48 protein-coding genes and 6 pseudogenes (1 of these 54 only partly in view) are annotated in these 57,264 nt (G+C 67.6%); 27 read left to right on the top strand and 27 right to left on the bottom strand.

All coding sequences use genetic code 11. The features are described from left to right. The 6 genes from ACGFX9_RS37810 to ACGFX9_RS37785 all read left to right on the top strand — a co-directional run. A protein-coding gene (locus tag ACGFX9_RS37810) for a hypothetical protein (RefSeq protein WP_393484315.1) crosses the window boundary here: on the top strand, window positions 1-638 show its end. 670 nt of this gene lie to the left of the window's left edge; 638 of the gene's 1,308 nt are visible here — the last part of the coding sequence; its start codon lies off the left edge, out of view; its stop codon occupies window positions 636-638. Beyond that, on the top strand, window positions 638-1,882 hold the full coding sequence (locus ACGFX9_RS37805; protein ID WP_393484312.1) for an acetyl-CoA carboxylase biotin carboxylase subunit family protein: 1,245 nt from the start codon (window positions 638-640) through the stop codon (window positions 1,880-1,882). The genes ACGFX9_RS37810 and ACGFX9_RS37805 overlap by 1 nt, the downstream gene beginning before the upstream one ends. Further along, on the top strand, window positions 1,879-3,141 hold the full coding sequence (locus tag ACGFX9_RS37800) for an acetyl-CoA carboxylase biotin carboxylase subunit family protein (RefSeq protein WP_393484309.1): 1,263 nt from the start codon (window positions 1,879-1,881) through the stop codon (window positions 3,139-3,141). Before ACGFX9_RS37805 ends, ACGFX9_RS37800 begins: the two co-directional genes overlap by 4 nt. A gap of 90 nt (window positions 3,142-3,231) precedes the next feature. Further along, complete coding sequence (locus ACGFX9_RS37795) at window positions 3,232-4,440, top strand: hypothetical protein (protein WP_393484306.1); 1,209 nt, start codon at window positions 3,232-3,234, stop codon at window positions 4,438-4,440. Next, window positions 4,437-5,987: an ABC transporter substrate-binding protein gene (locus ACGFX9_RS37790; protein WP_393484303.1), complete on the top strand. Its 1,551-nt coding sequence runs from the start codon at window positions 4,437-4,439 to the stop codon at window positions 5,985-5,987. The genes ACGFX9_RS37795 and ACGFX9_RS37790 overlap by 4 nt, the downstream gene beginning before the upstream one ends. Then, a complete protein-coding gene (locus ACGFX9_RS37785; RefSeq protein WP_393484299.1) occupies window positions 5,984-6,805 on the top strand; it encodes an aminoglycoside N(3)-acetyltransferase in 822 nt (273 codons plus the stop codon). The genes ACGFX9_RS37790 and ACGFX9_RS37785 overlap by 4 nt, the downstream gene beginning before the upstream one ends. Here ACGFX9_RS37785 and ACGFX9_RS37780 read toward each other — a convergent pair. Further along, a complete protein-coding gene (locus ACGFX9_RS37780; protein ID WP_393484295.1) occupies window positions 6,781-7,755 on the bottom strand; it encodes a LuxR C-terminal-related transcriptional regulator in 975 nt (324 codons plus the stop codon). The two genes, ACGFX9_RS37785 and ACGFX9_RS37780, sit on opposite strands and share 25 nt — an antisense overlap. Before the next feature lie 161 nt (window positions 7,756-7,916). Here ACGFX9_RS37780 and ACGFX9_RS37775 point away from each other — a divergent pair, with 161 nt between their 5' ends. After that, a complete protein-coding gene (locus ACGFX9_RS37775) occupies window positions 7,917-8,213 on the top strand; it encodes a hypothetical protein (RefSeq protein ID WP_393484292.1) in 297 nt (98 codons plus the stop codon). A gap of 348 nt (window positions 8,214-8,561) precedes the next feature. Next, window positions 8,562-9,545 (top strand): transcriptional regulator, encoded by a 984-nt coding sequence (locus tag ACGFX9_RS37770; protein WP_393484289.1) that lies wholly within the window; start codon window positions 8,562-8,564, stop codon window positions 9,543-9,545. Here ACGFX9_RS37770 and ACGFX9_RS37765 read toward each other — a convergent pair. Together ACGFX9_RS37765 and ACGFX9_RS37760 are read right to left on the bottom strand one after the other, a co-directional pair. Further along, entirely contained in the window at window positions 9,494-10,225 is a 732-nt protein-coding gene (locus ACGFX9_RS37765) for an aldehyde dehydrogenase family protein (protein WP_393484286.1), read from the bottom strand. The two genes, ACGFX9_RS37770 and ACGFX9_RS37765, sit on opposite strands and share 52 nt — an antisense overlap. Next, window positions 10,194-11,048, bottom strand: a complete 855-nt coding sequence (locus ACGFX9_RS37760) for a helix-turn-helix domain-containing protein (protein ID WP_393484283.1) — start codon at window positions 11,046-11,048, stop codon at window positions 10,194-10,196. The genes ACGFX9_RS37765 and ACGFX9_RS37760 overlap by 32 nt, the downstream gene beginning before the upstream one ends. A gap of 298 nt (window positions 11,049-11,346) precedes the next feature. Here ACGFX9_RS37760 and ACGFX9_RS37755 point away from each other — a divergent pair, with 298 nt between their 5' ends. Both ACGFX9_RS37755 and ACGFX9_RS37750 read left to right on the top strand, forming a co-directional pair. Then, the gene (locus ACGFX9_RS37755) at window positions 11,347-11,652 is read left to right on the top strand and encodes a peptidase inhibitor family I36 protein (protein WP_393484280.1); all 306 of its coding nucleotides are present in this window, start codon (window positions 11,347-11,349) and stop codon (window positions 11,650-11,652) included. A 165-nt stretch (window positions 11,653-11,817) separates the two neighbouring features. Next, a complete protein-coding gene (locus ACGFX9_RS37750; RefSeq protein WP_393484277.1) occupies window positions 11,818-12,609 on the top strand; it encodes a hypothetical protein in 792 nt (263 codons plus the stop codon). 100 nt (window positions 12,610-12,709) lie between these two features. On the opposite strand, the gene ACGFX9_RS37745 is transcribed toward ACGFX9_RS37750, so the two are convergent. The 3 genes from ACGFX9_RS37745 to ACGFX9_RS37735 form a co-directional block, all read right to left on the bottom strand. After that, on the bottom strand, window positions 12,710-13,966 hold the full coding sequence (locus ACGFX9_RS37745) for a polyprenyl synthetase family protein (protein ID WP_393484274.1): 1,257 nt from the start codon (window positions 13,964-13,966) through the stop codon (window positions 12,710-12,712). An 89-nt stretch (window positions 13,967-14,055) separates the two neighbouring features. Beyond that, entirely contained in the window at window positions 14,056-14,922 is an 867-nt protein-coding gene (locus ACGFX9_RS37740) for a hypothetical protein (RefSeq protein WP_393484271.1), read from the bottom strand. Beyond that, window positions 14,919-15,515 carry an ATP-binding cassette domain-containing protein gene (locus ACGFX9_RS37735; protein ID WP_393484268.1) on the bottom strand — a complete coding sequence of 199 codons (597 nt, stop codon included), beginning with the start codon at window positions 15,513-15,515 and terminating at the stop codon, window positions 14,919-14,921. The genes ACGFX9_RS37740 and ACGFX9_RS37735 overlap by 4 nt, the downstream gene beginning before the upstream one ends. A 420-nt stretch (window positions 15,516-15,935) precedes the next feature. On the opposite strand from ACGFX9_RS37735, the gene ACGFX9_RS37730 reads away from it, so the two are divergent. After that, window positions 15,936-16,367: a nitroreductase/quinone reductase family protein gene (locus ACGFX9_RS37730; protein ID WP_393484265.1), complete on the top strand. Its 432-nt coding sequence runs from the start codon at window positions 15,936-15,938 to the stop codon at window positions 16,365-16,367. A 14-nt stretch (window positions 16,368-16,381) separates the two neighbouring features. Further along, window positions 16,382-17,215, top strand: a complete 834-nt coding sequence (locus ACGFX9_RS37725) for an SDR family NAD(P)-dependent oxidoreductase (protein WP_393484262.1) — start codon at window positions 16,382-16,384, stop codon at window positions 17,213-17,215. A gap of 444 nt (window positions 17,216-17,659) precedes the next feature. On the opposite strand, the gene ACGFX9_RS37720 is transcribed toward ACGFX9_RS37725, so the two are convergent. Continuing rightward, a complete protein-coding gene (locus ACGFX9_RS37720; RefSeq protein WP_393484260.1) occupies window positions 17,660-19,990 on the bottom strand; it encodes a prenyltransferase/squalene oxidase repeat-containing protein in 2,331 nt (776 codons plus the stop codon). Between the two features lie 635 nt (window positions 19,991-20,625). Here ACGFX9_RS37720 and ACGFX9_RS37715 point away from each other — a divergent pair. After that, the gene (locus tag ACGFX9_RS37715) at window positions 20,626-21,195 is read left to right on the top strand and encodes a TetR/AcrR family transcriptional regulator (RefSeq protein WP_393484257.1); all 570 of its coding nucleotides are present in this window, start codon (window positions 20,626-20,628) and stop codon (window positions 21,193-21,195) included. Between the two features lie 68 nt (window positions 21,196-21,263). Further along, the gene (locus ACGFX9_RS37710; protein WP_393484254.1) at window positions 21,264-22,442 is read left to right on the top strand and encodes a GDSL-type esterase/lipase family protein; all 1,179 of its coding nucleotides are present in this window, start codon (window positions 21,264-21,266) and stop codon (window positions 22,440-22,442) included. Between the two features lie 81 nt (window positions 22,443-22,523). Here ACGFX9_RS37710 and ACGFX9_RS37705 read toward each other — a convergent pair whose 3' ends face one another. Then, a complete protein-coding gene (locus tag ACGFX9_RS37705; protein ID WP_393484251.1) occupies window positions 22,524-23,111 on the bottom strand; it encodes a TetR/AcrR family transcriptional regulator in 588 nt (195 codons plus the stop codon). A 130-nt stretch (window positions 23,112-23,241) separates the two neighbouring features. Here ACGFX9_RS37705 and ACGFX9_RS37700 point away from each other — a divergent pair, with 130 nt between their 5' ends. Both ACGFX9_RS37700 and ACGFX9_RS37695 read left to right on the top strand, forming a co-directional pair. Continuing rightward, window positions 23,242-23,889, top strand: a complete 648-nt coding sequence (locus ACGFX9_RS37700; protein WP_393484249.1) for a hypothetical protein — start codon at window positions 23,242-23,244, stop codon at window positions 23,887-23,889. A gap of 113 nt (window positions 23,890-24,002) precedes the next feature. Continuing rightward, window positions 24,003-25,625, top strand: coding sequence for an alpha/beta hydrolase (locus tag ACGFX9_RS37695; protein ID WP_393484245.1), 1,623 nt, complete (start codon window positions 24,003-24,005; stop codon window positions 25,623-25,625). Between the two features lie 281 nt (window positions 25,626-25,906). Here the strand turns inward: ACGFX9_RS37695 and ACGFX9_RS37690 are convergent, their stop codons facing one another. Continuing rightward, window positions 25,907-27,028: a flavin monoamine oxidase family protein gene (locus ACGFX9_RS37690; RefSeq protein WP_393484241.1), complete on the bottom strand. Its 1,122-nt coding sequence runs from the start codon at window positions 27,026-27,028 to the stop codon at window positions 25,907-25,909. An 83-nt stretch (window positions 27,029-27,111) separates the two neighbouring features. Continuing rightward, window positions 27,112-28,146, bottom strand: coding sequence for an alcohol dehydrogenase catalytic domain-containing protein (locus tag ACGFX9_RS37685; protein WP_393484236.1), 1,035 nt, complete (start codon window positions 28,144-28,146; stop codon window positions 27,112-27,114). A gap of 232 nt (window positions 28,147-28,378) precedes the next feature. On the opposite strand from ACGFX9_RS37685, the gene ACGFX9_RS37680 reads away from it, so the two are divergent. From ACGFX9_RS37680 to ACGFX9_RS37665, 4 genes are all read left to right on the top strand, one after another. Next, window positions 28,379-29,338, top strand: coding sequence for a LysR family transcriptional regulator (locus ACGFX9_RS37680; RefSeq protein WP_393484233.1), 960 nt, complete (start codon window positions 28,379-28,381; stop codon window positions 29,336-29,338). A 124-nt stretch (window positions 29,339-29,462) separates the two neighbouring features. Continuing rightward, complete coding sequence (locus ACGFX9_RS37675; RefSeq protein WP_393484230.1) at window positions 29,463-29,744, top strand: hypothetical protein; 282 nt, start codon at window positions 29,463-29,465, stop codon at window positions 29,742-29,744. Window positions 29,745-29,943: 199 nt separating this feature from the next. Then, entirely contained in the window at window positions 29,944-30,723 is a 780-nt protein-coding gene (locus tag ACGFX9_RS37670) for an SDR family NAD(P)-dependent oxidoreductase (protein WP_393484227.1), read from the top strand. A gap of 54 nt (window positions 30,724-30,777) precedes the next feature. Then, window positions 30,778-32,190 carry a mycothione reductase gene (locus ACGFX9_RS37665; RefSeq protein WP_393484224.1) on the top strand — a complete coding sequence of 471 codons (1,413 nt, stop codon included), beginning with the start codon at window positions 30,778-30,780 and terminating at the stop codon, window positions 32,188-32,190. Window positions 32,191-32,268: 78 nt separating this feature from the next. On the opposite strand, the gene ACGFX9_RS37660 is transcribed toward ACGFX9_RS37665, so the two are convergent. Next, on the bottom strand, window positions 32,269-32,544 hold the full coding sequence (locus tag ACGFX9_RS37660) for a hypothetical protein (RefSeq protein WP_393484221.1): 276 nt from the start codon (window positions 32,542-32,544) through the stop codon (window positions 32,269-32,271). 218 nt (window positions 32,545-32,762) lie between these two features. On the opposite strand from ACGFX9_RS37660, the pseudogene ACGFX9_RS37655 reads away from it, so the two are divergent. From ACGFX9_RS37655 to ACGFX9_RS37640, 4 genes and pseudogenes are all read left to right on the top strand, one after another. Continuing rightward, window positions 32,763-33,202 (top strand): annotated as a pseudogene (locus ACGFX9_RS37655) (transposase); the annotation flags it as partial. A gap of 625 nt (window positions 33,203-33,827) precedes the next feature. After that, window positions 33,828-35,069, top strand: a complete 1,242-nt coding sequence (locus tag ACGFX9_RS37650; RefSeq protein ID WP_393484218.1) for an acetyl-CoA carboxylase biotin carboxylase subunit family protein — start codon at window positions 33,828-33,830, stop codon at window positions 35,067-35,069. A gap of 40 nt (window positions 35,070-35,109) precedes the next feature. Further along, window positions 35,110-37,140 (top strand): hypothetical protein, encoded by a 2,031-nt coding sequence (locus ACGFX9_RS37645; protein ID WP_393484215.1) that lies wholly within the window; start codon window positions 35,110-35,112, stop codon window positions 37,138-37,140. Between the two features lie 496 nt (window positions 37,141-37,636). Beyond that, entirely contained in the window at window positions 37,637-37,792 is a 156-nt protein-coding gene (locus tag ACGFX9_RS37640) for a hypothetical protein (protein WP_393484212.1), read from the top strand. 710 nt (window positions 37,793-38,502) lie between these two features. On the opposite strand, the gene ACGFX9_RS37635 is transcribed toward ACGFX9_RS37640, so the two are convergent. Beyond that, window positions 38,503-38,880, bottom strand: coding sequence for a MerR family DNA-binding transcriptional regulator (locus tag ACGFX9_RS37635; protein WP_393484209.1), 378 nt, complete (start codon window positions 38,878-38,880; stop codon window positions 38,503-38,505). Window positions 38,881-38,955: 75 nt separating this feature from the next. Here ACGFX9_RS37635 and ACGFX9_RS37630 point away from each other — a divergent pair, with 75 nt between their 5' ends. Next, window positions 38,956-39,687, top strand: coding sequence for an SDR family oxidoreductase (locus ACGFX9_RS37630; RefSeq protein WP_393484206.1), 732 nt, complete (start codon window positions 38,956-38,958; stop codon window positions 39,685-39,687). A 523-nt stretch (window positions 39,688-40,210) separates the two neighbouring features. Here ACGFX9_RS37630 and ACGFX9_RS37625 read toward each other — a convergent pair. From ACGFX9_RS37625 to ACGFX9_RS37615, 3 genes are all read right to left on the bottom strand, one after another. Then, the gene (locus ACGFX9_RS37625; protein WP_393484203.1) at window positions 40,211-40,609 is read right to left on the bottom strand and encodes a nuclear transport factor 2 family protein; all 399 of its coding nucleotides are present in this window, start codon (window positions 40,607-40,609) and stop codon (window positions 40,211-40,213) included. Between the two features lie 16 nt (window positions 40,610-40,625). Continuing rightward, window positions 40,626-40,763, bottom strand: a complete 138-nt coding sequence (locus ACGFX9_RS37620; RefSeq protein WP_393484200.1) for a hypothetical protein — start codon at window positions 40,761-40,763, stop codon at window positions 40,626-40,628. Window positions 40,764-41,083: 320 nt separating this feature from the next. Beyond that, the gene (locus ACGFX9_RS37615) at window positions 41,084-41,323 is read right to left on the bottom strand and encodes a hypothetical protein (protein WP_393484198.1); all 240 of its coding nucleotides are present in this window, start codon (window positions 41,321-41,323) and stop codon (window positions 41,084-41,086) included. A gap of 269 nt (window positions 41,324-41,592) precedes the next feature. Between ACGFX9_RS37615 and ACGFX9_RS37610 the strand changes: the two genes are divergently transcribed. After that, on the top strand, window positions 41,593-42,090 hold the full coding sequence (locus ACGFX9_RS37610) for an integrase core domain-containing protein (RefSeq protein WP_393484195.1): 498 nt from the start codon (window positions 41,593-41,595) through the stop codon (window positions 42,088-42,090). 464 nt (window positions 42,091-42,554) lie between these two features. On the opposite strand, the gene ACGFX9_RS37605 is transcribed toward ACGFX9_RS37610, so the two are convergent. The 8 genes and pseudogenes from ACGFX9_RS37605 to ACGFX9_RS37570 form a co-directional block, all read right to left on the bottom strand. Continuing rightward, entirely contained in the window at window positions 42,555-43,121 is a 567-nt protein-coding gene (locus tag ACGFX9_RS37605) for a hypothetical protein (protein ID WP_393484193.1), read from the bottom strand. A gap of 9 nt (window positions 43,122-43,130) precedes the next feature. Further along, entirely contained in the window at window positions 43,131-45,185 is a 2,055-nt protein-coding gene (locus ACGFX9_RS37600) for a trypsin-like peptidase domain-containing protein (protein WP_393484190.1), read from the bottom strand. Window positions 45,186-45,731: 546 nt separating this feature from the next. After that, a pseudogene (locus ACGFX9_RS37595) lies at window positions 45,732-46,308 on the bottom strand (integrase); the annotation flags it as partial. A 1,126-nt stretch (window positions 46,309-47,434) separates the two neighbouring features. Continuing rightward, a pseudogene (locus ACGFX9_RS37590) lies at window positions 47,435-50,609 on the bottom strand (RHS repeat-associated core domain-containing protein). Between the two features lie 307 nt (window positions 50,610-50,916). Continuing rightward, entirely contained in the window at window positions 50,917-51,288 is a 372-nt protein-coding gene (locus ACGFX9_RS37585; protein WP_393484187.1) for a hypothetical protein, read from the bottom strand. Window positions 51,289-51,704: 416 nt separating this feature from the next. After that, window positions 51,705-52,007, bottom strand: a complete 303-nt coding sequence (locus ACGFX9_RS37580) for a hypothetical protein (RefSeq protein WP_393484184.1) — start codon at window positions 52,005-52,007, stop codon at window positions 51,705-51,707. Between the two features lie 42 nt (window positions 52,008-52,049). Further along, the gene (locus ACGFX9_RS37575; RefSeq protein WP_393484181.1) at window positions 52,050-52,337 is read right to left on the bottom strand and encodes a hypothetical protein; all 288 of its coding nucleotides are present in this window, start codon (window positions 52,335-52,337) and stop codon (window positions 52,050-52,052) included. A gap of 19 nt (window positions 52,338-52,356) precedes the next feature. Continuing rightward, window positions 52,357-53,175, bottom strand: coding sequence for a hypothetical protein (locus tag ACGFX9_RS37570; protein WP_393484178.1), 819 nt, complete (start codon window positions 53,173-53,175; stop codon window positions 52,357-52,359). Between the two features lie 534 nt (window positions 53,176-53,709). On the opposite strand from ACGFX9_RS37570, the pseudogene ACGFX9_RS37565 reads away from it, so the two are divergent. Beyond that, a pseudogene (locus tag ACGFX9_RS37565) lies at window positions 53,710-54,563 on the top strand (integrase). Window positions 54,564-54,741: 178 nt separating this feature from the next. Here the strand turns inward: ACGFX9_RS37565 and ACGFX9_RS37560 are convergent. From ACGFX9_RS37560 to ACGFX9_RS37545, 4 genes and pseudogenes are all read right to left on the bottom strand, one after another. Next, window positions 54,742-54,939, bottom strand: a pseudogene (locus tag ACGFX9_RS37560) (ATP-binding protein); the annotation flags it as partial. Between the two features lie 571 nt (window positions 54,940-55,510). After that, complete coding sequence (locus ACGFX9_RS37555) at window positions 55,511-56,185, bottom strand: class I SAM-dependent methyltransferase (protein WP_393484175.1); 675 nt, start codon at window positions 56,183-56,185, stop codon at window positions 55,511-55,513. Window positions 56,186-56,204: 19 nt separating this feature from the next. After that, window positions 56,205-56,759, bottom strand: coding sequence for a GNAT family N-acetyltransferase (locus ACGFX9_RS37550; protein ID WP_393484172.1), 555 nt, complete (start codon window positions 56,757-56,759; stop codon window positions 56,205-56,207). Window positions 56,760-56,772: 13 nt separating this feature from the next. Beyond that, a pseudogene (locus ACGFX9_RS37545) lies at window positions 56,773-57,264 on the bottom strand (asparagine synthase); the annotation flags it as partial.

The following is a 57,264-nucleotide window of genomic DNA, read 5'->3' as shown; positions in this document are numbered from 1 at the left end:
GCGCCACCCCCGGTGACGACGAAGAGCGCCTCGTCAAGGACGAGTTCAACCGTTCCACCCGTGCCGTCGGCCAGACCCGGGAAGTGGGCATCGGCGCCACCCGATACGCACTTGGCCTCCACGCCCGCCTCCACGACGGCGTGCCCCGCGCCGCGGTCCTCGGATATGGAAACGTATCCATGGGCGCCTTCGAACAACTGCGTACCGCCGCTGTCCCGTTCAGCATCCTGGGCCGCGCGCAGACCGCAGCGGACGCCCTGCCCGCCTGGCTGGAACGCAGCGACCTCATCATCAATGGCGCGGAGACACCCGGCAGCAGCGACTACATCATCACCAACCAGCAGGTCGACGAGCACGTCAAGGAGGGCTCCCTGATCATTGATCTGATCGGTGGATCACCCTTCCGCCGCTCGCCCGTCGAGCGATTCGAGTGGACCACCTTCATGCCCGACATCCACATGGAGAAGGACGGGCGCTACTACGCCGGTCTGTGGGCCTGGGACATGTACTACTCCATGCACGACACCACGGCGAACTACAGCCGCATGATCAAGGACGTACTGGCCCTTGACCGCTACGTCGACAACCCGGACCTGTTCGTCGCCGACCACGCCTACGCGCAGCAGCTGGGGGACTGATGCAGAGCACCGCCATCGCTCTCGTCCGGCACCCGCTGACGCAGTTCGGCTACGAGAACACACCGGCAGACACCGACGTATGGCTGCTGTGCCATCCGACCAAGAGCCAGATCAGCCACACCTACGCCGGCGCCGATCCCTCCCATGTGCGGATCTACAGCCACTACGAGACCAACGACCTGGTGGACTACGACGCCGCCTCCATCATCGAGAGCAGCGACTGCCGCGGCATCATCGCGCTCTCCGAGGTCGACATGCTCAGAGCGGCACAACTGCGCACGCGCTACGACTTGCCCGGCCTGAAGTACGACACGGCCCGCCTCTTCCGGGACAAGGCCCTCATGAAGGAAACACTGCGCGAGGCAGGTTTCAGGGTCCCCGACTTCCGAACGGTCGACAACGGTCTCGACCTGATGGCCGCGGCACAGACCTACGGCTACCCCTTCGTCCTCAAGCCCCGCATGGGCGGCGGGTCCATCGGCGCCACGGTCATCCGCGATGCCGAGGATCTGCGCCGCCACCTCTCCGAAGGCCTGCGTCCGAACTTCTACACGCCCGCCTGCCTGGAGGCCGAGGAGTTCGTCAGCGGCGACCTGTACCACGTGGACGGCCTGGTCATCGACGGGCGGGTCCAGTTGGACAGCGTCAGCCGCTACCGGTCCGACATCCTGGACTTCTCCACCGCCGTCTCCACCCGGATGATCGACCAGACCTCCACACTGGCCGGCCAGTTGACCACGTTCACTCACGGAGTCATCGCCGAACTGGGCCTGCTCCAGCCCGACATCCACAGCTACTTCCACTGCGAGGTGTTCCACGGAGCCGACGGACTGGTGCTGTGCGAGGTCGCAGCCCGCCCCGGCGGCCTGGGCATCGTCGACCAGGTGGACGCGCACTTCGGCGTCAACACCTTCGAGCTGCTGCTGGCCGCGACGCTCGGACGGCGACTGCCCACCCCCCGCCTCGCGGAGAACCGTACGCTCGTCGGTTGGGTGGGAATCCCCAAGTCCTGTGACCCGCAAGTCGTACGTGCCCACGTGCCCGAGGCCAACCTGGTCGGCGAACGCATGCACCGCACGGCCATGGTTGGCCGGCAGACGTCCTCCGTCGACCTGGACGGGTTCGTTCTCATGCGCGCCGACACCGAGGAGGAACTCGACGGCCTTCTGCGCAGCGGCGTCGAACGTGTCGCGGCCGCCGTCCGCCCCGATGTCGACCCCACACAGCAGTCGGTGCCGGCGTGAGTACCGCTGACACCCGCCAGACCGTCCTGGTCGTCACCGGGTACGACCTCGACGCGGTTCCCGTCGTGGACTGGCTTGCCGACCGCTACCGGATCCTGCTCATCGCTTTCCGCGACGCCGCGGGACAGCGCCACGGAGGACTCGCCCGGGCAGTCGACTCCTGTGCCGCATGGGCATGGATCGATGACGCCTTCAACAACTGGGAGACCTTCGAGCAGGCGCGCGGCTGGCACGCACAACACCACATCGATCACGTGGTCTGTCTCGACGAGTTCGGCCTCATCGCCGCGGCTCAGCTGCGCCGCGTCCTGGGCGTCAGGTCGGGGCAGCAGCTCGATTCAGCTCTCAGCTACCGGCTCAAGCCTCGCATGTACGAGGCGGTCGCGGACCGGGTTCGTGTCCCGCGATGGCGGTCGGCGGCCACGGCGTTCGAGGTCCTGCAGGCCGTCGACGACCTGGAGTTGCCGCTCGTCATCAAGCCCGTGGACGGTGCGGCATCCGTCGACACCCACGTACTGCACACCCGGCAGGATCTCGACGCGTGGCTGCGCGCCCGCCCCTGGTCCTGGCCCGCGCCGCTGATCGTCCAACGCTTCATCGCAGGCCGCATGTACCACGTGGACGGGCTGACCCTGAATGGCATCACCCACGCCGCCACCGTCTCCGCCTACGGCTCGCATCCCGGCGCCCACCGCACCGATCGGTATCTGACGTCGGCCATGCTCGATCCGGACGAGCCGCTGCACGCCGTGCTGCTCGACCAGGTGGGCCGAGCTCTCGCATCGCTGCCGGACACCGGTGGCAGCAGCTTCCACGCGGAGTTCTTCGTCACTCCCGGAGGGGAGGTGTACTTCTGCGAGATCGCCGGCCGCACCGGCGGATCCGGCATCCGCAAGGCCCACGAACGGGCGACCGGCATCCACCTGGTCAGAGCCCACGCACTCCTGCAATGCGGCCTCCCTCTCCAGGAGGCAGCCCCGGAAGCCGAACAGGGCACGCTGCGACGCCGCACGGGCTGGTACATCCGATACGCCGCGCCCGGCAGGCTCCTGGCCCTGCCCACCGACTGCGGCATGGACGGCGTTCACGACTACAGCGTCCTTGCCCGGCCCGGAAGCATCAGCGGCGGAGCGACCTCCAGCGTCGACGCGGTCCAGCAGTTCATCGTCGAGGCCGACAGCGACGACGCCTTCGCCAAGACCTACCAGGCCATCAGCGACTGGTGCGACGACCACCGCATCAGCACCACCCCCGCCTGACGACATGCCGCTGCCCGGGGTGGTGCCACAGGCAGTCCACTGCCGGCATCACCCCGGGCCCTCCCCCACGGCACGACACCAAGGAGCATCGTGACCACCTCGCTCACCCCACCCCAGCTCCACCGGTCCGCGGGCACCCGGCGCGGTGGGCTCGCCGCGTACTACGCGGCGGCGTTGGCGATCCGTACCTCGGATGCGGGAAGTGCGGCAGCGATCGTCCTGCTGGCCCTTCACACGGCCCGCGACGGTCATCCCAGCCTTGGCACCTACGCCGGCCTGCTGGCCTCCTGCCTCACCATCCCGCACATGCTCGGGCCGCTCTCGGCCCGCGCCCTCTCTCTCATCCCCAACGCTCGTCTGGGGCTCACCACTGCCTTCGCCCTCTTCGCCATGACCTTCGGCGCCGCTGGCCTGCTGATGGCTCACGCGCACATCGCCATGGCGGCGCTCTGCCTGGTCATCGCCGGTTTCCTCGGACCGATCCTCACCGGTGGACTCTCCAGCCACCTCGGATCCCTCCTGCCGGACAACCGGGCCACCCAACGACGGGCCCAGTCCGCCGACTCCCTCACCTACGCCATCAGCAACAGCGTCGGCAACAGCATGGTCGGCGCCGTCGCCGTGCTCATCTCACCTCTGGCGACCATGATGGTGCTGGCCGCGCTCGCGGCACTGGCCGCCCTGCTCGCCACCCTGTTGCCCTTGCGGGACATACCGCGGGCGAGCGCATCGCGCGCCTCAGTGAAGAACGTACTGCTCGTCATGGTGAAGACCAAAGGCCTGCGCGACATCATGATCATCACGTATGGGAACGCGATCGGCTTCACCAGCCTCATCGTGCTGGCCACCACTTTCGCGCGCAGCCAGCACCTGCCCGCGGCGACCGGCCCGTTCCTCCTGGCGGTCATGGGCGGCGGGTCACTTCTCGTCGGCGTCTGGTTCACCGCACGCCCCCTGACAGTTGATGTGGTCCGAGCCGCCAAGTGGTGCGCCGTCGCCAGCGGCGTGTTCATGTTCCTGCCGGCCCTCGGACAGACGTGGTCGGCTGCCGTTGCCTTCCTGGCCGTGGGCGGATGCCAGTCCGTCCTCAACACCGCCGCACTGGCCGTACGCAGAGAGGCGTCCCCGCCCGATCTGCGCGAATCCGTGTTCGTCACGATGGCGGGAGCCAAGGTCGGCGTCGCCACCCTCGGCCTCGCCCTGGCAGGCCTTGTCCCGGTCGACGCCATGCCCTACGGCTTCGCGGCGGCCGGCCTGCTCAGTCTCCTGGCGGGCCTCAGCGTACGAGGAAACAAGTGAGCGCCCCGGTTCCCCGGCGCATGATCCGCGTCAACGGGGCAGAACCGCAGAACCCCCTCATCCCCTCCGACACGGTCGAGGGAATCGGGGGAAGGATCATCGACCAGCTCTTCACCGGCCTGTTCCACTACGACGCCGACGGCCGTGTTCTGCCGGCCGTCCTCGACCAACTCGAAACCGCCGATCACCAGCACTTCCGTATCACCCTGCGGTCCGACTGGACGTTCACGGACGGCACCCGGGTCACCGCCCACAGCTTCGTCGACGCTTGGAACTGGGCCGCCAACTCCACCAACAGGCAGCAGCAACAGGCCTTCTTCGCGCCGATCGCCGGCTACGAGGACGTGGCCGCCCACCCGCCCACCGCACTCCGCATGTCCGGCCTGCACGTGATCGACGATCACACTTTCACCGTCAGCTTGCGCCGCCCGGACCGGGACTTCCCCGCCACCCTCGGAAATCTGGCCGCCAAGCCCTTGCCCTCAGCCTTCTTCACCATGGGCCCCGCCGCCTTCGGCGAGCAGCCCATCGGCAACGGCCCCTACCGTCTGGCAGGCCCAGCGGGCTGGAAACACCACGACAGCATCAGCCTGCTCCCCAACCCCGACTACCCGGGACCCGGCCCTGTCCGCAACGACGGCATCCGTGTCGTGTTCTACGACGACCTGGCCGACGCCTACGCGGATCTGACCGCAGGCGACCTGGACGTTCTCGACAGCATCCCCGACAGTCTTCTTGCCCGCTTCCACACGGACATGGGCCATCAGGCCGCGAAGCGCCGCATCGCTCTCAACAGCCACCTGGCCATCCCTGCCGACCTCGCACACTTCACCGGGCAGGAGGGAAGGCTGCGGCGCCGCGCCCTGTCCCAGGCCATCGACCGCGACCAGCTCATCAACCGGCTGCTCGGCGGAACGCGCATCGCCGCAACCGACTTCACCACGGGTGTTCTGCGCGAGGACGATGCCCCGTTCGCTGCCGGCGATGTCCTGCTCCACAACCCACACGGCGCACGCACGGCTTGGGCGCAAGCGGATGACATCCGGCCGTTCACCGGCAGCCTGGACATCGCATATCACGCCAGCGGCGGCTATGACCGGTGGGTCATTGCACTCGCCGAGCAGATCTCCACGGTCCTGGGTATCGCCTGCCGCCCCATCGTCTACCCCACCTTCAAGAGCATCCGAGACCACATCAAGAACGGAACCCTCGACGCCGCCTTCCGTACCGGCTGGCGCGGAGACTATCCCTCACAAGTCAACTTCCTCGAGCCGCTCTTCGTCACCGGGGCCCCCTGCAACGAGACCGGCTACAGCTCCGAGGCCTTCGACACGGCCCTGCACGAGGCCAAAACCGCACCGACAGAGCGTGCGGCTGCTGCCCATCTCCGCTCCGCACAGGACGTTCTGTTCGCAGATCTTCCTGTCATCCCCCTGTGGGACCATCAGCTGGTGGCGGGTGTGAGCGCCTCCGTCCACGCACCTTTCAAATGGAACGGCATGGCCGACTACCCGGCCATAGAACCAAAGGACGCACCACAGCCGTGAGCGCCAGCACGCATTCCGAGATCCTGACCAAGGACATGCTCCAGGAGCACTTCGCGGCCATGGGGCTGGCTCCGGGGGCCGTTGTCGTGGCTCACGCCTCCCTCTCTGCCTTCGGACACATCGCCGGGGGAGCCACCACTGTCATCGACGCACTCCGCTCGACCATCGGGGACGGCGGAACACTCGTCGTCCCGACGTTCACCCCGCAGATCAGCGACCCCTGCCCGCACATCCCGGCAGCCGACGCCGACTCGGCAGCCGAGGCCGCGCGAGGGCGTGTTCCGCTGTTCACGGACGCGACACCCACCCCCATGGGCGCCGTCCCCAATGCGCTGCTGGCCCAGCCGGGCCGGCTCCGCGGACGCCACCCCCAGGCGTCGGTCGCCGCTCTCGGCCCGCGAGCCCAAGAGATCACCGACCGCCAGCCCTACAGCCATGCACTGGGTGCCGACTCGCCCTTCGCGCGCATGTACCGCCTGAAGGCGCACATTCTGCTGCTGGGAGTCGGGCACAACCGCAACTCGTTCCTGCACTACGCCGAAACACTCACTCCGCACCCGCGAGCCAAGACCCGTCGTTTCCCCGCCCTGCTGGACGGCGAGCGCGCCTGGGTCGAAACACCCGATGCGGGCGACGACAACGGCCGGTTCTTCCCAAGCGTGGGAGCAGAGGCGGACACCGCAGGCCTGATCACCCATCGCACCATCGGCGCGGCGAAGTGCCAGCTCATGCACAGCCGGCCCTTCACGGACTTCGCCGTCGATCGCCTGACCGAGCTGCTCGCAGCCGACGCCTACTCCGGAACCCCCGGAAGATGACCCAGCTGGACGGCGCGGATCGCTGCCTGGAACCGGCTTCGTGCACCCAGCTCCGTCAAGAGCCCGGTCACGATGCGGCGGACCGTTCGGGTCGACACACCCAGGCCGTTGGCTATCGACTCATCCGTCTTGCCCTCGGCCATCAGCTCAAGCACGGCCTGCTGCTGCCGACTCAACAGGCTCTTCTCCCGAGGCCCGGCCCCCTGCACGATCGGCTCCGCAGACCGCCACACCTGCTCGAACAGGGCACACAGGAGAGCGATCATGCCCGGACTGGTCACCAGGACGGCGCCGGCGCCCGTGTCATCGGTGTCGGCGGCGATCAGAGCGGCCCGGCGGTCTATGACGATCACGCGGTTGGGCAGAGTAGGAACCGTCCGCACCTGAGCACCCATGCTCTGCAGCCACTTGGCATGCTCAAGTGTCGGCATGTCGCGTCGGATGGCGTCCAAATAGACGGTACGCATGCGCACGCCGCGTTCCAGCAGGTTCTGGTTCAAAGGGCGGGACGCCGCCATGTTCTCCGGAGTCTGCGGACCTCCGGTCGCGAACGTCAGGAACTCCTCCGCGACCTCATGATGAAGCAGCTGCAGCTGGTCACGGATCGCTTCCAGGCCGTGCAGATACGTCATGCCGGCAGTCGCCGCGGGCGGAGCCTCCTCGGCATACGCCGCGATGATCTTCACGGCCGCTGCCCTCGTGGCATCGATCCGCTGCTGCTGCGCCGACAACTGCTCCTGCTGCCGCGCCAGCAACACTTCCATTCCCAGGCGAGGGTCTACGGCACGTACCCCGTCACGGTCCTCGCCCGAGAAGCGAACCAGCGCCATCTCGCTCAGAACGGCCAGAGCCCAGCGCACCGTGTCCTCGTCGAGCCCCAGATGGGCCCCGAGTTGCTGCACCCCGTAACCCGGCCAAGCCAGAGTGCCGCGGTAGACGGCTTCGGTCACTGCATCCAGCCCCAGCCCTGTAAACACGGGCCAACCCCCCTTTCATACTCCGCCAGCGTGCTTTGGGCGGGTGGCGGAAAGGGTAACGGGCCGCCTCTGACCTGCACAGACCTCCCCGGCCTAGCCGCCTGATCCTTTGCGAAGCCATTGAAGAGTGGTGCGTGCGTGTGTATCTGATCCACATCCACCTGCTCCCCGACGCCGCCGGCGCGTCCCTGCCTGCCGACGCGGGGCTCGCGGTCGCACGCGCCGCGCCCGAGCCGGCCGCCGTGGAGCTGGCCGTCGTGCACGACGGAGCCGCGCATCCGGTCGTTGCGCTGTACCTGCGGAGCGGGAGCTTGCGACAGGCCGAGGAAGAAGCCAGGTCCGCATGGCTGAACGCCGCCGCATCCCGGCCGGACCTCTCCGTTTTCATCCTGCTACGGGCTGAAATGCCCTTGCTGCGCCTCGACGACTGAAAGGGCGTTATGTGATGGCTGGGCGTGTCCCAGACAGGACATGGCCAGGTTTCCCGCCCTCGGGAGGCTTCACCTGCCCGCCCGATCCGGCCAGACTCCAATTCATCAACAAATTGTTGAACCGGAGGGAAGCCGATGAACCGCACGCACATGACCTTCACAGCCCTGGGGGCGGCAGTCCTCACCGCCCTGATGTGGACGGCGGCCGCTCCGGCCGACGCCACGGACGTCGGGTGGCAAGACGCTCAAGTCACGCGTGGCGATGCGGGTTGGCAGAGGGCAGACGCCCCTGAACAGCCGGATACCGGCAGCGCCGGGCAGTAGCGAGCAATGAGAGAACCGAAACCAGTGACGAGCGCGCACCTTCAGGACGGGGACGACTCGCTGCAGTTCTTCCAATCGCGCGAGTACCTCCTGCACACACCTGCGCAGCAGGTGGCCGTCAGCGACCTGGAGATCTCCTACACGCCTCGCAGCACGGGCACGGACCCCGACCACATCCGCGCACTGGCCGGAACCGAGAGCGCCCTTCCTGCGATTCTCGTCCACCGCGACACCATGGCCGTCATCGACGGTGTCCACCGGTTGTACGCGGCACGTGAGCGCGGGGACGCACTCATAGAGGTCCAGTTCTTCGACGGCACGGAGACCGAAGCCAGGATCCTGGCCGTCTCGGTCAACAGCACCCACGGCCTTGCCCTTTCGCCCGCGGACCGTCACCGGGCGGCGAGGGAGGTCATCACCGCACGCCCACACTGGTCCGACAGGGCGATCGCGACCATCACGGGAGTCTCGGCACGAAGAGTGGCCGAGATCCGCCGCGGCCTGCCCGCCACTGACACACCCCTGGGCGTCCGCATCGGCAGGGACGGGAGACGCCGTCCCGTCGATCCCGCGCGAGGCCGCAACCGGGCCGCGGAACTGCTCCACAACAACCCCCAGGCCTCGCTCAGATGGATCGCGCGTGAGGCCGGAGTGTCCCCTGCGACGGTCGCCGCCGTACGGGACAACTTGTCCCCCGGACAGACCCCGGCACCGGGAATCGCGTCGGCTGCTCTTTCCGAACTGGACACGGAGAGCGCACGGGCACTGCTGAGACGAACCGCGGCTCTGCGCCGGGATCCGTCTCTGCGCCAGAACGAACGAGGACGCCAGGTCCTCCGAATGATCGACGCCTGGGCCATGTTCGCCAGGGAGAGCGAGGAGATCGCCCAGGTTCTGCCCGCCCACTGCAGACGCCCGGTGGTCGAACTCGTCCGCGGCTATCACCAGGCGCTTCATCACGTCATCAACAGGTTCGATCCGGATGCTCCGTCGAGATCGACGGTGTGAGAGATCGACTTGGCGCCCATCGCCGGAGAGGGAGATGCCCGGAACGGTCTGACGGCTACAGCCGGTCCCGCCACTTGAAGATATCGGCAGCTGTCGCGAAAGGGGGATGGCGGCTGCGTGTGGTCGGCGCTCGACATCCTCACGGCGCCGCCCATCGCGATGCCGGACCCGGCCCCCGGGCGAGAACTCGCCCCGAGGCTATCGCCGGGTCCATGGCGAACTCGCCACCCTTGGCCTCCAGATTCGGCAGGCGCAGTACGACATCGATTCGGCGCTGGAGTTCTCCTTGGTCCGCACCCTCGCCGGCGGCGGAGTCCGCCGCGTACCAGGACCGTGCCGTAGGCGCTCGCGTCGGCGACGAGGGCGTCGACGCGCTGTGCGGCGGCGCGGTCGATGACCGGTCCCATCGTGGTGGCGAGCTCGTCGCCCGGGCCGACCACCACGGCGTCGAGGGCGGCGGTCATCCGGGTACGCAGGGCATCGGCGATGCCGCGCTGGACGAGGATGCGACTGCCCGCCATGCAGAACTGGCCTGCGAACGTGGTGTTGGCCGCGGTGAGCACGGGCACCGCGGTGTCCAGGTCGGCGTCGTCGCACACGATCATGGGTGTCTTGCCGCCGAGCTCCGTCGGCCGGCGTGTGAGCCGGTCAACACCCGGACAGTAGGGCGCTGCTGACATGCCCCGGCAGGAAGTCCTGCGCGGCGTCGAAAGCGACACCGCTGCGCGATTCCTGGAAACTGCCCGGGGTGCAGCCCACCATTGCCCGGAAGGTGTGGTCGAAGTGTGGCTGATCGTGGTAGCCGAGCTCGGCGGCCACCCTGGCCCAGCTGGAGCCCATGCGTCGCAGTTGCAGTGCTGCCTGCAACCGAACGATCTGCGCTGCTTCCTTGGCGGTGACACCCATGTGGGCGCGAAATCGGCGTTCGAAGTGCCGCCGGCTCCAGCCTGAGGCGTTCGCCAGGTCCGAGATCCGGAGGGTGCCGGAAGAGCGCCGCAGCGCCCGCCACGCCCCCACGACCTCCGGCACAAAGGACGGGCCCAGCGCCATCCTGGACTCCAAGAGGTAGTCGAGCTCAGCGAAGCGCTCGTCCCAGCTCACGCATGCCACCAACCGTTCCGCGAGACTCCGGGCCGGTGGACCGAGCAATCCCAGTGGATCATCGTGTAGATCCGACCACTCGGGAGCTGGGATTCCGAAGATCCGGTACGCGGCCATGGGCGTCAGCAGGATCAGGATCCCGTGCGCTCCGCCGGTGTGTTCACCGATCGCGGCCGTGGCCCGGATGCCGGTGACCAAGGACGGGGCCGTCACGCTCCGCTCGGGCGTTCGAGCATCGACCACCCGCACCGGTTGACCGAAACCCACCATGATCTTGACGTTTCCGTCGGGCACGACGATCCGGCGCCGGTGGGCCATCACTTCGGCGAAGCGGAACCCCCGGTAAGCCAGCACGTAACCGCGCAGGCGCGGATGCGGCCGTCGACAGACCAGTTCCCCCATTGATTCCCCCATGCATTCCCCCATTGATGCTGATCGGCGGATCAGGCATAACACTGCAACGTATGAAGACTGAGGAAGCCTGAGAAGTGACGAACGGGCCATTCCAGACCGGTGATACGAGATTTGGCCACCAGTGCGGTCCTGCCGCATTTCTACAATCAAGGCGAAGGCCGCGCTGCGAAGCTCATCGCGACTCCGGCCCCCATCAAGGCCGGGGCGCCAGGAAGGAGCCAAGCGAATGGTGAAACGTGGTCTTGCGGCTGCCGTTGCCGCGGTAGGACTCCTCGGAGGGGCAATCATGACCGCTCCTGCCGCCCAAGCGGCGCCGTACCACTGCTACGCGAAGGCACTCTGTGCGTACGCCACGGCCAACTACGGCAGTGGTGATCCACAGCGCGTCTACGAGAACAACGACGACCTGACCATGTACGGCTACTTCTACTACATACAAGGGGGTTCGCTGTACAACAACGGCCAGTCCTGCAATGTGACCGTCTACACGGGGAAAAACCGGAGCGGCTCGCACTACCAACTCAACAAGGGAACGGGCTGGAAGAGCATCGGCAGCAATCTGCCGCACATTTCGTCCAACCACTGGTGCTGACGGGTTCACACCATGAGCTCACAAAGCGCCGGAAGAGTCGTCATCTGGACGGCGCTGCTGGCCCTGGGCGCTGCTGGATGCTCTGCATCTGGCAACGCTCGGCCAGACACAGCGAGCCCCGTCCCCTTCCGCGGCATCACGGTCTTCAGTCCACAGGAGCACCGGTTGACGCAGGCCGCCGAGGAGCAGCTTCTCAGCCGGTGCATGCATGAGAAGGGATTCCGCTACCGTCCCGTGCGACTCCCCGAAGAAGCCGGGCGCCCCGACCGCAACCCCTACGGGCTGCTGACCCCGCAGGAAGCCGCAACCGACGGACTGGGTGTGGTCAGCGCACGGTTGAACCAAGGTCCGCCTCGGGATCCCAACACGAAAGAGAGCTCACGGCCCGGTTGGGACCGGGCTCTCCTGGGCACGTCGTCCCACCGTGTCACCGTGAGACTGCCGCACGACCAGGCGTACTTCTACAACTCCGACAGTTGCACGACCCGCATGACCTCGCAGCTCTACGGTCAGCGCTACGAAAAGCTCTACAACACCTATCAGGTATGGACGATGCAGGTTGTCTCCACAGTGGAGAAAAGGTCGTCCTTCAAGGCAGCGCAACGTCGATGGGCCGCTTGTATGCGCGACGAAGGGGCCGGCGTCACGTCACTCTCCGAGCCGGCGAACAAGGTTGAGAAGGCCCTCCGGCAGGCAAGAGGGAAGCGCCACGGGCTGCGCAGCGTCATGAAGACGGAGTTGCGGCTCGCTCGACTCAACGCCTCGTGCCAGCGGAGAGTGAAGCTGGCGGCGACCGTGGCGACCCTTCAACAAGAGGCCGAACGCGACGTGCTTGGGCGCCTGACGGGGACGCAATCCGACCTGCGGGAGCTGCGGGAACGAGCTCTGGAACGAGCGCGCCGTCTGGTCAACTCCCCCGGGAATCAGCTGAGCGGTACCCCGGCGGGGGCTCGGTGAGGCTTTCGCGGGATTCCCTCTTCCGGCGACAGGCGGACCGCAGCCTTTGACGGTGGGCGCGCTCGGGTTGCGAGACAGCCTCAGAGGTTGAAAGACAAGCTCAGGCGATTCGTGAGTGCAGGACTTCGGTGCACAGCGCGCCCAGGCTCCGGGTGGACGGTGAGGGCGGAAGCCGGTCTGAAGCTGTCTTCCATGCGTCGCAGACCATGCGGTGGGCTTCGTCCGCGCACTCGTCGAGGGCGCCGCAATCGGCGATACGGCGGGCGGCGCGGGCGGCGCCGTCCGGGTCCAACCCGGAGCGCACCTGTTGCCACAGCTGCCGGGCCTCGTCTTGAGGCATACGGGCGAGCGCGCAGACAAGAGGGTAGGTGACCTTCGCGTTGAGAAGGTCCTCTGCCACGCGCTTGGTCACGGCGCCCTGCCGGCTCAAGCCGCGGAGGTCGGCGACGTCGTCGGTGATCTGGTACGCGGTGCCGACCGCCTCGCCCAGAGCGGCGAGCGCGTCGCACTGAGCAGGATTGGCCGCAGCCACCAAAGCGGCGATCCGGAACACCGCGGCTACCGGTGCGCCGGACTTCAGCCGGTGAGTTTGGGCAACCAACTGCCGGACGACAGTGGTGTCCCCGGTGGTCAGCGCGACGCTCATCTCCTCGTGATGCCCCTGGAGGTCAAGGGCCTGCCCCGCATGCGCAGCCTGCAAGGCGTTGAGGTAGGTCTCATACACGCTGGAACGCAGGGGTGGGTCGTCGGACAGGGTCTGGCGGATGGCCCGGTGCATGCTGAAGTAGGCGGTGGTACCGGAGTTGATGGCAAGGGCGGTGCCGTGTTCGAGGTGGGCGCTGGGGCGTCCACGGCGCAGCGGGGCCTCGTCCTGGATGTCGTCGATGATCAGTGATCCGGTGTGCAGGAGTTCGCAGGCCGCCCAAAGGGGCCCGTAGGGGCTGCTGTCAGTGCCCAGTGCCTCCACCACTGTGGCCGCGAGGGTGGGTCTCCAGCGTCGGCCGCCGTGGTCCACGGTCTGGCGCACCGGTGCGATGAGCGCCGCGTGCAGCCGGCCGTGGAGGCGCCTGGCAGTCTCGGGCAGGAGGAACTCCGTCCCTGTGGAGGGCAGGAGATCTTTGGTTGTCTCAGGGTGCGGCAGCGCGGGATACAGGTGGTCGATGTCCCGCTCCAGGGCCTGCGATGTGTACCCGGCCTGCCCGTCTTGCGCCCTGTGCGGCTCGGCCGGGGCCGCCCTGTGCTGCTGGGGTCCAGGGAGCCGGCCGGCGTAGGAGGTGCCGGGTCCGGTGTCTGCGGTGTGCCGCAGGTCGTGGGGCGTGATCGTTTCGTTGCGTTCGCCCTGCTGGCCGGCGGTCATCTGCGTCTCCCTCTGCTCGGTGAGGAACATGCCTGCGTTGCCTACGAGTGCCGGGCGCGGTGTGGCGGTGCTGCCGCGGCGTGGCCGCATCAGTGGCCCGCGCTCTGCTGCGCCGTTCCTGGAGCGGCGGCGCTGTTGGCTTGCCCGCTGTCCGCGGTCTGTGCCGGGAGCGGTGCCGGTGTGCTGCGGGACGGGGCCCGGTGGAAGGAACGGGTGCGGAGACAGAAGATCAGGAGTGCCGCGGTCGCGGTCAGCGCGAACCACACCAGCCCCCGGGCCGCGTACGCGGCCGGCCAGGCTTCGGTGAATGCGGCAGCCCAGGCGGCCTGGGCCGGGCCGTGCAGGGGAAGGAGCGGCAGAGCCGGCTGGTCGGCCGGCGGGTTCATGCCGGGGTTTTGCAGCCCGTTGTCGATGATGCTGGCCATGATGATCGAGAAGAAGCCCTCGAGCTCCCCCCGCAGGAGGGAGCCCAGCATGATCCCGATCCCGCCGAATGCCGCGTTCGCGGCGAAGAACGCGAGCAGTAGCGCCCCGAACTGTTCCTGTCTGAAGGACAGTTGCAGCAGCACGGCGGCGTAGGCCGCGAGCATGGCGGCGATGACGAGCAGTGCGGCCACCTTCGCCGCCATCAGATGACGCCGCCGGTAGCCGGCCAGGACCAGACGCCGGTCCAGTGGGCCGGACTTGAGCGCCTCCATGAACGCCATGAAGCCGGCGGTGACGGTGACCGCGTTCATCGCGCTGTTGATCTGCATGGTGCGGTTGTTGTCGGCATCGATGTAGCCGCCGGCCGGGAACACCTGGAAGTGCAGCGTCACGTGGTAGCTGCAGGTGCGGGTCACGAAGATCCATACCAGGGGGAAGGTGATGGCGAGGAGCAGGGCGAGGCGGTTGCGTACGTGGGCGGCCAGTACGAACCGCAGCACCGTCGTGAACGGTGTGCCGTGTGCCTTCATGAGGCCCGGGCCCCCTGGGTCAGGAGGCCGTCGCGTAGTTCGTAGACCGTGTCGAACTGCCCCAGGTCGTGGACCAGGTGCGAGACGACGATGAGCGCCTGGCCTCCATTCCGCAGCTCCCGTGCAAGACGCCAGAAGCGTTGGTGAGTGTCCCAGTCGAAGCCCTGATAGGGCTCGTCCAGGACCAGGAGCGTCGGCTGATGCATCAGGGCCAGCACCAGATTCAGCTTCTGCCGGGTTCCGCCCGACAGGGTTCCGGCTCGCTGTTCCAGGGCGTCCGGGCAGCCGAGCACCCGTAGCAGCGCCAGGGCCCGGTCCACGTCGGGCAGCCGGTAGGCCTCCTGGAAGAGTTCGAGATGCTGCGCGACGCTGAGCAGTGGATTGATCACCGTTTCCTGCGGGGAGTAGCCGACCTCACCCTCCCGGTGGACGGTGCCGTGGTCCGGTGCCAGTTCGCCCACCATCGTGCGCAGCAGAGTGGTCTTGCCCGCCCCGTTTTCACCCACCACGCCGACGAGGCAGCCGGGCTCGACCACCAGATCCACACCGCGTAGCACCGCACGCGCCCCGTAGGACTTCCATACCTTCTTCATGGACAGCGGCGGCCTCGCCCGGGGACTGGTCCGCTCCACATCCATGCTTGATCCACTCGCCACGAAAGGCTCCAACGAGGAAACGGCGCTGCGGACACTGGCCGCCTCTGCCAGGCGCCGTTGTCCGGTCGCTGCCCGGGATTGAGGCAGGACAGGCCCCTCACTCGTCCTGGTGCAGCCGCGGGTCGCTCGTTCGAGGGACGGAGGCGGTGCGGGCTGGCGCGGTGTTCCCGGTCTACGCCAACGTGCGACGAGAACAGGCACCGTGAGGAAGGGGAGCGGGGGATGCGGCGCGGGCTGGGGTGGTTCGAGCGGGCGCAGGCTCCTGTGTGGTTCAGCCGGCTCGCGGCATCGTGCATCGCTCCCGTGGACGGGTGGCTGAACCGGATCACCAGAGGGCGTTGGGGTCTCGGTCAGACCATGGGTGTGCCCGCCCTGCTGCTGGTCACGACAGGGCGAACAAGCGGGGTGCTTCGGCGCTCGCCGCTGGTCTACGTGCCCTGGCAGGGGTCGTTCGCGGTGGTGGGGTCCAACTTCGGCAAGCCGCAGCATCCAGGGTGGACGGCGAACCTCCTGGCGCTGCCGGAAGCGACCGTGGTGGTGAGGGGCCGCGGGGTGCCGGTGCGTGCGCGGCTCGCAGAAGGCGGCGAGCGGGCGGAGCTCTGGTCGGCGTTCGTCGCGGCGGCCCGCACTTACCAGGCGTACGAAGAACGCTGTGGACGGGAACTACGGCTGTTTCTCCTCGACCCGGTGCATCACGCCGACGACGCCGACCGTGACCTCGACCCGCCACAGGCCGACCGACGCTGCCCTGACCTGCGGCCTCGCAGTCAGGCATTTGGCGCACGGTGAGAGGAGACCAACCCATGTCCCAGCAGGCCGAAGCACCCGTCGTGGTGGTCACCGGAGCCGCCCGCGGTATCGGAGCGGCCATCGCTACCCTCCTGCACACCACCGGATACCGACTGGTCCTGACCGACATGGACCTGCCCCGCCTGGAAGAGACCCGCTCCCTTCTCTCCCCCGCCCATGCCGCACTGCGGGCCGATGTGACCGACCCCGGGAAGATGGCGGCCTGCGCCGAGCACGCCCTGGAGAGGTTTGGGCGCCTGGACGTATGGATCAACAACGCCGGTGTGATCCCCAGCGGGCTCCTCACCGAACAGGACAGTGAGGACCTGGCAAGGGCATGGCAGACCAACCTGGGCGGAACCGTGCACGGCTGTCGTGCGGCACTGCCGCACATGCTGGACCGCCACCACGGGCAGATCATCAACATCGCCAGCCTGTGCGCGGTCAAACCCCTGGCCGGCCTCGCCCTCTACAGCGCGACCAAGGCTGCCGTGGTCGCCCTCTCCGAGGGATTGCGCCGGGAGATCCGCGGCAGCGGCGTCCGCATCACCTGCGTCCTGCCCTACATGGTCGCCACCGGCGCCAGCCAAGGTCTGCGACCCCGGCTCGTGCGGCCGCTACACCCCGAGCAGGTAGCCCGCGCCGTGGCCCGGGCCATCCGGCGGCCGCGTTCCCGTATCTACGTACCAGGCCCGCTGGGCCGGATCCTGGCCTGCGCGTCCCAGTTGCCCGAAAGCGCACGCGACGCGGTGGACGACCTCATCCACATGGACGAACTAGGCCTCACTCCCCGAGAGATGCCCGGGCAACGCTTCAGCCGACCGCCCACGCCCCAACGCAGCATCTGAGCAGACGAGCCGACTGACCAGGTGTGTCGGCTTCACTGCACAGAGCGGCACCGGCCTGGCGGAAGGCTCGTTCCGGATTCTTTCGGCCGACGTCGCCGCGCGTAACTCGCCAACGCCTGGGCGATGGGTTGCCCATCGGTCGGTCGGACCTGCCGTTATGCAGACCATGAGCAACGACCTGCACACCGAGCTGTGTTCCTTCCTCCAATTCGGCGAGGTCTTCGCGCCGGGGGTACGCGGGGAACGAAGCCCGGCGGGGCCAGGGATATGCAGTGGCTGGTGGCGCGGGGCCGAGCGCGCGGCGCGGTCCTGGGCGCCCGGTGGGAGCTGGTAAGCGGTGCGGCGCAGGAGCGGCGGCTGGCAGCGTTGAGGAACGGGCAGCCGGGTATGTCGCCCTGCCGGGTACTCGTGTCCGGCGCAGCGCGGGGTTCCTGAGGGCGTACGTCAGGCCGTGGTGGCGGGAATGCGGGCGTCTCGTAGGGCTGCCAGGGCGTGGAGGTCGGCGAGCACGGGGAACTCGAAGGGCAGAGGGCGGGGGCCGACCTGGTCGGGCGGCGCGTGAAAGCGGCCGGTGTCGTCTCGTCGGGCGAGCAGGTAGGCGGTGCCGGCTGCGGTGGCGTGGGGTGGCCCGTATCGGGCGAGGACGCTGATGGCTTGGGCGGTGGAGAGAGCGTCGCTGTCGTGCTCGGGGGTGTGGCCCCAACCTCCGTCGTGCTGCTGGGTGGTGGTCAGCCGGGCTACCGCGCGGGTGGTTGCCGCATTCAGGCGCGCGTGGTCGACGCCGGGCAGGTGACGTGTGGCGCGCAGGGCGTCGATGGCGCGCAGGATGACGCTTGACTCGCTGAGAGTCCAGCTGGGTGTCCAGGTGCCGTCGGGGTGCTGGGCGTCGAGGATGAAGCCGGTTGCGGTGGCGGCGAGCGGGGTGTAATCCCCGCCGCGAGGGGCGAGGGCGATGACGGCGCCCGCGGTCATGTCCAGGTCGGGGGCGTCGCCCTTCAGCCAGGTGGGGAATCCGCCGTCGGGGCCGGCGGCGGCCAGATAGGCGGCGCCCTGTTGCAGATGACGCTGGTATCGGTGGGCATCGAGGGCTTGGAGAAACTCCATGCAACGGGCGGCGGTGTCGACGTCGGTCTGACGGACGCCACTGGCAAAGGGCCAACCTCCGTCGTCACCTTGCCGGGTGGCGACGAACATGCCCATCCTCGCCGTGTACGGGCGGAGCGCGGGCCGGCCGAGGAAGGCGAGGCCGGCCACGGCGGACAGCCAGACGTCCTGGCTGTCCAGGAACGGCATGCCGCCGTCTGTATCGCGGGCGTGCAGCAGGCCGGTGATGGCCCGGTCGATCAGCGGGTGACCGGCTCGGTAGGACTGCAGGGCGTTCAGGCCGAGCAGGTGGGTGGTGGCGCTGGCCTCCCACAGCAGCCGGCCCGCGGCATCGTCCAGCAGGTTGGCCAGCTGGAAGCGTTCACCGCTGGAGACTGCGTGCGGGTATCCGGTGGCCTGGGCGTACAGGACGCGGACGGCCAGGAGGTGGACCGTGGTGAAGGTGGAATGTACGTCGGTGGGGGCGGGTTGTGGGGCGTCCTCTTCGCTGAGTCGCAGGCCGCCCAGGACATGCAGCACCGCGTGCAGCATGCTGCGCTTGAGCCGGCCACGACCGCCCATCCCAGCAGCCGACCCCATGGCCAGGGGACGGGCCGCGTCGGCGGCGTCCACCGGCAGTGTGTGAGGGCGCAGGCAGGCGTCGATGAGCAGGGCGTCAAGCCGGTCGGCACCCTCACGTCGCTTCTCCAGGTAGGTGGTCAGCTCTCGCTGCTCCTCGGGATGCGTGCCGTGCGCGCGAAGCAGAGCCAGGAACAACGCCGTCTCCAGCACGCGGCCCACGCACCGATCCGGGAGGGCACCGCCCGGCGCGACGGCCAGGGCCAGGCGCCGCTCGAGTTGGACGGCGGCTGTCTCCACCGGATCCGCCCCAGCGGTCGGCAGCCGCTGGCAGGGCAGGGTGGCGCGGTAACGCCCGCTCTCGTACTGCCAAGCGATGGCACCGTACAAGAACGTACGGACCCGCTCGATCCGCGAGCGGACGTCCCCCGCATCCGAAGGGCAGCCCGTCAGCCGCTCGGCGGCCGTCTCGAAGTCCTCCAGCCTCTCCTCGATCATCGCCCGGACGCTCGCCGCCGCCTCACCCCGGCCCACCTTCCGCGACCGGACCAGCACGTCGACCAACGTCACCTCACCGTCACGCTGCGACCCCGCGTCCATCAAGTCGTTCGTCCAGGCGACGACATCGGCGCACACGTCGTGCAGGACCTCTCCCTGCGGCCACACGCTCACCAGCCGCTCGGCCACCAGCAGCAGCGGAGACACGGTGATCGTGCGCCGGCGCAGCTGGACATACTCCTCCATCGACGGCTCGTGACCGGTCTCGCGCCACCGCGCCTCCTGTACGGTCGCCTCCGCGAACGACGCGTAGCGTGCGGCGAAACGCGCCTGCCACCCCCGCTCGGTGCCCACACTCGTGCGCTGCCACAGTTCCTCTAGCGCGGCAACCAGCGATGACTTCCTCACCACGCCCGCGCCCGCACCGGCTCCGGCTCCGGCTCCGGCTCCAGTGACGACCGCAACCAGGGGATCGAGCACGGCGCGCACCTCGGCGGGCGAGACAGGCTCAGGGCGCTGGTCGAAGCCGTCGTCCACCAGCGTGATGAAGGCCCCCCAGCAAGCGAGCAGTTCCAGCTCCGCGGGCGAAGCCGAAGGCATGATGAAACCAGCCATGCGCCCGAGCCCCATACCGGCCAGCCGCCGCGCTTGCGCCGGGTCATCCGCCAGACGCCACCACTTCGCCCACTCACGCACCCCCCGCTCGCCGGCATGCCACCACGCACTGCAGCCACCGGGTCCCACCGCAGCGTCTTCTGCACCCACCGCAGGTAGGACTTCGGTGTCGGCGGCAAGAGAAAAGTGGTTCATGCCCTTCCCAACCGCGGCCACGACCGCCGGGTAATGCGAAACCTCTGCCGCAGACCGCTTTCGGGAGCGCGCCGGAACACGACACGCGCCGGGCGCCGCCCCGGCAGGGCGATGTGATGGTGCGTGAAACACCGTCGGACGCCACCCGATAGCTGCTCTGGTTAGCGATGAACCAGAGGTCCGGTACGCCGATGACCACTGGCTCGGCGTGGCCGTAGGAGCGAGCGGCCAACGAGGCCAAAACGTCCGTCTCACGGTCGCTCGCCATGTCCGCGAAGTTCCCGTCATTTTGTCGTTGTCGTTGTCGTTGCCGCTGCCGTGGAACGTGAACTCCGACGTGGAGTGGAGTTGCCCAACCTACGCTAACCGACTAGGCTTTTACCTATAGGCCATAGTTAACTCACAAGGTCATATAGGCATGCGGAGAGGTGGTAGAGGTTATGGTCCGGGCAGGGCTGAGCCCAGAGCGGCTGACGCTCGCTGGTGCGGAACTCGCCGATGAGGCCGGTTTCGACCAAGTGACCCTGTCCGCGCTGGCCCGGCGTTTCGACGTGAAGCAGGCAAGCCTGTACGCGCACGTGAAGAGCTCCCGTGACCTGAAGACTCGGATTGCGCTCTTCGCGTTGGAGGAACTCGCCGACCGGGTCGCCGACGCCGTGGCCGGGTATGCGGGCAAGGACGCCCTGACGGCGTTCGCGAATGCCTACCGGGACTACGCCCGGGCGCACCCCGGGCGGTACGAAGCAGCCCGGTACCGGCTCGACCCGCAGACCGCCGCAGCCAGCGCAGGTATCCGCCACGCACAGATGACACGGGCGATTCTTCGCGGCTACGAGCTGCCTGAGCCGGACCAGACGCACGCGGTCCGCATGCTGGGCAGCGTCTTCCATGGCTATGCCTCTCTGGAGGCAGCCGGCGCCTTCGACCACACGGACATCGCCGCGCAGCAGTCCTGGTCCTGGACGCTGGACTGCCTCGACACCGCATTGCGGAGCCGGTCCGCCCTCTGACCGGGCCACGTCCTTCGCGACGGCCTCGCCATACCGACACTCCACCCCGAATCAGAAGGCTTGACGCAATGAGCACCGAACAGGACCGGATCGTCACCCCCGTCACCGAGGACTTCCTGCGGGGACACCTCGACGTCGAAGAGACTGCTGACGGCCTGCTGCCGCACCGACTGCCGGCCTGGGCCCGCCGCCAGATTCCCGACGACCTGCTGGCCGTGGCCGAGGCCCAGCCCTCAGGTGTTCGGCTGGCGTTCCGTACCGGCGCCACCACCATCGACCTGGAGACCCGGCCCACCAAGCGCGTCTATGCCGGCTTCCCGCCCCCGCCGGACGGCGTCTACGACCTCCTGGTCGACGGCGTCCTCACCGCCCAGACCACCGTGGACGGCGGGAACCTGCGCACGATCACCGACATGCAGACCCAGGCCGCGGAATTCACCCCGGGCCCCTCCGGAACCGCTCACTTCACCGACCTGCCCGCGGGCGAGAAGGACATCGAGGTCTGGCTCCCGCACGCGGAGATCACCGAGGTCATCTCGCTGCGCACCGACGCCCCTGTCGAGCCGGCCCCGAAGACCGGGCGCCGGGTGTGGCTGCACCACGGCAGCTCCATCAGCCAGGGATCCAACGCGGTTTTCCCGAGCACCATCTGGCCTGCCCTGGCCGCCTCCGCGGGCGGTGTAGAGCTGATCAACCTCGGATTCGGCGGGAGCGCACTGGTCGACCCGTTCACCGCCCGCGCGATGCGCGACACACCCGCCGACCTGATCAGCCTCAAGCTCGGCATCAACGTCGTCAACAGCGACGCCATGCGCCTGCGTGCCTTCGTTCCTGCCGTCCACGGCTTCCTCGACACCATCCGCGAGGGCCACCCCACGACCCCGCTGCTTCTGGTCTCCCCCGTCCTGTGTCCGACTCACGAGGACACTCCCGGACCTCTCATGCCGGACTTTTCCAGCGGAACCCTGAAGTTCAAGGCCACCGGTGATCCGGCGGAGACCGCCGCCGGGCGGCTGACACTCGCGATCGTCCGCGATGTGCTTGCCGGCATCGTCGAACAGCGGTCCGCCGGGGACCCCAACCTCCACTACCTCAACGGGCTCAGTCTCTACGGCGAGAGCGACCACGACCAGTTCCCCCTGCCGGACGCGATCCACCCGAGCCCCGAAGGCCACCGCCGTATCGGCGAGAACTTCGCCAAGCTCGTCTTCGCGAACAACGGGCCCTTCGCCATCGCGACGGGCTGATCCGGATACCCGTCCGCGGTGGGCGGTCCTGGCCGTGGACGGCAGCGGCTCCTCTCCTTCGCCGCGGCGGAGTCGTGCAGATCAGCCGGGGCCGGTCCCGAGGACGTGGTCGACAGCGGCGTTGAGGGTCTCGGTCTCGGCGAGGAGGACGGATTCGCCGGTAGGCAGGGCGCGTTCGACCGAGAGTCCGTTGAGAACGGTGAGAAGGAATCTGACGTTCCGGGTGTGGTCCCCCGGGGGCAGCGCGCCTTCCTCGGCCAGCGCGGTCAGCCAGTGTGCGACCCGACGCTCCGCCTCCCGCTCATGACCGAGGTACGCGGCGCGCACCTGTTCGGTCGGCTCGGGTTCGATGAAGGTCCGATACATCGTGCCCCACGCGGTCCGCGCGTCTTCGTTGGTGCCGAGCGGTGCGAGAACCTGCCGCAGGCAGTTCAGCAGTCGTTCGCGGGGCGGCAGTGTCCGGTCCCGGATCGGGTCGCCAGGCAGCAGGTATTCGTAGATCCGCGCGAGCAAGTTGTCCTGCAGGTCACGCTGGGTGGGGAAGTGGAACCTCAGCGAGCCGGTACTCACTCCCGCACGCGCGGCGACCGCTCTCACGCTCAGCTTCGCCGCCACGTCCTCGGCGATCATCTCGGCTGCGGCCTGGAGGATCTTCTCGCGTGTTTCCATCCCTCGCTCTCCTTCGCTTCTCCTAGGCACTCACTGTACTAGCACGCCGTACTAATACAGTGTGCTAGCGTTTCCTCTAACACGCTGTACTAGTGATGTTGCGGCTGATGTACGGAGGAGGGGGCGGAGCATGGCGTGGAAGCAGTGGGCGGCATCGAAGCGCCTGAAGCCGGGAGACGGCAGGGAACTGCAGCGGTTCCGCTGGTGGCAGCTCCCCCTGCGCTCCCTGTTCTGGCTACGGCTTCCCGGTGCAGGCGGGCACGCCCGCCTGCACACCGTCGACGTACGGCACTGGGCGCGGTTGGACAACGGCAAGATCCGAGCGCATCTGTTCCTGGACGGCAGGCACGTGGCCGAGTCGAAACTGCCCGCTGTCTTCCCTGTCGACGGCGGTGTCATCGAGGTGGCGATGAGCAACTACGGCATCAAGCGCTGCTACTACCGGCCCTTGGAGGGGCAGCCGCGTCAGCTCACGCCCGACCCGGCCTCGGCGGAGGGACGGCGGGCGCGCTTCGGTGCCCGCCATCCGGGGCTGAGCCGGGCGATCGCCATCGGATCGGTGGTGCTGCTCGTCATCGGTGTGGGCCTGAACCTGTTGCAGCTCGCGGAACCTGTCTCTCACATTCCTCCCGTCGCTCAGCGGGTCGGAACGTTCGAATCGCCGGTACACCTGCCGATCTGGCTGAACCTCGTACTGGGGTGCGGGGCCGTTGTGGCAAGCATGGAGCGCGCGCTCCGCCTGCGGTACTCCTCTCTGCTCGACGCGGCGGGTCACTGACCCCCCGACGTGAGGAAGGCACGACCACGTCAGCCCTCTTCGGCCGACCTCCTGCCCGACCGGTGTGGCCCGGTCGCGCGGAATGACACGAGCACGGTGGAAGGAAGATCAACATGATCCAGTCGAGGTCAAGGCCCGCCGCCCGGTACGGGGTGGTGGCGTTCGCCGCGGCCGTCATGGTCCTGACCGGGTGTTCGTCCGGCGCCTCGGGGCCGCGCGGCACGTCCGCAGTGGGTACGTCGGCCGCCGCCCCGTCCCCGGATCCGCTCACGTGGAGTTCGTGCGGGAAGAACCTCGAATGCGCCACGATCAAGGTGCCGCAGGAATACACCGAGCCTGATGGCGCGCGGATTCCGCTCGCGGTCATGCGGCACCGGGCCACTGGTCCCGACCGCCGCATCGGCAGCCTGATCTTCAACCCGGGCGGACCCGGGGTTCCCGCGACCGAAACACTGCGTAATCTGCCCAAGACAGCTGGTACTCCTGGCGCTTTCTCGCCCGCGGTGCTCGCCAGATTCGATGTCATCGCGGTGGACCCGCGCGGCGTCGGCGGATCGCGGGCCGTTCGCTGCCTGACCGACAAGCAGCGAGCCGACGCCGCCGGCAGCGCCGGCACCGCCTTCGACCCGGCCGTCCCCGGGGGGAAACCCCTGCCGCGGCTGCTGACCGATGCCGCCGCGTTCACCGACGGCTGCGTCAAACAGCAGAGCAAAGAGTTCCTGGCCAGCCTGTCCACCGACAACGTGGCACGCGACATCGACCAGGTTCGCTCAGCGCTCGGCGAGGACAAGATCTCGTACTACGGCTTGTCCTACGGCACGGTGGTCGGCCCGATGTACGCCACCCTGTTCCCTCACCGCGTCCGCCAGATGGTGCTCGACGCGCCCGTCGACACCAACCTGTGGTTCGGCAACTCCCTCACCTTCCTCAACGACGTCGCCGTGGCAAGCGAACGGACGCTCAACGCCTGGTTCGAGACCTGCCGCACCGAAGGGACCGCGGTGTGCCCGTTCGGAGCGGGAGACCCACAGGCGGCGTTCGACACTCTGATCGACACGCTGGAAGCGAAGCCGCTGAAGATCGCACCCGCCAAGGGCGCCACCCCGGGAGGCCAACTCGACGGCGCCATGGCCCTGGAGGCCACCCGAGCCCTGGCCGGCGACCAGAACACCTGGCCGTTGCTGACCTCGGCGCTGCTGGCCGCACAAGACGGCAACGGCGCGCCCCTGCACACCTTGTGGAGCAGCGTCACCGTATCCCCTTTCCCTGTCCCTACCGCGATGTTCGAAGCCCACACCGCGGTACGCTGCGCCGACTGGCAGACCCCGGCCGGCATCGCCGCGCACAAGGCCGCAGCCACCAAGGCCGTCGCCGAGGCCAAGCGGATCGGGACCCGGGCCGCCTACTCCGCCCTGAACTGCGCTCGGTGGCCCGCGCCGAACAAGGACCGTGTCACCAAGCCGCTCACCGGCGCCGGTGCGCCGCCGGCACTGGTGGTCGCGGGCCGGCTGGACCCCGTCACCCCTCACCACTGGGCCGAGAACATGACCCGAATCATGGACTCCGCCGTCCTGCTCACGCGTGAAGGAGTCGGACACGGCTCCTACGGCACCAACTCATGCGCCAATAGCGCGGTTGACGCCGCCCTCATCCACGGCACCCACCCCGCCGACGGCGCCGTATGCAAGACAGACACGCCCGCCACCACCCGCCCCCTCGTCCCTGCGAACCGTTGAGTCACAGCCGACCGTCACCCGCGTACGCGTACGCACGGCATGACCATTGAGCGGGCAGAAAGGCACGCTCGCGGGCGTCGTGACACGCAATCACGGAGTCAATCGAGGGGGGCGATCGACGCCACGGCCTGGCGCGGGGGCTAGTGGACCGACCACGACCGGGCGTCCACCAGTCGCGGCAGCGGCATGGCCGACATGTTGGACCGCATTACTCAGCAGCGCAGTCGGGTCACCTCGTGCATCAGGTCACCTCAGAGGGCTGGGGTCTGTAGGGAAGGTGTTCAGGCGGAGGGCGTGGAGTCCGCCATCGCGGGTTCCGGCTTCGGGTCGGGCAGGGCATGGAGGATGGCGTGGGCGGCTCGTTCGCCACCTGTCAGGGCTCCTTCGATGTGACCTGCGTAGCCGCGGACGGTTTCGGTGGATGCCCAGTGCAGCCGCCCGACCAGAGCCGGACGCTGGTACAGGCGGTGGCCGAAGCAGGAGTAGTCGGCCAGCTGTGCCACGCCCGCGGGGGACGTCCACTGCTCGGCGCTCCAGTCCTGGACGTACAGAGCCAGGGGGTGGGCGGCCTGCGGGCCGAAGAGCTGCGCCAGCTGCCGGGGGACGGCTGCGCGGAAGTCCGGGCCTGCGTTGCTGACGGCGCTCGCGTGGGCGAAGCCGAACAGGGCGGCCGGCTGTCCTTCGGGGCCGGACATGTCGTGGAGTTCCTGCAGCGGGCCGGTCCTGCTGAAGGCGGCGCCCGCCAGGCCATCCCGGCGCCAGAACGCTTCGGGGTACTGGGCCACGACCTTTGCCACGGCGCCCATCCAGACGGGAGTGGTCTCGGCCACATGGACCAGATCGGCGGGCAGTTGGCCCTCGAAGTCGATACGGGTCAGGGCGAGCGCGGGCGGCACGGCGAGGACGACATGCTCGGCCTTGATGACGGTGTCAGGCGTGTGCAGGGTCAGTCCGGTGCCTTCTGCCGCGCCGGGGCGAATCGCGGTGACCGGGGTGTCGAGCCGGAGGGTGCCGGAGGGCAGCATCGCGGCCAGTGCGTCAGTCAGGGCCGCCGCACCGGTGGTGAAGCGGTGGGAGCGGGCGTCGATCGGGTTGCCCGCGATCCGCTGCACGCCGCCACCGTCCTGATAGACGGCGTCGCCGGTGGTGTGCTGCGGGAAGCTGCCGAGCCCGGCATCGGAGACGAGGGTGCGGACATGCCGCTCGTCGTCCCAGAACCAGGTGGCCCCGAGATCGAGCGAGCCTTCCGGGCCGGCTGGGGCGCTCAGGAGCCGGCCCCCTATCCGGTCCCGCGCCTCCAGGACGACGACGTCGTGCCCGGCCTTGGCGAGGATGCTCGCTGCGGCGAGGCCCGACGCGCCCGCTCCGATCACGACGACGGACCGGCTCTCTGCCTGCGTCATGCGAGGACTCCCTTCTCCTTCGGTGACTGCACTGCGGTGGCTGCTCCCCGGCCGGTGAATCCCGGATCAGGTGAGGTGGGCGATCAGTCGCCCGTCGTAAGAACCATGCGGAAGCGGGCTTGTCCGGCCTGCTGGGTCTTCAGCGCCTCGGCCGTCTGTTCCAGCGGCACGGTCTGCACCTGCGGGCGCACCCCGCCGGCCAGGGCGAAGCGCATGGCCTGCTCGGTGTCGACCGGGCTGCCGGTGACGTGGCCGGTGACGTGCCGGGCGTGCATCACGAGCTTGTCCAGCGGGAGCTGGAGCGGGTTGCCGTCGAAGCCGACGACGGTGAGGCGACCGTGCGGGGTGAGGCCGTCGATGAGACCGGCCAGCGGCTTGCTGCTGGAGGCCGTGGACAGGATCAGCCGGGCGCCGCCCATGGCGCGCAGCGCCTTTCCGGCGTCCTCGGCGGAGGCGTCGATGTAGTGGTGCGCACCGAGGTCGAGGGCGGTGGGTCGCTTGTCCTCGCCGCGGCCGATGGCGGCCGTCTCGAAGCCCATGGCCGCGGCGAACTGCACCGCGAAGTGGCCCAGACCGCCGATGCCAAGCACCGCGACTCGGTCGCCGGGCTCGGCCCCGCTGTGCCGCAGCGCGTTGAAGGTCGTCACACCCGCGCAGCCGAAGGACGCGGCCTCCTCCATGGAGAGCCCGTCGGGGATATGAATGAGAGCTGAGGCGGGGACGGTGATGGTGGTGGACCAGCCGCCCGCGTAGGTAAGGCCGGGGATCTGCCGCTCGGCGCAGTGGACCACGTCGCCCGACCGGCAGGCCGTGCAGTGTCCGCAGGAGCCGCCGAACCAGCCGACGCCGGCGCGTTCGCCGGCCTCCCAGCCCATTACGCCCTCGCCCACCTCGGCGACGACTCCGGCCACCTCGTGCCCGGGGATGATCGGGAAGCCGTAGGCGGGTGACGGGTTCGCGGCCATGCCTGCGTCGGCCCCGCAGATGCCGGACGCCTTGACGTCCAGGCGGACCTCGCCCGGGCCCGGCTCGCGCGACTGCACGGGGGCCACGTGCACCGGGCCGCCGGACTCGGTCACCTGAGCGGCACGGTGTGAATGGCGCTCGTCCTGAGACACGACGATCACTCCTGACAGGAAGATGAAGAAGGGATGGATTCCGCGGGCTGGATTCCGCAGAAGAATTCCCCGGTACGGTGAAATCACCGGGCGGAACCAGAGCGAAGGAATTGTCTGCCTCGCCGATCCGGCGGAGCATGCTTCACCAACCGTAGAACGGATGCCCGGCGCCCGGTAGACGAAGATCATGAATATGGCTATAGCCTGACGTTTTAACCGAGAGGGGTTCACGATGAACATCGAAGGGCTGCGGTACGCGCAGGCCGTGTCCCAGACCAAGTCGTTCAGCGCTGCGGCACGCGACTACGGAGTCACCCAGCCCGCGCTGTCGAACGGGGTGGCCCGCCTGGAGGAGGAGCTCGGCGTCAAGCTGTTCGACCGCTCTCCGCGCGGGGTCAAGCCCACGGCACACGGCGCACGCCTGCTGCCGGTGATCGACCGCGCCCTGGAGGCGCTGGACTCGGTCACGGCCGAGGCACAGCAGCTCACCAGCCCCGCCAAGGGCTCGATCCGCATAGGCGTCTCGCCCCTGATCGGGGCGGACCTGGTGGCCTGCTCCTTCAGCGCCGCCCGCGGCCTGTCCGACCCGCGTGACCTGGTGTTGCGCGAGGCCGACCTGGACCTGTTGCGCACCGCGCTGAAGGACGGCCAGCTGGACGTTCTGCTGGTGCCCGAGGTGGAGCCCATGCCCGCGTACCGGCACCGCACCATCTTCACCGAGCCCGTCGTCGTGATCGACCCGGCCGTCGCCCCTGGCACAGAGGGTCCCGTGGAGCTGAACGACGCCGCCGGCGCCGACTTCATCCTCGTCCCCGACAGCTGCGGCCTGACCACGTTCACCACGCAGCTCTTCCGGGACAACGACCTGCCGCTGCGCACCTATCCGGGCGAGGCCGCCAGCTACCGGGTCCTTGACGAGTGGGCCCGCCTCGGTGTCGGCGCCGCCCTGCTGCCCCGCTCCAAGGTGACGCCGGATCACGCCAGCTGCCGCCCCCTGGTACGCGGCGGTACGCCGGTGGAGATCTCCTACGAGGCCGTCTGGGGGCGGGAGAATCCGCTCGGCGCCGACCTGGAGGAGTTCGTCGGCTTCCTCGCCGACTCCGCCGGATGTCTGGGACCTGACCCCGAGCCAGGCGGCGAGGCCCCTTCGGGCCAAGCAGTGGGCCCCACACCGGAGGCGCGCAGTGAGTAATGCAAGCTGGTTATAGCCGCATCACCAATGATCCTCTACCGGATAACTACGCGGCGACCTACATTTGGCGCATCCGAACCGCCGCGGAAATCCCCGCGAGCAATTGCGAAGGAAAGGATGCGTCATGGCTTACCTGGAAATCACGCTGAAGGTGGCGGAGGAGAACCGCGTCGCGGCGGCCGGCGTGTACCAGAAATACAAGCAGCCGTTCCTCGACACGGTCCCGGGCGCCGAGTCCAAGGAGTTGCTCGTGCGTGACGAGGACGTGCAGGTGCTGCACGGCTTCGCCACCGCGGACCAGGCCCACGCCTACCTCGACAGCGCCCTGTTCAAGCAGGACGTCGTCGGCGGCCTGGCGCCGCTGCTGGCCGCCGACCCCGACGTCCGGATCTACGACGTCGCCTGACGGCCCTGGACGGGCCGCCGTCCTCGTGCGACGACCCGCCGCCCGTTTCACCGCTTCTCCCACTCCCCATTCCTTCCGGCCCCACGGTCGCCCATCTCAGGGGCAAGCTCCGCGCCTTCGCGGTAATTTGCCCCGTTAAGGGCATGTTTTGGGGCCGCCCAGGGCGGAACACCCCCACCCCTTTCACCAGGAGCACAACATGTCCCGCACCACCATCGACCTCACCGGCAAGCAGGCCGTCGTCATCGGCGGCACCAGCGGCATGGGCCTGTCCGTCGCCCGGCACATTCTGGACGCGGGCGGCAGCGTCGTCGTCACCGGCCGCTCCGAGGCCAGCGCGGCGAAGGCCGTGGCCGAGCTGGCGAGCCCCCGGGCGAACGGCCTTGCCGCCGACCTGAACGACCCCGAGGCCGTCGAGCGCCTGCGCGCGGAGCTGTCCCGCGACCACGCCGACGCAAGCCTCCTGGTCAACGCGGCCGGCGTATTCGCGCCGAAGCCGTTCCTGGAGCACACGCCCGAGGACTACGACCGCTACCAGGCCCTCAACCGGGCCTTCTTCCTCCTCACCCAGACCGTCGCCGCCAACATGATCGAGCGGGACATCAAGGGCGCCGTCGTCAACATCGGTTCCATGTGGGCCCAGCAGGCCATCGCGGCGACCCCGTCCTCGGCGTACTCCATGGCCAAGGCCGGCCTGCACTCCCTCACCCAGCACCTGGGCATGGAACTGGCGTCGTACGGCATCCGCGTCAACGCCGTCGCGCCGGCGGTCGTACGCACCCCCATCTACGAGGAGTTCATCCCCAAGACCGAGATGGACAGCGCGCTGGACGGCTTCAACGACTTCCACCCGCTGGGCCGCACAGGCACCCCCGACGACGTGGCCACGACCGTGGTGTTCCTGCTCTCCGACCAGACGGACTGGGTCACCGGCGCGGTCTGGGACGTCGACGGCGGCGTCATGGCCGGACGCAACTGACAACGCGTACCGGGACCGCAAGCAGCCCCAGGACACACAAAGAACGGAGCAGACATGAGTACCACCACGGGCGGCCACTTCAACCTGGTCGTCATCGGCGCCGGGTCGGGCGTCGGCGTACTGGACGAGCGGTTCGACGGCCTGAAGGTGGCCATCGTCGACAAGGGGGTCGGGCCGCTGCGGAAATACGCGGGCACCTGCCTCAACGTCGGCTGCGTCCCCACGAAGATGCTGGTCCATACCGCTGACACGGCGCGTGCTGCCCAGCACGGCGCCCAGCTGGGCGTGGACCTGGAACTGCGCGGTGTCGACTGGACGGCCGCCCTGGACCGCCTCAACCGTCATATCGACCCCACGTCGGCCTGGTGGCTGGACGGCCACAAGAAGCGCGCCGACATCACCGTCTACTACGAGAGCACCGCCCGCTTCACCGGTGAGCGCCGCCTCGAAGTGGAGACCGCGCAAGGAACGGTCGAACTCACCGCCGACCAGGTCGTGGTGGCGGCGGGCAGCCGTCCGGTGGTGCCGCCGATTCCGGGGTTGGCCGAGGTCGGCTTCCGCACCAGCGACGATGTCCGCACCATGGAGCGGCTGCCACGCCGGATGGCCGTGGTGGGCGGCGGCTTCGTGGCAACCGAGCTCGCGCATGTGTTCTCGTCGTTCGGCGTCGAGGTCACCGTGGTGGAGATGCTCGACCAGCTCCTGGCCCGTGAGGACGCGGAGATCGCGCAGCGCTTCACCGAACTGGCGAAGCAGCAGTGGGACGTCCGCCTGGAACGCAAGATGGTGAGCGCCCGGCGCAGTGACAACGGGATCGTGCTGAGCCTCGAAGGGCCGCAGGGTGCGGAAGAAGTCGAGGTCGACGAGGTCCTGATGGCGATCGGCCGGCGCCCCAACTCCGACCTGGTGGACGCGGCGGCCGGCGGTCTGGCCACGCATCCCGACGGCCGGATCGTGGTCGACGAGCAGCAGGCCACCTCGGTGCCCGGGGTGTGGGCTCTGGGCGACGTCTCCTCGAAGTGGATGCTCAAGCATGTGGCGAACGCCGAGGCGGAGACGGCGATGCACAACGTCCTCCACCCACAGGACCTGATCGCCACCGACCATCGCTACGTTCCGCACGCGGTGTTCTCCTCCCCGCAGGTCGCCGCCGTCGGGCTGACCGAGCAGGAGGCGAGGGAGACCGGTATGGCCTACGTGGTGGGCCGGGCCAACTACTCCGACATCGCCTACGGCTGGGCCATGGAGGACACCACCGGCTTCGCCAAGGTGCTGGCCGACCCCGCCACCGGGAAGCTGCTGGGAGCGCACATCATCGGCCCGCAGGCGCCAACCCTGATCCAGCCTCTGATCCAGGCGATGTCGCTCGGCCAGGACGCCCGCTCCGTGGCGCGCGGCCAGTACTGGATCCACCCGTCCATGCCCGAGGTCGTCCAGGGAGCGCTCAGCGACCTCCCGCTCGACTGACCTACGACGCCGGTCCCGCGCACCTGCCCCCGCGCCGGGAGCGGCGTCACCGATGCAGCCGGGACAGTCCCGAGCCGGTCATGTCGCCGACGTGAGAACGCAGCGCCTCGACAGAGCCGTCCGTGTCCTCGTGCTCAGTGATGATGTCCTGGCGGCTGGCCAGGAGGCGGCCCCCGCCGAGGCTGAGGAGCAAATACCGCTGACGATCGGCGAGACGGTCATGAACTCAAGCATCACCTCGTTGTTGTCACCGACCTCGACGAAGGACCGGTGAAAGGCGAGCGTCAGCTCGACGAACCGCCTCAGGTCGCCGTCAGCCAGCGCGCTCTTGCGCAGGTCGAGGTCGCTCGCCACTGGTCCGCGAGGTCCTTTTGCGGCGCTGCGGCCTGGAGCGCTGCCCGCCAGGCCACGAACACCGGCTCGATCGACATCCAGCGGGCATCAGAGACGTCACTGCGACAAGAACGTCGACAACTCGCGACACACGCAACGACCCAGTGCCGCCCCAGTCACAGCGACCTCCTCAACTCACTTACAAACCGCGCTACTTCGGCAAGTTGGTGACCGCAGTGCGTCGCGAGATCGCGAAGGGCACCGTACTGATCGTGGACGGCACCCTGGCGCCCACCCACGATCACACCGTCGCCCAGCAATCGAAGAACTATCGGTACTCCACCAACCACCAGGGCGTCATAGACGCCGACACCCGACTGGTTGTGATGGTGGGAGTCCGGCGCGAAGGCCGCTGTCGGCACGACCATGACCATCGCCGACGGCGGCTCTCCGGGCACGGGGCCCGTGATGCCCCACCGGCGCCGCAAAGGCGAGGAGTTGCCCCGACTGGAAGCAGGCCCACAACAAGTTCCACAAGCAGGTCCGTACCCGTGTTGAGCACGCCTTCGCCCGCATGAAGAGCTGGAAGATCCTCCGCGACTGCCGTTTGAAGGGCGACGGCGTACACCACGCCATGCTCGGCATCTCGCGGATGCACAACCTCGCCCTCGCCGGGTGAGCCCTCCGCTCTAGGGAGGAGGCGCTCGTGTCCCACCCTGTCAAAGATCCTGTACGGGACAGCCCTTAGGTCCGCGTGGCGAAGCGCAACGGACAACCCCGTAGGCGCGGGCTCGACTTCTCCAACTCGGCCGAGGTCAGACCACGGGCCGGACAATCCCGGCTGCTGGTTTCGAGCGGTTTTTCTGAATCGTACGTAAGGAGCAAGGAGACCGGTGGATTCCGCAGTTTGATGGGGACTTGGGCGCCAAGTGTGCGCAATGCCGGATGCCACGACGTACTGCTCGATGCGTTCCCTGGGACCACCCCGCGGATGCGAGGGGGGGTACGCATGGAGGGCTGCGGCGGGCGGCATCGACTGGAGGGTACCCCTTCAGCTCGACTGCGTGATCAGGGAGTTGGCGGGTCGGACCGTATCCCGTCTGAACCGTCTCTGCCGTCGCCACCGTGCAGCGGGCGCCCCCACGCGAACGTGCCGTCTCCATCCGTGCGCGCGAAAATGAGATGCCTGCGGGCAGGAATGAGGTGCTTGCGCGCGGGAATGAGCCGCTTGCGCGGCAGTTCGCCGGGCACGGCCGTGCCAGCCACGCCGTCGATAAGCGCAAACGCCGAAGGAGTACCAGTTTATGACACAGGGCGGACCCGCCACCAAGAATCCGGACAAAGGCTATGTAGCGCTTCTTGGCTGGAGTCTCAATGCGGTGGAAGCCCTCGACCGGTTCGACCGGCGATACGTCGTCGTGGCACCGGAGTGGGCCGAGAAGTATTGCGTCGAGCACGACATTCCTTACGTGCCCTGGGATTTCGAACGGCTCAACGACCGATCCATGGAGATCGCCGAGACCCTTCAGAACGAGGGTGTCGATGTCGCCATCCCGCTGTACGAGGAAACGGTTGAGTGGGCAGGGGCGATCAACTCCGTTCTGCTGGACAACCCGCGTTTGTACGGTCAGGCCATGCTGCTGAGGGACAAGGCGCTGATGAAGCGCCGTGCGCAACTCGGCGGCATCCGCGTCGGAATCTTTGAGGAAGCCCACGACCGGGGCGACGTGACCCGCTTCCTCAAGCGCGTCAATCAGACCCTGCTCAAGCTGGACGGTGACCCGAACGACCCGATCCATCTCAAGGCGTTCGACAAAGCTGGATGCCTCGGGCACCGCGTCATCCGCACCCCGGACGAGATCGACTCGATTCCGGAAGAGGAGTTCCCGGTTCTCATGGAATCCCACCTGGATGGCTGGGAGTTCGCGGTCGAGGCGTGGGTACACAACGGGAAGATCAAGTTCCTCAATATCTCCGAATACGTCACGCTGGGATATTCGGTGTTCGTGCCGGCAACCCCGGAACTGGAGCGGTACCGCCCGCAGATCACGGCGCAGATCGAGAAGCTCATCAAGACGTTCGACATCGAGTTCGGCTTCGTGCACCCAGAGTATTTCGTCACCAGTGACGGCGAGATGTACTTCGGCGAAGTCGCCTACCGGCCGCCGGGCTTCAAGGTGTTCGAGCTGCTGGAGCGGGCGTACGGGTTCAACGCCTACCATGGACTGGTACTGGCCTTCGACCCGAAGACGACCGAGGAGGAGATCGACGCCTTCTTCCCGCGCGAGGTCGTCGACGCGTCCGGGGTCGCCGGCTGCTTCGGTGTCTACCCGCGCCGCCGCGTCGTCAGCAACCTGGAGATCCCGGAGGAGACCGAGGACGACGACTACTACGAGTCGCACGACCTCTCGACGCCGCTTGAGGAGACTGTCACCAAGAGGACCGCGTTCGGCACCCACTGGGGCCTGGTGTACTTCTTCGGTGATGACCCCTACCGGATGCGCGAACTGTTGAAGAAGCAGGAAGAGCTCGACTTCTATGTCTGACGATCCCGTCGACGCAGGAGGCCAACCCGAGGGAAGCCCTTTGAAACCGACCGTCGACGTCAGCGATGAGGCCACGACGCTGGACAAGCGCGTGACCTCACTCGACGATGCCATCCAGGCCATGGCCGAAACCCGCGACTTCGGCAAGCACACGAAGCTGCGGCGGGTCCTGGAAGCATTGCGGCGGGTGCTCCTGCAGCCGGGCGGCGCCGCGGCGATCCAGGCCAGGGCGCAGGCCCTTGAGGAAGCCGGGCTTTTCCAGGAGACGGATTGGGCGTCACCGGAGATCCTTGTCCCGTCGATGGTCGGTCCGAGCCTGCACAGCGGAAACGCGGACACTGTCGTCATGGAGGCGACCAGCGAGCTGCGGATGCTCGCCGTCGCCCGCGGGGACTTCGCGCACCCGACGTTGCCCGCCGAGGACGCCCGCCAGTTCCTGTCCCAGGTGCTGGCAACGAACCTGGGGCTGCTGTTCACTCCGCCCAGCGAGGCGGAGCGAACCCAGCAGGGCCGGACCGCACAGCTCATCCGGGACCTGTTCCGCCACCTCGCCGACGAGATCGGTTACGACAGCGTCCTGGACAACCTGGTCGACGAGGTCTGGCGGATCCTGCGCCAGCGTCCGATCCAGGTCGAGGCGATGCAGTCCCTGATCACCCGGATCGCGATTCACCGCGACGACCCGGACGTCGCTCTTGGCGTGTCGTCAGGACAGGGCATCGACCGGCTCATCACGAGCCTGTTCGGGACCACCGAGGCGTGCCGGGACGACCCGGGCATCGAGGTCTTCCGCTCCCGGCTCGAGGCGATGGACACCGGCGCCCTGCAATACGAGGCGACGGGGTTCGCGCGGGCGATGCACGACACCGGCCTGGTGTCGCCGTACCACGCGGAACTGCTCCGGTTCCTCCTGCGCGAGAGCGACTACCTCGTCGGTGAGGCGCTCGGTCTTTCCGACACCGGCCGGAACTGCCTGCTGCGCTACAGCCAACTGGTGCACCGGCTGATCGAGGTGGCCGTGCACCCGCAGACCGCGCAGAGCATCTACGGGTTGGCTCTGCTGCTCGACCGCGGCATCCTTTACGAGCCGCCGGTGGTTCCCGCGCTATGGCGTCAGCTGGCGCTTGAGCTCTCCCCGCTCGCGCGGGAGCGGTTGACGACGGTTTTCGGCGAGGTGCCGGCGCCGCCGGCGCGGCTGGTCGCGGGGGTGCTCTCGATGCTGGGCCAGCCACTCGGCGTCGGTCAGGGCGACAACCCCACCTGCCAGTCGGCCCGCGCGCTGTCGATGTGGTCCTACAACGACCCGGACTACCTGCTGCAAATGGTGGTCTGGGCGGCCCGCGACGACGAGATCCTCATGCACTTCGAGGGTCAGCCGATCTCGTCGAAGGACAGCGCGATCGGAGTCGCGAGCAAGCTACCGATGGATCTGGACCCCGTGTCACTACTCCTGGTGCCCCACTTGGACCGGATATACGCCGAGATGGGGCGGCGCTGCGCCGCACGGCCAGGGGACCCGCACCGCTGGATCAACCCCGAGTTTCACGGCTGGTGGGCGGGCCGTGGGTTCCACATCAACGTTGACGTCCCGACCGGAAACCTGGTGGACCTCGACGAGTTCCTGCGTGAGTTCCACGCCAGCTACCACCCGTCCTACAACGGTGATCAGCCGCTGATCCATCCGCAGCCGGCCGGCGTCGCCGTCACCGACAGCGCGGCCCGCTACGTCGGCTGGCACGCGATCACGATCCTGCGGACCGCGCCGGACCCACAGGACGTCATGCGGGTGTATTTCTTCAACCCGAACAATGACAGCGGCCAGGACTGGGGTGACGGTGTCGTCGTCTCCACCGCGGGCAACGGCGAGCGGTTCGGCGAGGCCTCACTCCCGTTCGACCAGTTCGCCTCGCGGCTCTACATTTTCCACAGCGACCCGCTCGAGCACGGCGAACCGGAGCGGGTACCCGCCGAAGACGTCGCGCGGATCATCGGCTACATAGAGCGCAGCTGGGGCAACGACCGGCTACCCGCGGGGATGCTGCAAGCCCTCGAAAGGCCCACGAGCCTCTGAGTTGAGTACTCCAGAGATGTAGATCGTGACCTACATGTCTGGAGTGCGGCTCGGCGCCGGTACCCGCTGGCGCGTGGGCCTGCCTTGTGGGCGCTTCGCCAGTGGGGCCACGCAAACCGGTGGGCCGCGTCGCGAACAGCCTGGATGACGAGCGTGATGAACAGGTGCTGGATCTCGTTGCAGGTCAGCGGGATCACAGTCGCCCCCAGCCCCTCCCCGCCTACGACCTGCACAGCATCTCGCTACAGCGTTCAACCTCTGGATGCCGTGTGCACCAAGACACGGAGCCCGCACAGTCAAGTGGCCCATTTTGGTTCGGAGTTCTGAAGCACCATTGACACCCGTACGACGCCGTATGCGGAACTACGGCGACGCTGAGACACCTGAAGCGGCAGGTCCGCAGCATGCCGCTTGAACTGCGCGCGGATGGAGTTTTCGGCAGGCGCACTGTCGCCACGAGCTGCTGGACCGCACGCTCATCTGGAATGAGCGCCATTTGCGCTACGCGCTCCGCCAGTTCGAGCTGCACTACAACCTCCATCGCCCCCACCAAGCGATTGATCAGGCAGCGCCTCTGCGCGCCGCCGCCGAACCGCTCGCCCGCGCACAGATCTCACACCTCGACGTACGCCGAAGAGACCGCCTCGGCTGATCCTGCACGAATATCGACACGTAGCCTGAGCTGCACGGAAGGGGTTTTCGGCAGGCGCAGCGTTCCGCCGCCCTCACCCGCAGGGCTCATCGACGCGGTCGACCAACGGGGCCCCACGCACCCGATCCGGCGGCCCAGGAGTGCCTGGCAGTGCGGAGCATCGGTCACGTCGCGTTCCAGACGGAAACTGACGCATCATCATGTGCACCTCGCAGCCTTACATCGAAGCCGGATCGCCTCGACTCAAGCAGAGACCACTGACAACGCGCCCTCGAATAGCCCTTGTGCGGTGACCCCATGGCCACCCTGAGCTACGCGCGCAACTCAGCAAAGAACCTGCAAAGCGCCCGCTAGAGTGCAGGTCACGAAGTGTCCTCCCCGCCGCCGCGGGGGTGTTCCGATGCCGGACATCCCGGTCGGCCTTGCCGCGCTGTCCTCCCCGCCGACTTGGGGGCCTCCAGAAAGCTCCTCCTCGTCCGGCAGACCGCCCGCCGCAAAAGCTCGATCCTGCCGGGCCCGGAACGCTCGGCATCCCTCTGGCATCACTCTGCCGAATACCTGGTGAATCCCGGATGCAAACACCCGGATAGCGACACCAGCGGGGGATCCCCGGCTACCGAAACCGGGGGTCCCCCGAATACTGGTAGACCCACCGCCACTCCCTAATACTCCAGCCGTAGATCGCTGGTGCGTCGTTCGACCAACTGCGCCTACGGGTGCGTGTCCGTGATCGCGATGACCTCGTCGAGGCGGTCCAGGGCGGCCTGCAGGTCGTCGGCCTTGGCCTGGATGCGGTCGCGCTCGGCGCGCAGCATGGCTCGTTGCTCGGCATCGGTGTGCCCGGAGTCCCAGCACGGAAGGAGTTCCGTGATCCTTCGGCTGGTCAGGCCGGCGGCGAACATCTGCTGGAAGAAGCGGACCAGAGGGATGGCGTCTTGCCGGTAGAGGCGCTGGCCGGATGGGCTGCGCTCCGCGATGAGCAGTCCCTGCTGCTCGTAGTAGCGCACGGCGCGTACCGAGACGCCCGCACCCCGTGCCACCTCGCCGATGCGGATCAGCCGCTCGGCCGCGACCTCTGTGACGGTCATGGTGATTCCTCTCACCCCGGCTCTGATGAACAGCACTTGCCTCTGACGTTAGCGTCAGGTTTTAGCGTACCGGACATGGATATCAACAACTCAGTTGCCCTCGTCACCGGAGCCAACCGCGGCCTGGGCCGCGCCTTCGCCCAGCGCCTGCTCGAACGGGGCGCCCGCAAGGTCTACGCGACGGCCCGCCGACCGGAGACCGTGGACCTGCCCGGGGTCGAGGTGCTGCCCCTTGACATCGCCGATCCCGCAGCCGTGAGGGCCGCAGCCGAGGCCGCCCCGGACGTCTCGCTGCTCATCAACAATGCGGGGATCCAGACGGGGACCGACCTGGTGACCGGTTCGCTGGACGCGGTACGGCGCGAGCTTGAGACCAACGTGTTCGGCCACTTGGGAATGATCCGGGAGTTCGCGCCGACGCTCGCCGGGAACGGCGGGGGCGCGATCGTCAACGTCCTCTCCGCCATGTCATGGTTCGGGGTCAAGAGTGGCGGCAATGCCTACCACCTGACCAAGGCCGCCGCCTGGGCCATGACCAACGGCGTCCGCCTGGAGCTCGCCGAGCAGGGCACGCTCGTGACAGCGGTGCACCTCGGCCTGGCCGACACCGACATGGCCGCGGGCTGGCCCGTGGACAAGATCGCGCCGTCGGACCTGGCCGACGCGGCGCTCGACGGTGTCGAGGCGGGCTCCGCCGAGGTCCTCGCCGACCAGTGGAGTCGGGACGTCAAGTCCCGGCTGCCGCTGACACCGGAAGAGTTCAACGCTGCGATGGACCGCGCCCTGGCGGCGCTAGCGGCGGCCTGAGGGGCCCTCGGGCCGCACTGACTTCGGTCGGTTGGCCGCTGACGTGGGAGTGGTCCCCGCGCAGACGGGGGGTGATCCGTCGAGGTTCGCCTCGGACAGGCTCTCGGGTGAGCGGCCCCTGTGCAGCCGGAGGGGCGGTCCTCCGGCCCAGCCCCGTCTGAGCAAGGCCGCTTGGCCCACGACAATCCCGGCAGGCTGTCACGGCCGTGCAGCCGAAAGCCCGTCTGGCCAGCGGCGCACAGTGCCTGACGGCCCATCAGAGCGAGCGTCAAGACACCTCGGAGTCGTCAGGCCCTGTTCGCGCCGTCCCCCGTCTTTGAAGTACTCCTCCTGCAGGCCTTCTCGGACGATGTCTTGCAGGTCGTCCTCGGAAGCTCCGGCCTCTTGCGCGTCCAGGAGGCGTGCCGCGTACGTGGCGGGAAGGTGCTGGGTGATCAGCCTCAGTCGGGCGTCGTCCGTGGTGCATGCTGTCCGCCCTTCGACTCCGGGGCCCGGGGCACTCGCGGCGGGCTCCGGAATGAGGTCACATCACGGCGTCGGTCTGCAGCGGGCCCGCGGTGATGCGGAGCGTCCGGACGCGGACCGGCTCTTCCCGGTCGAGGTAGAAGATGTGCATGAACGGGGCTCGCACCACCTGGTCCGGGCTGCTCTTCTTGGCCATCGTGGCCTCGCCGCGCAGCAGGCGGACGCCGTCGCCCGCGGCCCAGAACTCCAGAACCTCGTGGGTGATGATCAGCGGCTCGTCGATCTTGATGAAGAAGGCCTTGATGGCATCGACGCCGTGGAGGTGTTCGGTGCCGAAGAACATGTCGGTGTCCTCGGTCAGCGGCGCGAAGCCCTCGCCGAACTCCAGGGTGTCGATGGCGTGCATGAACTTCAGAACCCAGCCGGGCACGGCCGTGGCTTGTGTGTTGCTTTCCATGGTGCTGGACTCCCGGTCAGACCGTGGCGGGCAGGGCGGCAAGGAAGGTGTCGATCTCGGCGTTACCGCCATCGGGATTCTCGCGGGCGGCAAGGTGGGCGGTGTACTGGAGCACACGGAAGGTGCTGCCCTTGATGGCATCCGAAGTGCTCATCGACCTGTTCCATCGGAACCGACCGCGTCGGAAAATCGAGATGGCGTCCGATATCTGCGGCGATTTCGCGGACCCGGAGAGTGTCCAGATCGGTGTTCACAGCACGCCCCTCGGGTCGAGCCAGTGTCGACACCTCCAATTCTGGGCACTTTCGCCATTCCGCACAGACCCTACAGACCCTACAGACCGCACAGCACATCATCATCTTGCCTCCGCCCCGCGTGGCGCGGCTCACGGGCGGTCAAGGCGTCACCATCACTCAGGCGTCACCGCGCGCCATCTTCCGCGGGTCCACGATCCGATCGAAATCTTCCTGTCGACTACGAATCGAACGCGGTGAGCCGTTCGGCGGCCTTCCAGAGTTCGCCCTCGTGCCGCGGGTCATAGGACTCATCCGACGAGCGGTCCACACGGCCGCGGTCGACGTAGGAACCGGTCGGCGCCTGGGTCGTGCCGAGGACGACGTCAGCGGGGTAGCGTGTGGGTGCCCGAAACTCGGCTGCCGCTGCTGACCACCTGGCCTTGCGGTCGAGGCCAGGCAGGGCGAGATCCTGAGACATGGCTCTGCGACTGCTGTACCTGGCCTCCCTAAAGATCTTGGGATGGATCGCGCTGCTTGCGCGATCAGAGGCTTCCAAGAACACGCAGATTCTCGTACTGCGCCACCAGCTCGCTGTGCTCCGCCGTCAGATCGCCCGGCCTGGGTCGCTCGGTCGGCGCCTCGACGGTCTGGGCGATCCTGAACAGGTCCGGGATCGACCCGGCACCAAGACACTCAGGCCCGCCCTGGGCCCAGTTCCTACGCAATCAAGCTTCCGGGATCCTCGCAGTGGACTTCTTCCACATCGACACCGTGCTACTGCGGCGCCTGTACTGCATGGTGGTTATGGAAATCTCCACCCGCCAAGTACACATCCTTGGTGTCACCGCCCACCCGACCGGCAGCTGGGCGGTCCAGCAAGCCCGTGGCGTCCTCATGGCACTTGACGACCGCGTTGACCGTTTCAGGTTCCTGATCCGGGACCGAGATGCGAAGTTCGCCGATGCCTTCGACGCCGTCCTCGCATCCGAAGCCATCCAGGTCCTGCTCACTCCGGTTCGGGCCCCACGGGCGAACGCATACATCGAGCGCTGGATCGGCGGATGCCGCAGAGAACTCCTCGACCGCACACTGATCACCAACGAACGGCACCTGCGCAGCGTCCTAACCGCATACGAAACACACTTCAATACCCACCGCCCACACCGCGCCCTCCACCAAGCAGCATCCCCGACCCAGGAGACCCAGACGGCAGAATCGTCCGTCGAGATCTACTCGGCGGCGTAATCCACGAATACGCGCAGGTCGCATAGGGCGGCCGAGTTTCGGGCCCACAGGGAGACGCGCGGGGACCCAGCCGCGGTTGAAGCCGGGCGGTCCTTCGCAGCCCTGCGGTGGCTGCCGATCACCGACCGCGAGAAGGAGCCGAGATCCTGGCCACCGCCGCCAACCCGGCCCCCTATAACGGCAACCCGACGCCAAACGTCCCCGCCTGCACAACGGGACCGCGCGTTCCTCGCCGCGCTGCTCACTCCGCTCCCCCGCGCGATCCTGCGCCGGCACCGCGACCTGTTGAAGCACCGCCGCACCAGACACAGAGGTCGGCGCTCTCGAAGGCGGGCCTGCCGTGTCGACAGTGTGCCTCAGATCGGTCGAACTCGATGGTGATGGTCTCTCGTGTGCGGGGCAACCGCGTGAGCCCCTGGGGCCCCGCGGCCGGCCCGCTCACGGGAGACGGTGCGAAAAGGGGGTCAGTCCTCGCACCCGTCGACATCGTCGTCGCATCCGTCCACATCGCCGGGGGCGACCGTGGTCAGGCGCCATGCGATGAGTCCCGTGCCGGCCCGCTCAGCTTCGACGTGCGCCGTGAACGGCTTGCCCGCCGGGAGGTTGAAGTGGTCCGCCTCGCGGTCACCACATCCCACCCCGTAGGCCTGCTCGTCCGAACCTCGGGCCAAGGTCAGAGTGAGCTCCTCGGTCCCGTCCGTGTCGCAGGTGATCTCGAATCGGTACGGTTTGTCGCCGCTCGCGCGGAAGGTCTTCTTCAAGCCCGACCCCAGGTAAGCGGTGCCGGAATCGACGAGCTTCGCCTCCGTACCGTCGTCAGCGGCGGCCTTGAGTGCCTGCTCGGCACGCCGCAACGCGTCGTCCGGCTCCCATGGCCTCCCAGTGCCTCCGGAGGACGCCGACGGCTTCGACGGCTGCGTCGAGGCGGCGGCACTCTCCTTGGAACCGCTCCCGCCCTGCTCATCCGCGCAGCCAGACATCAGAACGGCCAGGACCGCTGCGGACAGAGGGAGGGTATGACGTATGCGCATGAAATCGCCCTATCCAGGAGGAACAAGCTGGTACTCGCGGCCCAGCGCGTCGGCCTGGGTGTTGCCGTACACGGACACCTCACCGTCGGACCAGCGCACGAAGACGTCGTCCTCCCAGAGGTTGCCGCCGAACTCGCCCGGAGCGATCACCCGGGCGTGCTTCCACGTGCCGTTCGGGCCCTTCAGTTGGTTCTCCTTGCCAAGGCCGTGCGCGCCGACGTCTTCGTAGATGGTGAGTTCACCGTCCGACCAGCGCACAAAGAGGTCGAAGTCGGAGTTGGCGGTCCCGTCGAAGTCTCCGCCAGCGATGACCGAGGCATGCTGTTTCCACAGGGCGTTGGGGGCCAGGAGCTGCCGCTCGGCGTGGAAGCCGCCGCCGTCGACGTTGGTGTATCTGGTGACTTCCCCGTCGACCCAGCGGACGACCAGGTCGTCAGCCCACTTGTTGCCGCCGTACTTGCCTGTCGCGATGCCCTTCGCGTACTTCCACGTCGAGCCGGCCTTGGCGACAGTGATCTCGTTTGCCGGGTGTTCGGAGGTAGAGGTGGGCAGCTGAGTGTGCTCGTCGATGTCCTTGTAGATCGTGACCTCGCCGTCGATCCACTTGACCATCAGGTCGTACGCGTTGGAGCCGGTGTAGTCGCCGACTGTGATCACCTCGGCGTAGTCGGCCCACATCTTGTTCGGCTTGGCGAGGCGCGTCTCACATGGCTGGCCCTGGGCGCAGCCGGTGTAGAAACCTTGCGACTGGTCGCCGGGGTAGAGCGTCATCTCCCCGTCGGACCATTTCACGACCAGGTCGCCGTCCTGCGTCTTCTGCGAGGAGGTGTGGAACTGGCCGGTGGCCGCGGCCGTGGCGTGGCGCCAGAGCCCCGCGTCACCCATGCCCTGGAGTTGAGAGGGCTTGTCCGGGGTGTGGTCGTTCACGGCCTGGTTGTAGAGGCGTACGACATCAGCGTCGAACTGTGAGGAGTAAGAGACGTTGTCGAACTTGCCGCCGGTCTTGTAGCCACCGATGACGCCGATGACATCTCCGCGCTTGCCGTCGAAGTTGCGGAGGAACGGCCCGCCGGAGACGCCCGGGGCGAACCCGTCACAGGCGATCTCCAAGAAGCGTCCGGCGTAGGCCTTGGTGGATGTCTTGGGGCACACGCGCGGCGACTTGGAGCTGCCGGGGAAACCGATCAGGGTGACGTTCCTCTGGTTCAGGTTGCCGGAGGCGGGGAGCGTGGTCAGCTCATTGCCCATCCCCGTCGCGTTCTCCAGGCACTTTCCCTTGGAGTTCGGTCCGGTCCGCAGGAAGGCGAAGTCGAGGTCGTCGGCCTTCTGCGATCCCAGGGACAGGTAGCGGCCATCGATCCAGACCTTCCCTTTCTTGATCGGGAAGACGCCGTAGGGGGCGATGCCACGGCCCTTGTGCTGCGGATCGGCCTTCCAGCCCGGCGCGAACGCGAGGTTGCGGAACCGGTCGTTGTCGTTGAGGCAGTGCGCGGCCGTGATCACCAGCGACTTGTTGGGCGAAGCCACGGAGGAGGCGGAGCAGAACTGATCGCGCTTGCCCGGCTCCGACTGCGGGTCGTCATCCTGGTTGATGAGGAAGACACCGGCGGTGGCGACACCATTGTTGTGGACGTTTGAGGGGGAGCGCAGCATGTCGCCCGCCGTCTTCGGCACCCCGTCGACAACTCCCTTGTCGGGGTTGGCAGGTACGGCTTTGGCGATGCGATCCGGAGTCCAGTAGGCCTCGGCCGCCCTGGCTTCGGCGATCTCCTCCTGCGTGGCCTTGAGCGCCGTGCCCTCCTCGGCCTCCTTCTCCCGCTGATCGGGGTGCTTGTCGGGGTGCTTGAGGGAGGCGTCCGGCGTGCCCGTGGGTTGAAGGGTCTTGGTCGGGTCCTGCGTGGCGGAGAGTCGCGGAGGCGGGCTGACCTCGGGAGTGGCGGTGGCGCTCGGGGAGGCCGACAGCGTCGGGGCGGGGCTCGCCGGGCTCACGGGAGCCGCTGACGCGAGGCCAGGCGAGGTGAGCATCAGGGCACTTGCCGCGACGCCGAGCGCTGTGGTGCGCACGACGGTACGTATTCCTTGGTTCACGTGGATCTTTCATCTGGAGCACAAAAAAGGACATACAGTGACGACGCGCCGCACGACGCCCAGGACCTTATGCCATTGGTACATACCAATGCACATCGCAACGGGATTTCGCCTGAGCCAGTTGTGGACGCCTGGACGGGCGGCAGCGCGACAGGCTCCCGTCCCGAACGGAGTGGGTCGACGCACAACAGCCAAGTTCGCCCCTGTCCGCGAGCGTTGTGTGTGCCGATAATTACGTCCGCGCAGGACCTCAGTCATGGGGTCCATCGCAGGGCGCGGCAGGATGGTCACTCGCGCTGCTCCGTCTCACCTGCCTGACCGCTGCTCACCTCTTCGCCGCCCTGCGCCTGCTGCGCACGAGTGACCAAGCCAAGGTCTCCGAGATCCTCACCCTCGCCACCAACTCGCCGCACAAGAGCGCCAACTCGACTCGTCGAAAGTGAACAGCCCCGCGGACCCCCACTCCTGGCGCGGCCACCAACTCGCCGCTTGAACTGCACGGATGGAGTTTCCGGCAGGCGCACGCTTGCCGAGCACGGTATCGATGTGGAAGAAGTCTGCCGCGATGATGCCTTCGGCCTGGGCGGTGAGGAACTCGCGCCAGGTCGGACCGGACCGACGTGGCGCCGGGTCAACGCCCACTGCGTGGAGAATTTCCCAGACCGTCGAGGCAGCGATCCGGTGCCCGAGTCGAGCGAGCTCGCCGTGGATCCGTCTCTGTCCCCACCTCGGATTCTCCCGGGCCAGTCGCAGCACGAGGTTCTTGATTGCCGCCCGGGTGGGCGGCCGTCCGGTGCGTCGGCACGCGGTGTAATTCCACTGTGCCGCGATGACTCGTCGGTGCCAGCCGAGCAATGTGCCGGGGGTGACCGGGAAGATCTCCCGCCAGCGCCGACGTGGTAGCAGTCCGGACAGGGCGGCGAACCAGAATCGATCGGCTTGTTCGTAGCGGACCGGGCCGGCCAGCCTGTCGGCGCAGTACAACATTCTCGTGCCGCAGTGCGAGAAGCTCCGCGTCTTTCGCCGCATCGCCACGAAGCAGCACTGACGGGAGCGACAGCAACTTCCGGGCCACCTTGTACAGCAGGGACGCGATCATCCGCACATGCTCCCAGCAGACGGACCGTCACCGCGGCCACCAGGGGCGAAGACTTTTCGAGCGGCACAAGCACCAGCACCCACACCGCCAGCGAGCTGGTCCGGCTCGTCAGTGATCGCCTCTGGCAGGTCTTCACCGAGTGCGACAGCGGTTACCGAGGCGTCTACCACCTCGCCAGCAGCCCCAACGGACGGATCGAGATCCAGCCCAACCCGATCCCCCGGCGACGGCGAAGACGACCTCTACGCTCCCGAACACCCAGCGGCCCAGGTGCTGTTACTCACCACCAATCCGACCGCGGACCCGGCCCTACAAGCCCGTCTGGGCTCCATCGAAGGGCTCATCCACCTGAACCAAGGGCGTGTGAACAGCTACTGATCCACAGCTTTTGACAATTGCTCCAACACAACTCGAGCAACGCCCAACACAGTTGGAGGGGTAGAGCACTACCAGTGGCTCCACCCCTCCAACGGACGCATCGGTCAGTTCGGCATGAGCATCATCGGTTTACCGTCGGTTGCCCCGACGAGCTCGTTAGAACCGGCAGCATCGGCTCTCGAGAAGCAGGGACCTACTCCCTCGCCCTGCCTCGCCGATGCCGTACGGTCCACAGTCCGATAAATGCGATCAGCGCAACTGTGAAGAGCACTGACGCAGTGGCACGTACAGCGAGCCAAGCGAGACCAGACAAGTTCCACAGCTCGCCTGCCGGATTCAACAGAAGCGCGAGCGAAAAGGTAAGCCACACAGCGCTCTTGGCTCGACTAAGGTTGTTCGGTTCGAGGTTGCAGGTGCGGCCAGAGTTCAAAAGCGCCTACTTACTTCGCGCAGGCCAGAGCTGAGGCCATAGGAGGCCCATAACTGCGCCGGCGGCAGCGCCGATCAGGGCCGACAGCGGGACGGTCCAGTCGACTCCGGAGCTGCCCGCACGTGACACCGCAGCAGCCACTGCGCCCACAGCGGCAGTAATGGCGGCGCTGCGCCGACGGGCGCTCCAGTTCGAGGACTCTTTCATACGCAGCTCACTCCTTGCCGGTGTGTGACACCGTGCGGTGGACAATCGAGGTTGCCCACCGCACAGTGCGTGTCTGGTCAGGTGGTGACCGAGGTGAGAGGTGACTCCGGGCTAGAAGGGCAGGATTCCGCCAAGAACGCCTCCAAGGAAGGCATCCTTGCGGTCAGCAGGGCTTCCGCCCCCGAGAGCTGATCCGATGGCACCTCCGGAACCGCTCCCCAACCCGGCCATCACTGCGCCGCCGACAATGCAGGCAGCAGTGGCTGCGGTGCACACGGCAGCGGTGGCCGCTACGCCCACAGCGCCTCCCAAAGCCGAACCGATGGTTTCAGTGACGTCTGACAGGCCGAGCAGCCCGCTGGGATCGATGCGGTTGACGGGGTCGCCTTCGGCGTAAAGGTAGGGGTTCTTTTCCTGGCCGGACGGGTCGGGTTGGGTGAAGCGGCCGATGTTGGGGTCGTAGTAGCGGGCCGCGAAGTGGTAGAGACCGGTCGAGTCCTGGTAGCCGCCAGCGAACCGGTACGGCTGGGTGACGTTCTCGCTGCTCGCGGAGCGGGTGACGCCGCGGGGGCTGTAGGAGTACGAGTTGACCTTCGCGCCGGACTCGTCGGCGGTCGCGACGACGGAGCCGAGCGCGTCGGTGAGGTAGTAGTACGCCTTCCCGTCACGGGTCACGGAGTTGAGTGTGCCCCCGGCCTCACGGTTAAAGCCCGTGTCCACACCGGCAGTTGACGTCGCTGACAGGCCGATGGGCCCGTTGTGGAAGTAGGTGTCGCCGAGTTTGATGCGTTCGCTCTGGTCGGTGGAGCCGTACTGGCCCGCATAGGTCTTGCCGCCGACGGTCAGCGAGGTGAGCTGGCTGTGATCCGACCACGTCTCGCCCGTCCTGGTCCCTTCCGGTGTCGGGGCCGCCGCCGTCTCGTGTCCTTCCTTGTCATACGACCAGTTCGTCGAGGAGCCGTTCTTCGCCGTGATCTGCTGGGCATCGTTGACCGTGTAGGTGGTGCCGCGCGGGCAGCCCTTCTCGGTGCCCTAACTGGTCAGGTTCCCGGCCAGGTCATAGCAGTACTGCCAGGACTCATTCAGCGTCGAGCCCTTGCTCTCCGCGGCGTAAAAGAACCGTCCCGCCCCGTCGTAGCTGTAGGCGGTCTTCGTCCCTGCCACGGCGTCGGTCTTGGTGCGGATCTTGCTGCCGTCGGTCTTGGCGTCCGTGCCGTAGCCGTAGGTGTAGGCGAGGTCGACCAGCGTGCCCTTGGGAGAGGTTGCCTTGATCTTCTCGGGGCGGCTGGACTTGTCGACGTCGACCGTCTGCACGGTTCCGCCGGGATAGGCGGTTTCGGTGCGGACGTAGTTGTTGTTGTACTTATACGTCGTCACCCGGCCCTGCGGATCTTTCAGTTCCTTGAGCTTGTTCACCTTGGTCCAGGTGTAGTCGACCTTCCCGGCCGGGTCCTGGTAGAAGTCGACGTTGCCCGCCGGGGTGTAGGCGAGCAGGGTCTGGGAGCCGTCCTGCAGGGTGCGTACCGTCTCGCGCTGCAGCGGGTCGAACTGGTACTTGATCGTGCCGGTGTTGTCATCGCGCTGGGTGAGGTTGCCGTCGTCGTCGTAGAAGTAGCGGACCGTGTCGTTGGTGGTCGAGACGGTCTTGATCCGGTCAAGGTGGTCGTAGGCGAAGACCTTCTTGATGCCCCGGCCGTCGGTCAGGGTTTCGGTGCGGCCCAGACTGTCGTAGGTGTAGGTCGTCTCCCCCAGCGGGGCGGACGGAGTGGCCTTGCGCAGGTCGCCCTTGGCGTCGTAGGTAAAGGACGTCTTGACCGTCTTGGAGGAGGACATCTTGGTCTCGGCCGCACACCGCTGACCCTCAAAGCCACCGCAGTTGGGCGTAGTCGGGTTGTAGGTGTAGGAGACGCTGCCGCCTCCGGTACCGGTCTGCGCCACGGACTTGGTGTTGCCGGCCGTGTCGTAACCGTAAGTGGTCTTCTCACCGTCGGCGTTGGTGGAGTCCTTGGGCACGTCCCCGCCGGCGATCGTCTGCCAGCTCGTCACCGACTTCCCCCCGGTCGGCGACTTGATGCTCTCCAGGTTGTTGCGGGTGTTGAACCCGTAGTCGGTCACATTGCCGGGCGTGCTTCCCGAACCCATCGCGTCCGTGCTGGTGTCGAGGTTGTGGTTCGCGTCGTATTCCGTGGAGCGGCTGTGCTGGAGGGCGTCGGTCACATCGGTGACCTGGCCGTCGCCGTCGTGCTTGTAGCTGGTGGCGTACGTCTCGGGGTCGGTGACCTTCGTGGTTCCGGCCGCGGTCGGTGACGTGGTGTCGTAGTCGTAGGTCCAGGTGGGGCCGGTGTGGCCGGAGCCGTTGAATTCGGTGGCCCGCAGCATGGAGGTGACGCGGTTGGCCGCGTCGTAGGTGAAGACGGTGACCCGGCCTTCCGCTGTGGTGATCTTCGTCAGGCGGCGGAAGGAGTCGTAGTCGAAGGTGGTTGTCTTGCCCTCGGCGTTCGTCGTTTTGTGCAGGTTGCCCGCGGGGTCGAGGTCGAAGACGGCGGTGCGGCCGGAGTTGTCCTTGGCCTGCCATTGCGAGGCGTCGGTCTTGACCAGGTCGATCCACCGGTTTGAGCGGGTCTCGGTCAGCTTGAAGCCCTTGTTCTCGCCGCCCTCGTCATGCTGGTGACGGTGATGGTGCCCGTGTTCTTGTCGGTGACCTTGGTCAGCGTGCCGTTGGCGTTGAACGTGTCCTTGGACGAGGACTTCCAGTTCGTGACCGTGTAGGTGCCGTCCGCGTTCTTCTTCAACTCCTTTGAGTAGCCCTTGGGCGTAGTGAACGTGCCATCGGCCTGCTTGGTGAACCGCAGGCTCTCCCGCTGCTGTCGTAGAGGACCACTTCGCCGTCGGCGACCTGCAGGTAGCGCTCGTACTGCTGCCACCACCGCTGGGAGACCTTGCCCCACGGTGCGTCGAGGGAGTTGTAGGTGCGCGCCAGGCTCAGGTTCTGGCCCACCCCGGCGATCTCGAAATCGGTGGCGGTCAGCATGAGGTTGCCGGTCGAATAGTCGACCCGGGCCGTCAAAGCGTCCGTGATCGCAAACTTGCTGATCTTGTGCCAGGGCACATCTCCCTGCCCCTCCGGCACATACTCCAACGGCGCCGCCACGTTGCGGGCCCTGGCCGACGAGCCGCCCTGGGCCCGCTTCTTCTGATAGGCCCGCCAGGCCGCCACCTCATCCGAGGGCGTCCGCTCCGCCTGCGGTGTGGCCGGCTTGTTCGACCCGACCTTCACAGGCGGCATCGTGAACGAGGGAGCGTCCTTGCCCCACGCCGATTCCAGATCCCTTGACCCCCAGCCGTGCCGAGCCACGCCACTCACTTGACACGACCTCAACGTCCGCCGGGTGACACCACGGGACGTAGGCCGCCAGGAGCGACTACAGACAACGCTGGTACCCTCACCGTCGACTGTGGGCTATCGCCCTGACGGGCATTTAGCCTTCGCGGAGGAGATGCGGTACAGCCGCAACCCGGGCAAGGGAAACTTCAGTGGTGTGCGGCTGCCCGGATCCCACAGCGCCGGCTTCAGCCTCTTCGCCCGGCCATCACTACTCCTGTGCGTCGGTGTCGCCGCCGCTACTGCTCTCGCGCCATCGCTGAGCATCTGCTTCAAAGAGTTCGCGCGCCTGGCGAAGGAGCGCCTCCATGTCGGGCGTGCTCTTGCCCTCGATCTCGATCGTACGGTCGCCCAGCTCGACGCGGATTCGGGCGCCCTGGTGGCGGTTGGCAACAGCTTCGATGGCTGTCCGCAAGGTCATCCAGGCCCCGCTGTCGCGCATCATCAAAGCAACGATGAGGAGCTGGCCGGTGTCGATGCCGAATTCTGCCGCGTAACTAGCGTCCGCCCCGCGGTCTTCCAGCTGGGCGAGGAGTGCGCGGGCAAGCCCCGGTGTAGCCCGCAGCTTGACTTGATCAAACATGGCCGTGGGTCATGGCCTGAGGCTAGCGCCATCGCGAAAGTCCACGGTCGGCAATCACACGCTTGGCGGGCTGTCTTCGGATCCGGTTGGCCTGGAGATCGGAGACAGAGGCAGGGCGGGTGATTCGGTGCTGTCTGGGTGCGGGTGCCACACTCCAATACCCATCGCCCACACCGTGCCCTCCGCCAAGCAGCGCCCCTGCGACCGCTCCCCCATCCAGGAGGCCCAGACGGCAGAGTCGTCCGTCACGATCTACTCGGTGGCGTGATCCACGAATACACGCAGGTCGCATAGGGCAGCCGAGCTTCGGGCACCCACAGGGTAAACCTGGACGTCAGCCGGGTGCGGAGTAGACCAGCGCGGCAGTGGGCGCCCCGCGCGAAGCGGGGACGCCCACCTCTCAGTGACTCAGGCCCTTAGGCCCGTGCGGGCTCCCCGACGAAATACAGGTAGCCGAAGGAGGCGATCGCGAACTCGGCCGCCGCGATGAGCTTCCGCACCGTGCTGTTCTTCTCCCGCTCCGGGAGTGCATTCAACTCCGCTACGAACCGCCTGAGTTGCAGCTCGTTGAACATGGTGTCGCCGTGGCGGTTCACGGCGCGCAGGATGCTGTCCTTGGGCGCAGACTCGCACAAGGCCAGGAACGTCTCCTTGTGGTCCTCGTAGGTCTTGGCCATGCGGCCGTGTACTTGGTCTTCCACGTAGATGACGAGGGGCATGCGGTACGTCTTTCTCCAGAGTGTCGTTCGGGGTCGGTCCGGTCAGTCCCCGGAGATGAACAAGTAGCCGCGCAAGGTTGCCGCGCGCCGCGCCATGTCGGCCACCTGCCGGGTCGTATCCGTCTTCCGCTCCTCGGGGAGACCGTCCAACTCGACTGCCAGCTGCGGCAGCTGCAACTCGTTGAACATGGTGTCGCCGACGGAGAGGACGCCGCTCATGACGCTGCCGTCCGGAGCCGCGTGGCATGCCGAGAGGAAGCTTTCGTCGACGTCGTCCCCCCGTTTCTCGGAGACTCGCTCGTGCGACCGGTTCCGCACATGGATTTCCATCCGCTGTACCTGCTTCCCACTAGACGGCCGGCTTCTCGATCGGGTACATCGTGCGGACGCTTCCGTACTTGTCCTGCGAGACCAAGAGCCATGATGTCGGCTTCTTGCCGCTCATCTCGGAGGTCCGGCCGATCAAGGTGCCCGCGTCGACGTAACGCTCGTAGTGTCCTTCGTGGTTCGGACCGACGGGCTTGGAGCGGTAGGACATCTCAACCAGCTCGTCGAGGTCGACACTGCTGTCGAAGACGCCCTTCTTCCACGTGACGTTCGCTCCTCCCTCGACATGCTTGCCCCGTACGTAGTCCTCCCCGAAATCGTCCAGCATGGGCGGTACCAGGCACTCGTCGGCCGCGCTCCGCAGCACGGCCGCGCCGCGGACACGACAGGCCTTCAGGGCCTCCTTCGCCCGCTTCCCGATGCCGGAGATCACGTCGGACGAGAGACCGGACGCCTTGACGGCCTTCCAGGCGCCGGACGTCTTGCTCCCCGCCTTGAGCGCCGTGTCGAGGGAGCGGATGGCCTGGACGGCGTCTTCGATCTTCTTGCCGGGGATGAAGTTGGCGGCTACCCAACCGCACCCGCTGACGCTGCCGTGGTAGCAGTCCACGAAGTCCTGGACGAGTATGTCCCAGGCGAGCCTGGCGATCACCTTGACGATGTCCTGGGCGATCTCCAGCTTGGTGAAGTAGCGGGTGACGTCCTTCTTCAGACCCTTGAAGGTCTGCGAGGCGAGATACACCGTGTCGCGCTTCGGGCAGCTGGTTTCGGTCGCGGCGACATCGGGATTGGCGCACAGGTAGAAATCGACGTCGGCGTCGAAGGTGAGGGTGAAGGTCACCGTGCAGCCGGAGAGGCCGATCTCGATGACGCAGTCGTTCTTCGGCTTCGGGTCGCCGGTGAGCCTGATGCCGTCGACGACGTAGAAAGTGCCGCCGATTCCCGTGCCCGCTCCGACCGATACCTGCTTGTTGGCCTCCGCCCGCTCGGCCCGGTCCGCGGCGTCCTGCGCGTCGTCGGCGTACTTCTTCGCGTCCTTGGCGTACTGCTCGGCTTCGGTCGCCGCCTCGTCGGCACGGTCGGCCGCGGCGCGTGCGTCCTTCGCGTCCTGTTCGGCCGCGTCCCGGGCCTGTGCCTGCCGATAACGTCATCCGCGCAACTCAAGAGAGTCTTCGACGGTGCGACAGGATAAGCACTCGTGCTGCTTCGTCTCGCCTACCTGACCATCACCAACATGTTCACCGCACTGCGACTGCTGCAACTGAGCGACCGCGACAAGGACACGGAGATCCTTGCCCTGCGCCTCTAGGTCACCGTCCTTGAGCGACAACTCGGTACGGCCCGGGTCAAGTTCACTCCTACGGACCGGGCGTTCTTGGCCGCTCTGCTGATCCCCCTGCCACGCCAGGTCCTGCGCCGACTCCGGTTACTCGTCCGGCCCGACACTGCGCTGCGCTGCGCTGCGCTGGAATCGCGACCTGATGAAGCGGCGTCATGCCCGTACCTGCCGGCCGAAGAAGCCCGGTCGACCACCCACGGTCCGCTCGATCCGCAGACTGGTCCTGCGCCTGGTCCGGGAGAACCTGGCATGGGGCTACCGCCGTGTGCACGGCGAACTCGCCACCCTTGGTATCCGAGTCGCCGCCTCCGCTGTCTGGGAGATCCTCTCGTCTGAGGGCATCGCCCCGGCGCCCGACCGGGCCGCCACCACCTGGGCCTCGTTCCTGCGCTCTCAGGCCGACGCGCTCCTGGCCCGCGACTCCATCGAGACCATCACCCTGACCGGCAGGCGCCAGCACATCCTCGCCGACATCGAACACGCCAGCCGCCGCATCCGCATCCTCGGCACCACCGCACACCCCACCGCAGCCTGGGTCAGCCAAGCCGCCCGCAACCCGGCCAAGGACCTCACCGACGCGCACGCCTACCTGATCCGAGACCGGGACGCAAAGCACCCCGCCCTCTGCGACGCAATCCTGAACACCGCCGGCATCCAGACCGTGCGCACCGGCATACGCATCCCGCGCACGGAACGAACGCCATCTACGCCACGCGCTTCACCAGTTCGAACTGCACTACAACCTCCACCGGCCCCACCAAGCAAAAGATCAGGCAGCACCCCTGCGCGCCGTCCCCGAACCGCTCCCCCACGCACAGATCGCACGCCTGAATGTGCGCCGGAGAGACCGCCTCGGCGGAGTCCTCCACGAATACCAACATGCCGCCTGAACTGCACGGATGGAGTTTTCGGCAGGCGCAGCGTCCAGTCCACCGCCCCGATCGACCTCCTGAGGCTCAAACGGCACGGATAAATGGCCGGTGTCACCACAGGCATCTGGCAACACCCGTCATGTACCTCGCAGAGCAGCTCCCGCGCGGTGCGGCGCAAGCAAACCGCATACGGTCCACACGCATGCTCGACGGCATTCGCCACAAGCTCGGAGACGGCGAGCACAGCGTTCTCGGCTGCATCTTCCGGCACTTCAAGCCTGACGAACTCAGCGCATACAGCGGCACGCGCCAGCCCCACCGGATTTTCAACACCCGGCCCCCAGGTGTACAGCTGCTGAGATTCCGGAGCGCTGCGGCCCACCCCGGGCTTCATCGCGCACCGCCGCGCTGTGCGTGCCGACCGCTTCCAACGCGGCGGTGACGACCCCGCCCCTGGCGGAAGCAGACCCGCACGTCCTCCAGAGCACACGCGGCCGAGACGGACAGCGCACTCAGCAAGAGCGCGCCGGTGAGTGGCATGGACAGAAACATGGGGTCCTCCCGTGATCGCGGCATTGGGCCGCGACCACCACACCCCCCCTCCAACAAGAGCGGAACGTCCTGATCCGAATTGATCGACGATGCCAAAGTCCTCGCTGACCAGCTCCGAAGAGGCCTGGAGCACTCTCCGACTCCAGCGCGATGGCTATGGCCACCGATCCGGCACACGGCCCCCCACGCGGGAACGCGGCCCCGCGATCCTGTAGCAGCACGAGATAGCTCAGGTCGACATCCGGCAGCGGTCGCCGACGCCTGCACAGCTCGCGTACGGCGCACTCTTAAGGCTCTCGCTGGCGGCACCCACCGAGTAGGAACAGCAACTGGTCCAGTGCAGGCATGAGAGCCGACTCATCACGGGCACCGATGAACGCGACGCCCTGCTCCGAGAACATCGCGCGGCGAGATCACTGGGGGATGTGAGCGACGAATACGGTGCTGCGGACGCGTTGATTGCGCGGGTCGTCGGACTGGTCGACCTTGTCGACGCGGTAGCCGTGTTCGGTCAAGATCCGTAGCCAGCCCTGGATCGAGTACATCCATCGCACAACGGGGACGCGGCCGGTGGCCGGGGTGTAGACGACCATCTGGCGGCGCCCCTCGGGGGCGCCGGGGGCCCGGGTCATGCAGGAGAAGACGAGCCGCCCGCTGGGCTTGAGGCGTTGGCGGAGGGCGGGCAGGAGTTGGTGGGGGTCGGCGAACCAGAGTCCGCCGAACACGGAGAACGCGGCATCCAACCGCGGTAGGTGGGGAGTGATGCGGATGGCGTCCCCGAGCCACCACTCCAGCCGTTCTTGGGCGGCCTGCTGTGTGACGGCCTGGTGGAGGCGCACGGGCGAGACGTCGTTACCAATCCCGCGAGCAACCCCATGCCGGGCGATATGGGCGAGGTGACCGCCATTGCCGCACCCCAGTTCCGCGACGGTCGCGCCCGCCAGGGGTCCTAGGAGTTCGACGCCGGGCCCGGGGGCGTCGCGAAAGTGCCAGTACAGGACTGACTCTTGACCGGCGCGGGTGGTGGCGAGAGTGTCCCAGGCATTGCGGTTGAACGCGGCGTCATGCTCGGTGACGGTGCTGGGCATGCGTGCGGCTCCCGAGGAGTCAGGTGAAGCTGCCGGCGGGGTCGGTGGTGACGGGCAGGTGGTTGAGCTCCTCGGCCTTGCGTGCCAGGAGGTAGGCGCGGTGGCCTTCTCGCTCGGTTGCGTGGATGAGGTCGAAGCCCTGGTGGTCGCGGTAGTAGCGCACGAGCCCTTGGTGTCCGCAGCCGCGCCGCACCCAGAGTTTCCCGGTGCGGGCTGCGTGAGCCAGGGCCCACCAGGCGATCAGGGTGCCGGGCTTGGCGGCCCGGTGGTCGGGATGGGTGAAGGTGGTGGCCAGGAAGAGCGCGGGCTCGGCGCGCTCGGTATCGGTCCATCCCCATTCGGGGGTCTGGTCGTAGAGGCTGGTGCAACCGATGAGCTCTCCCTCGGGAGAGAGCAGAGCCCAGACAGGCGTGCGGCCGTTCCCGGCCTGCGCGGCGATCTGTCCGGACCGATCTCCTTCCAGAAGGTCCGCACCTCCGGCCTTGCCCGTGCACACCATCCAGGCGGCGCGGGCGCGGATCAGGTCGGCGTAGGCGAGCCGGTCGTGGGCGGTGGCGGGGCGCATCACGTACATGTCTTTGAAACTCTCAGTTGTGGGCGGCGCGGTGGGCGAGGTCAGCGGAAACGACGTCGGCGAGGCGGTCATCTGTGGTGCGGATGTCGCCGGATTCGATGCGCGTCAGGGCTTTGGTGAGCGTGTCGGCGTCTACGAGCTTGGCGTCGATGAGGGGAGATCCCTGGTCGAGTAGGCGTCGCACCTGTGCGGGCAGGGTGGTGCGGATCCCGGTGTTCATGACGTCGGTGAAGTTTTCCGGCAGGGGTGGCTCGACGACCAGTTCGGACAAGCCCAGGGCGGTCAGGCGGCGGCGGTGCAAGCTTTTGCGGGAGCGCCAGGAGCGGGGCAGCCACTCGCCGAAGCGGATCATGTCCGGATCGGCGAAGGGGTGCAGGGGCCAGATCCCGGCCTCAAGCAGCAGCGGCGCAGCCGATGCCATCGCGAGCAGGGTCATTTCGTTGACGACGGCGGGAGGACAGGTGCCCCCATCCACGTCCATGAGAGCCTCGCGGGCGACAGGGCC

The sequence above is a fragment of the Streptomyces sp. NPDC048436 genome, assembly GCF_043200355.1.
Classification (GTDB): Bacteria; Actinomycetota; Actinomycetes; order Streptomycetales; family Streptomycetaceae; genus Streptomyces.
Note: the sequence above shows the minus strand (reverse complement) of the source record. Positions and strands in the feature narration are given on the sequence as shown.

What these genes read in the sequence shown, in the direction of transcription:
- ACGFX9_RS37680 (WP_393484233.1), top strand. Translation starts at nt 28,379, where the DNA reads ATGAACATCGAAGGGCTGCGGTACGCGCAGGCCGTGTCCCAGACCAAG.
- ACGFX9_RS37580 (WP_393484184.1), bottom strand. Translation starts at nt 52,007, where the DNA reads ATGCCCCTCGTCATCTACGTGGAAGACCAAGTACACGGCCGCATGGCC.
- ACGFX9_RS37700 (WP_393484249.1), top strand. Translation starts at nt 23,242, where the DNA reads ATGGCGTGGAAGCAGTGGGCGGCATCGAAGCGCCTGAAGCCGGGAGAC.
- ACGFX9_RS37630 (WP_393484206.1), top strand. Translation starts at nt 38,956, where the DNA reads ATGGATATCAACAACTCAGTTGCCCTCGTCACCGGAGCCAACCGCGGC.
- ACGFX9_RS37635 (WP_393484209.1), bottom strand. Translation starts at nt 38,880, where the DNA reads ATGACCGTCACAGAGGTCGCGGCCGAGCGGCTGATCCGCATCGGCGAG.
- ACGFX9_RS37665 (WP_393484224.1), top strand. Translation starts at nt 30,778, where the DNA reads ATGAGTACCACCACGGGCGGCCACTTCAACCTGGTCGTCATCGGCGCC.
- ACGFX9_RS37755 (WP_393484280.1), top strand. Translation starts at nt 11,347, where the DNA reads ATGACCGCTCCTGCCGCCCAAGCGGCGCCGTACCACTGCTACGCGAAG.
- ACGFX9_RS37650 (WP_393484218.1), top strand. Translation starts at nt 33,828, where the DNA reads ATGACACAGGGCGGACCCGCCACCAAGAATCCGGACAAAGGCTATGTA.
- ACGFX9_RS37625 (WP_393484203.1), bottom strand. Translation starts at nt 40,609, where the DNA reads ATGGAAAGCAACACACAAGCCACGGCCGTGCCCGGCTGGGTTCTGAAG.
- ACGFX9_RS37765 (WP_393484286.1), bottom strand. Translation starts at nt 10,225, where the DNA reads ATGTCAGCAGCGCCCTACTGTCCGGGTGTTGACCGGCTCACACGCCGG.
- ACGFX9_RS37805 (WP_393484312.1), top strand. Translation starts at nt 638, where the DNA reads ATGCAGAGCACCGCCATCGCTCTCGTCCGGCACCCGCTGACGCAGTTC.
- ACGFX9_RS37550 (WP_393484172.1), bottom strand. Translation starts at nt 56,759, where the DNA reads ATGTACGTGATGCGCCCCGCCACCGCCCACGACCGGCTCGCCTACGCC.
- ACGFX9_RS37555 (WP_393484175.1), bottom strand. Translation starts at nt 56,185, where the DNA reads ATGCCCAGCACCGTCACCGAGCATGACGCCGCGTTCAACCGCAATGCC.
- ACGFX9_RS37620 (WP_393484200.1), bottom strand. Translation starts at nt 40,763, where the DNA reads ATGAGCACTTCGGATGCCATCAAGGGCAGCACCTTCCGTGTGCTCCAG.
- ACGFX9_RS37720 (WP_393484260.1), bottom strand. Translation starts at nt 19,990, where the DNA reads ATGGCTGGTTTCATCATGCCTTCGGCTTCGCCCGCGGAGCTGGAACTG.
- ACGFX9_RS37705 (WP_393484251.1), bottom strand. Translation starts at nt 23,111, where the DNA reads ATGGAAACACGCGAGAAGATCCTCCAGGCCGCAGCCGAGATGATCGCC.
- ACGFX9_RS37725 (WP_393484262.1), top strand. Translation starts at nt 16,382, where the DNA reads ATGTCCCAGCAGGCCGAAGCACCCGTCGTGGTGGTCACCGGAGCCGCC.
- ACGFX9_RS37695 (WP_393484245.1), top strand. Translation starts at nt 24,003, where the DNA reads ATGATCCAGTCGAGGTCAAGGCCCGCCGCCCGGTACGGGGTGGTGGCG.
- ACGFX9_RS37730 (WP_393484265.1), top strand. Translation starts at nt 15,936, where the DNA reads ATGGGTGTGCCCGCCCTGCTGCTGGTCACGACAGGGCGAACAAGCGGG.
- ACGFX9_RS37575 (WP_393484181.1), bottom strand. Translation starts at nt 52,337, where the DNA reads ATGGAAATCCATGTGCGGAACCGGTCGCACGAGCGAGTCTCCGAGAAA.
- ACGFX9_RS37615 (WP_393484198.1), bottom strand. Translation starts at nt 41,323, where the DNA reads ATGTCTCAGGATCTCGCCCTGCCTGGCCTCGACCGCAAGGCCAGGTGG.
- ACGFX9_RS37760 (WP_393484283.1), bottom strand. Translation starts at nt 11,048, where the DNA reads ATGGGGGAACTGGTCTGTCGACGGCCGCATCCGCGCCTGCGCGGTTAC.
- ACGFX9_RS37745 (WP_393484274.1), bottom strand. Translation starts at nt 13,966, where the DNA reads ATGACCGCCGGCCAGCAGGGCGAACGCAACGAAACGATCACGCCCCAC.
- ACGFX9_RS37585 (WP_393484187.1), bottom strand. Translation starts at nt 51,288, where the DNA reads ATGTTTGATCAAGTCAAGCTGCGGGCTACACCGGGGCTTGCCCGCGCA.
- ACGFX9_RS37735 (WP_393484268.1), bottom strand. Translation starts at nt 15,515, where the DNA reads ATGAAGAAGGTATGGAAGTCCTACGGGGCGCGTGCGGTGCTACGCGGT.
- ACGFX9_RS37675 (WP_393484230.1), top strand. Translation starts at nt 29,463, where the DNA reads ATGGCTTACCTGGAAATCACGCTGAAGGTGGCGGAGGAGAACCGCGTC.
- ACGFX9_RS37690 (WP_393484241.1), bottom strand. Translation starts at nt 27,028, where the DNA reads ATGACGCAGGCAGAGAGCCGGTCCGTCGTCGTGATCGGAGCGGGCGCG.
- ACGFX9_RS37605 (WP_393484193.1), bottom strand. Translation starts at nt 43,121, where the DNA reads ATGCGCATACGTCATACCCTCCCTCTGTCCGCAGCGGTCCTGGCCGTT.
- ACGFX9_RS37740 (WP_393484271.1), bottom strand. Translation starts at nt 14,922, where the DNA reads ATGAAGGCACACGGCACACCGTTCACGACGGTGCTGCGGTTCGTACTG.
- ACGFX9_RS37670 (WP_393484227.1), top strand. Translation starts at nt 29,944, where the DNA reads ATGTCCCGCACCACCATCGACCTCACCGGCAAGCAGGCCGTCGTCATC.
- ACGFX9_RS37710 (WP_393484254.1), top strand. Translation starts at nt 21,264, where the DNA reads ATGAGCACCGAACAGGACCGGATCGTCACCCCCGTCACCGAGGACTTC.
- ACGFX9_RS37715 (WP_393484257.1), top strand. Translation starts at nt 20,626, where the DNA reads ATGGTCCGGGCAGGGCTGAGCCCAGAGCGGCTGACGCTCGCTGGTGCG.